52 protein-coding genes and 3 pseudogenes are annotated in these 57,261 nt (G+C 67.3%); 23 read left to right on the top strand and 32 right to left on the bottom strand.

The window, feature by feature from the left end; translation table 11 throughout:
• Positions 1-3: 3 nt before the first annotated feature.
• On the bottom strand, positions 4-2,085 hold the full coding sequence (gene ligA / locus BN973_RS10325) for an NAD-dependent DNA ligase LigA (RefSeq protein ID WP_036467907.1): 2,082 nt from the start codon (positions 2,083-2,085) through the stop codon (positions 4-6).
• Between the two features lie 29 nt (positions 2,086-2,114).
• Positions 2,115-3,143, bottom strand: coding sequence for a uroporphyrinogen decarboxylase/cobalamine-independent methonine synthase family protein (locus tag BN973_RS10320; protein WP_036467905.1), 1,029 nt, complete (start codon positions 3,141-3,143; stop codon positions 2,115-2,117).
• 137 nt (positions 3,144-3,280) lie between these two features.
• Between BN973_RS10320 and BN973_RS10315 the strand changes: the two genes are divergently transcribed.
• On the top strand, positions 3,281-3,889 hold the full coding sequence (locus BN973_RS10315) for a sensor domain-containing protein (protein WP_036467903.1): 609 nt from the start codon (positions 3,281-3,283) through the stop codon (positions 3,887-3,889).
• 33 nt (positions 3,890-3,922) lie between these two features.
• Here BN973_RS10315 and BN973_RS10310 read toward each other — a convergent pair whose 3' ends face one another.
• From BN973_RS10310 to BN973_RS10290, 5 genes are all read right to left on the bottom strand, one after another.
• Complete coding sequence (locus BN973_RS10310; protein ID WP_085200704.1) at positions 3,923-4,198, bottom strand: DUF4190 domain-containing protein; 276 nt, start codon at positions 4,196-4,198, stop codon at positions 3,923-3,925.
• 86 nt (positions 4,199-4,284) lie between these two features.
• On the bottom strand, positions 4,285-5,361 hold the full coding sequence (gene mnmA, locus BN973_RS10305; RefSeq protein WP_051641207.1) for a tRNA 2-thiouridine(34) synthase MnmA: 1,077 nt from the start codon (positions 5,359-5,361) through the stop codon (positions 4,285-4,287).
• Positions 5,358-6,536 (bottom strand): cysteine desulfurase family protein, encoded by a 1,179-nt coding sequence (locus BN973_RS10300; RefSeq protein WP_036467897.1) that lies wholly within the window; start codon positions 6,534-6,536, stop codon positions 5,358-5,360. The genes mnmA and BN973_RS10300 overlap by 4 nt, the downstream gene beginning before the upstream one ends.
• Positions 6,537-6,570: 34 nt before the next feature.
• The gene (locus BN973_RS10295; protein WP_036467895.1) at positions 6,571-7,401 is read right to left on the bottom strand and encodes a lysophospholipid acyltransferase family protein; all 831 of its coding nucleotides are present in this window, start codon (positions 7,399-7,401) and stop codon (positions 6,571-6,573) included.
• Positions 7,398-8,255, bottom strand: coding sequence for a GNAT family N-acetyltransferase (locus tag BN973_RS10290; protein WP_036467893.1), 858 nt, complete (start codon positions 8,253-8,255; stop codon positions 7,398-7,400). The genes BN973_RS10295 and BN973_RS10290 overlap by 4 nt, the downstream gene beginning before the upstream one ends.
• 270 nt (positions 8,256-8,525) lie before the next feature.
• Between BN973_RS10290 and BN973_RS10285 the strand changes: the two genes are divergently transcribed.
• From BN973_RS10285 to BN973_RS10275, 3 genes are all read left to right on the top strand, one after another.
• Positions 8,526-9,788, top strand: a complete 1,263-nt coding sequence (locus tag BN973_RS10285) for an aminotransferase class I/II-fold pyridoxal phosphate-dependent enzyme (RefSeq protein ID WP_232232061.1) — start codon at positions 8,526-8,528, stop codon at positions 9,786-9,788.
• Positions 9,789-9,856: 68 nt separating this feature from the next.
• Positions 9,857-11,518, top strand: a complete 1,662-nt coding sequence (locus BN973_RS10280) for a fatty acyl-AMP ligase (RefSeq protein ID WP_036467889.1) — start codon at positions 9,857-9,859, stop codon at positions 11,516-11,518.
• A gap of 20 nt (positions 11,519-11,538) precedes the next feature.
• Entirely contained in the window at positions 11,539-11,757 is a 219-nt protein-coding gene (locus BN973_RS10275; RefSeq protein WP_232232060.1) for an acyl carrier protein, read from the top strand.
• Between the two features lie 57 nt (positions 11,758-11,814).
• Here BN973_RS10275 and BN973_RS10270 read toward each other — a convergent pair whose 3' ends face one another.
• The gene (locus BN973_RS10270) at positions 11,815-12,771 is read right to left on the bottom strand and encodes an electron transfer flavoprotein subunit alpha/FixB family protein (RefSeq protein WP_036467885.1); all 957 of its coding nucleotides are present in this window, start codon (positions 12,769-12,771) and stop codon (positions 11,815-11,817) included.
• A 28-nt stretch (positions 12,772-12,799) separates the two neighbouring features.
• Positions 12,800-13,591, bottom strand: a complete 792-nt coding sequence (locus BN973_RS10265) for an electron transfer flavoprotein subunit beta/FixA family protein (protein ID WP_036467883.1) — start codon at positions 13,589-13,591, stop codon at positions 12,800-12,802.
• Positions 13,592-13,819: 228 nt separating this feature from the next.
• Between BN973_RS10265 and BN973_RS10260 the strand changes: the two genes are divergently transcribed.
• From BN973_RS10260 to BN973_RS10250, 3 genes are read left to right on the top strand one after another with little or no spacing between them, the layout of a single operon-like run.
• The gene (locus BN973_RS10260) at positions 13,820-14,605 is read left to right on the top strand and encodes a class I SAM-dependent methyltransferase (protein ID WP_036467881.1); all 786 of its coding nucleotides are present in this window, start codon (positions 13,820-13,822) and stop codon (positions 14,603-14,605) included.
• Positions 14,602-16,176: a 1,4-alpha-glucan branching protein domain-containing protein gene (locus tag BN973_RS10255; protein ID WP_036467879.1), complete on the top strand. Its 1,575-nt coding sequence runs from the start codon at positions 14,602-14,604 to the stop codon at positions 16,174-16,176. The genes BN973_RS10260 and BN973_RS10255 overlap by 4 nt, the downstream gene beginning before the upstream one ends.
• Positions 16,173-17,420: a glycosyltransferase family 4 protein gene (locus tag BN973_RS10250; protein ID WP_036467877.1), complete on the top strand. Its 1,248-nt coding sequence runs from the start codon at positions 16,173-16,175 to the stop codon at positions 17,418-17,420. Before BN973_RS10255 ends, BN973_RS10250 begins: the two co-directional genes overlap by 4 nt.
• 3 nt (positions 17,421-17,423) lie before the next feature.
• Here BN973_RS10250 and BN973_RS31625 read toward each other — a convergent pair.
• A pseudogene (locus BN973_RS31625) lies at positions 17,424-17,743 on the bottom strand (dehydrogenase); the annotation flags it as partial.
• Positions 17,744-17,783: 40 nt separating this feature from the next.
• Here BN973_RS31625 and BN973_RS10240 point away from each other — a divergent pair.
• The 5 genes from BN973_RS10240 (at position 17,784) to BN973_RS10215 (ending at position 24,007) form a co-directional block, all read left to right on the top strand.
• Positions 17,784-19,136, top strand: a complete 1,353-nt coding sequence (locus BN973_RS10240) for a TIGR01777 family oxidoreductase (RefSeq protein WP_036467869.1) — start codon at positions 17,784-17,786, stop codon at positions 19,134-19,136.
• A gap of 268 nt (positions 19,137-19,404) precedes the next feature.
• The gene (locus BN973_RS10230) at positions 19,405-21,513 is read left to right on the top strand and encodes an MMPL family transporter (RefSeq protein WP_036467865.1); all 2,109 of its coding nucleotides are present in this window, start codon (positions 19,405-19,407) and stop codon (positions 21,511-21,513) included.
• A complete protein-coding gene (locus tag BN973_RS10225; RefSeq protein WP_036467863.1) occupies positions 21,510-21,998 on the top strand; it encodes a TspO/MBR family protein in 489 nt (162 codons plus the stop codon). The genes BN973_RS10230 and BN973_RS10225 overlap by 4 nt, the downstream gene beginning before the upstream one ends.
• Positions 21,998-23,329, top strand: coding sequence for a cryptochrome/photolyase family protein (locus tag BN973_RS10220; protein ID WP_036467861.1), 1,332 nt, complete (start codon positions 21,998-22,000; stop codon positions 23,327-23,329). The genes BN973_RS10225 and BN973_RS10220 overlap by 1 nt, the downstream gene beginning before the upstream one ends.
• Positions 23,330-23,452: 123 nt before the next feature.
• On the top strand, positions 23,453-24,007 hold the full coding sequence (locus BN973_RS10215) for an anti-apoptotic protein (RefSeq protein ID WP_036467859.1): 555 nt from the start codon (positions 23,453-23,455) through the stop codon (positions 24,005-24,007).
• 44 nt (positions 24,008-24,051) lie between these two features.
• Here the strand turns inward: BN973_RS10215 and BN973_RS10210 are convergent, their stop codons facing one another.
• Positions 24,052-24,789 carry an acyltransferase gene (locus BN973_RS10210; protein ID WP_025738494.1) on the bottom strand — a complete coding sequence of 246 codons (738 nt, stop codon included), beginning with the start codon at positions 24,787-24,789 and terminating at the stop codon, positions 24,052-24,054.
• A gap of 116 nt (positions 24,790-24,905) precedes the next feature.
• On the opposite strand from BN973_RS10210, the gene BN973_RS10205 reads away from it, so the two are divergent.
• The gene (locus tag BN973_RS10205) at positions 24,906-26,228 is read left to right on the top strand and encodes an outer membrane protein assembly factor BamB family protein (protein ID WP_036467856.1); all 1,323 of its coding nucleotides are present in this window, start codon (positions 24,906-24,908) and stop codon (positions 26,226-26,228) included.
• 5 nt (positions 26,229-26,233) lie between these two features.
• On the opposite strand, the gene BN973_RS10200 is transcribed toward BN973_RS10205, so the two are convergent.
• From BN973_RS10200 to BN973_RS10190, 3 genes are all read right to left on the bottom strand, one after another.
• Positions 26,234-26,917, bottom strand: coding sequence for an esterase (locus BN973_RS10200; RefSeq protein WP_036467854.1), 684 nt, complete (start codon positions 26,915-26,917; stop codon positions 26,234-26,236).
• Between the two features lie 72 nt (positions 26,918-26,989).
• Positions 26,990-28,228, bottom strand: coding sequence for a THUMP-like domain-containing protein (locus BN973_RS10195; RefSeq protein WP_330981750.1), 1,239 nt, complete (start codon positions 28,226-28,228; stop codon positions 26,990-26,992).
• A complete protein-coding gene (locus tag BN973_RS10190; RefSeq protein WP_036467850.1) occupies positions 28,186-29,148 on the bottom strand; it encodes a class I SAM-dependent methyltransferase in 963 nt (320 codons plus the stop codon). The genes BN973_RS10195 and BN973_RS10190 overlap by 43 nt, the downstream gene beginning before the upstream one ends.
• A 454-nt stretch (positions 29,149-29,602) precedes the next feature.
• Between BN973_RS10190 and BN973_RS30435 the strand changes: the two genes are divergently transcribed.
• Positions 29,603-29,977, top strand: a complete 375-nt coding sequence (locus BN973_RS30435; RefSeq protein ID WP_084163596.1) for a ribonuclease domain-containing protein — start codon at positions 29,603-29,605, stop codon at positions 29,975-29,977.
• A gap of 2 nt (positions 29,978-29,979) precedes the next feature.
• On the top strand, positions 29,980-30,483 hold the full coding sequence (locus BN973_RS10180; protein WP_036467847.1) for a barstar family protein: 504 nt from the start codon (positions 29,980-29,982) through the stop codon (positions 30,481-30,483).
• A 120-nt stretch (positions 30,484-30,603) separates the two neighbouring features.
• On the opposite strand, the gene BN973_RS10175 is transcribed toward BN973_RS10180, so the two are convergent.
• Complete coding sequence (locus tag BN973_RS10175; protein ID WP_036467845.1) at positions 30,604-31,842, bottom strand: HNH endonuclease signature motif containing protein; 1,239 nt, start codon at positions 31,840-31,842, stop codon at positions 30,604-30,606.
• 221 nt (positions 31,843-32,063) lie between these two features.
• Here BN973_RS10175 and BN973_RS29915 point away from each other — a divergent pair, with 221 nt between their 5' ends.
• The gene (locus BN973_RS29915) at positions 32,064-33,830 is read left to right on the top strand and encodes a serine/threonine-protein kinase PknH/PknJ (protein ID WP_051641206.1); all 1,767 of its coding nucleotides are present in this window, start codon (positions 32,064-32,066) and stop codon (positions 33,828-33,830) included.
• 68 nt (positions 33,831-33,898) lie between these two features.
• Here BN973_RS29915 and BN973_RS10165 read toward each other — a convergent pair.
• The 5 genes and pseudogenes from BN973_RS10165 to ctaD form a co-directional block, all read right to left on the bottom strand.
• Positions 33,899-34,570 (bottom strand): annotated as a pseudogene (locus BN973_RS10165) (enoyl-CoA hydratase); the annotation flags it as partial.
• Positions 34,567-35,382, bottom strand: coding sequence for an NUDIX hydrolase (locus BN973_RS10160; RefSeq protein ID WP_036467843.1), 816 nt, complete (start codon positions 35,380-35,382; stop codon positions 34,567-34,569). The gene BN973_RS10160 and the pseudogene BN973_RS10165, both read right to left, overlap by 4 nt.
• Complete coding sequence (locus BN973_RS10155; protein WP_084163356.1) at positions 35,379-36,266, bottom strand: ABC transporter ATP-binding protein; 888 nt, start codon at positions 36,264-36,266, stop codon at positions 35,379-35,381. The genes BN973_RS10160 and BN973_RS10155 overlap by 4 nt, the downstream gene beginning before the upstream one ends.
• A gap of 14 nt (positions 36,267-36,280) precedes the next feature.
• The gene (gene serB, locus BN973_RS10150; protein ID WP_036467840.1) at positions 36,281-37,516 is read right to left on the bottom strand and encodes a phosphoserine phosphatase SerB; all 1,236 of its coding nucleotides are present in this window, start codon (positions 37,514-37,516) and stop codon (positions 36,281-36,283) included.
• Positions 37,517-37,529: 13 nt separating this feature from the next.
• Positions 37,530-39,275, bottom strand: a complete 1,746-nt coding sequence (gene ctaD, locus BN973_RS10145; RefSeq protein ID WP_036472248.1) for an aa3-type cytochrome oxidase subunit I — start codon at positions 39,273-39,275, stop codon at positions 37,530-37,532.
• A 371-nt stretch (positions 39,276-39,646) separates the two neighbouring features.
• Between ctaD and BN973_RS10140 the strand changes: the two are divergent.
• The 3 genes and pseudogenes from BN973_RS10140 to BN973_RS10130 all read left to right on the top strand — a co-directional run bounded on the left by BN973_RS10140 (position 39,647) and on the right by BN973_RS10130 (position 43,010).
• A pseudogene (locus tag BN973_RS10140) lies at positions 39,647-40,718 on the top strand (IS110 family RNA-guided transposase).
• 53 nt (positions 40,719-40,771) lie between these two features.
• Positions 40,772-41,848, top strand: a complete 1,077-nt coding sequence (locus BN973_RS10135) for an iron-siderophore ABC transporter substrate-binding protein (protein ID WP_036467838.1) — start codon at positions 40,772-40,774, stop codon at positions 41,846-41,848.
• Positions 41,849-41,969: 121 nt separating this feature from the next.
• Positions 41,970-43,010, top strand: a complete 1,041-nt coding sequence (locus tag BN973_RS10130; RefSeq protein ID WP_036467837.1) for an NAD(P)-dependent alcohol dehydrogenase — start codon at positions 41,970-41,972, stop codon at positions 43,008-43,010.
• On the opposite strand, the gene BN973_RS10125 is transcribed toward BN973_RS10130, so the two are convergent.
• The 5 genes from BN973_RS10125 to BN973_RS10105 all read right to left on the bottom strand — a co-directional run bounded on the left by BN973_RS10125 (position 43,005) and on the right by BN973_RS10105 (position 46,799).
• Complete coding sequence (locus BN973_RS10125; protein ID WP_036467836.1) at positions 43,005-43,424, bottom strand: DUF3349 domain-containing protein; 420 nt, start codon at positions 43,422-43,424, stop codon at positions 43,005-43,007. The two genes, BN973_RS10130 and BN973_RS10125, sit on opposite strands and share 6 nt — an antisense overlap.
• Positions 43,425-43,757: 333 nt before the next feature.
• The gene (locus BN973_RS29910) at positions 43,758-44,522 is read right to left on the bottom strand and encodes a pentapeptide repeat-containing protein (protein ID WP_169718258.1); all 765 of its coding nucleotides are present in this window, start codon (positions 44,520-44,522) and stop codon (positions 43,758-43,760) included.
• Positions 44,523-44,586: 64 nt separating this feature from the next.
• Complete coding sequence (locus tag BN973_RS10115) at positions 44,587-45,057, bottom strand: hypothetical protein (RefSeq protein WP_139830333.1); 471 nt, start codon at positions 45,055-45,057, stop codon at positions 44,587-44,589.
• Between the two features lie 39 nt (positions 45,058-45,096).
• Positions 45,097-46,071 (bottom strand): class 1b ribonucleoside-diphosphate reductase subunit beta, encoded by a 975-nt coding sequence (gene nrdF / locus BN973_RS10110; RefSeq protein ID WP_198048908.1) that lies wholly within the window; start codon positions 46,069-46,071, stop codon positions 45,097-45,099.
• A gap of 125 nt (positions 46,072-46,196) precedes the next feature.
• Complete coding sequence (locus BN973_RS10105; RefSeq protein WP_139830334.1) at positions 46,197-46,799, bottom strand: TetR/AcrR family transcriptional regulator; 603 nt, start codon at positions 46,797-46,799, stop codon at positions 46,197-46,199.
• A gap of 94 nt (positions 46,800-46,893) precedes the next feature.
• On the opposite strand from BN973_RS10105, the gene BN973_RS10100 reads away from it, so the two are divergent.
• The 3 genes from BN973_RS10100 to BN973_RS10090 all read left to right on the top strand — a co-directional run bounded on the left by BN973_RS10100 (position 46,894) and on the right by BN973_RS10090 (position 49,562).
• Positions 46,894-48,471, top strand: coding sequence for a phytoene desaturase family protein (locus BN973_RS10100; protein ID WP_036467830.1), 1,578 nt, complete (start codon positions 46,894-46,896; stop codon positions 48,469-48,471).
• Between the two features lie 109 nt (positions 48,472-48,580).
• A complete protein-coding gene (locus BN973_RS10095; protein WP_036467828.1) occupies positions 48,581-49,024 on the top strand; it encodes an SRPBCC family protein in 444 nt (147 codons plus the stop codon).
• Positions 49,008-49,562 (top strand): TetR/AcrR family transcriptional regulator, encoded by a 555-nt coding sequence (locus BN973_RS10090; protein ID WP_036467826.1) that lies wholly within the window; start codon positions 49,008-49,010, stop codon positions 49,560-49,562. The genes BN973_RS10095 and BN973_RS10090 overlap by 17 nt, the downstream gene beginning before the upstream one ends.
• On the opposite strand, the gene BN973_RS10085 is transcribed toward BN973_RS10090, so the two are convergent.
• Positions 49,537-50,106 carry a TetR/AcrR family transcriptional regulator gene (locus tag BN973_RS10085; RefSeq protein WP_036467824.1) on the bottom strand — a complete coding sequence of 190 codons (570 nt, stop codon included), beginning with the start codon at positions 50,104-50,106 and terminating at the stop codon, positions 49,537-49,539. The two genes, BN973_RS10090 and BN973_RS10085, sit on opposite strands and share 26 nt — an antisense overlap.
• A 104-nt stretch (positions 50,107-50,210) precedes the next feature.
• On the opposite strand from BN973_RS10085, the gene BN973_RS10080 reads away from it, so the two are divergent.
• Positions 50,211-51,122: an SDR family NAD(P)-dependent oxidoreductase gene (locus BN973_RS10080; protein ID WP_051641564.1), complete on the top strand. Its 912-nt coding sequence runs from the start codon at positions 50,211-50,213 to the stop codon at positions 51,120-51,122.
• 4 nt (positions 51,123-51,126) lie between these two features.
• Here the strand turns inward: BN973_RS10080 and BN973_RS10075 are convergent, their stop codons facing one another.
• From BN973_RS10075 to BN973_RS10050, 6 genes are all read right to left on the bottom strand, one after another.
• Positions 51,127-51,585, bottom strand: coding sequence for a universal stress protein (locus tag BN973_RS10075; protein WP_036467823.1), 459 nt, complete (start codon positions 51,583-51,585; stop codon positions 51,127-51,129).
• A gap of 66 nt (positions 51,586-51,651) precedes the next feature.
• Positions 51,652-53,199, bottom strand: coding sequence for a flavin-containing monooxygenase (locus tag BN973_RS10070; RefSeq protein WP_036467822.1), 1,548 nt, complete (start codon positions 53,197-53,199; stop codon positions 51,652-51,654).
• Between the two features lie 155 nt (positions 53,200-53,354).
• Positions 53,355-54,092, bottom strand: a complete 738-nt coding sequence (locus BN973_RS10065) for a TetR/AcrR family transcriptional regulator (RefSeq protein ID WP_036467820.1) — start codon at positions 54,090-54,092, stop codon at positions 53,355-53,357.
• 65 nt (positions 54,093-54,157) lie between these two features.
• Complete coding sequence (gene nrdE, locus BN973_RS10060) at positions 54,158-56,323, bottom strand: class 1b ribonucleoside-diphosphate reductase subunit alpha (RefSeq protein WP_036467818.1); 2,166 nt, start codon at positions 56,321-56,323, stop codon at positions 54,158-54,160.
• Positions 56,293-56,763 (bottom strand): class Ib ribonucleoside-diphosphate reductase assembly flavoprotein NrdI, encoded by a 471-nt coding sequence (gene nrdI, locus BN973_RS10055; RefSeq protein WP_051641563.1) that lies wholly within the window; start codon positions 56,761-56,763, stop codon positions 56,293-56,295. The genes nrdE and nrdI overlap by 31 nt, the downstream gene beginning before the upstream one ends.
• A gap of 65 nt (positions 56,764-56,828) precedes the next feature.
• Positions 56,829-57,068 carry a redoxin NrdH gene (locus BN973_RS10050; protein WP_036467817.1) on the bottom strand — a complete coding sequence of 80 codons (240 nt, stop codon included), beginning with the start codon at positions 57,066-57,068 and terminating at the stop codon, positions 56,829-56,831.
• Positions 57,069-57,261 lie beyond the last annotated feature (193 nt).

The following is a 57,261-nucleotide window of genomic DNA, read 5'->3' as shown; positions in this document are numbered from 1 at the left end:
CTGTTAATCGCCTGTGTCTACCCCCGGGCCGTCGGCCAGCAGGCGGCGAAATCCGTCCTCGTCGAGGATCGGTACACCCAGTTCCACCGCCTTGTCGTACTTCGAACCCGGCGAATCGCCGGCCACTAAGTAGGCGGTGTTCTTCGACACCGACCCCGCCGCCTTACCGCCGCGGGCCACGATGGCCTCCTTGGCCTCGTCGCGGGAGAACCCGTTCAGCGAACCGGTGACCACGATGCTCAGCCCGGCCAGCGTGCGCGGCGTGGCGGCGTCGCGCTCGTCGGCCATCCGCACGCCGGCCGCTTTCCACTTGTCGACGATGGCGCGGTGCCAATCGACGGTGAACCACTCGGTGACCGCGGCGGCGATGGTCGGGCCGACGCCCTCGACCGCGGCCAGTTCCTCCGTCGATGCCGACGTGATCGCGTCGAGGCTGCCGAACTCGGTTGCCAGGGCGCGCGCGGCCGTCGGACCGACATGCCGGATCGACAGCGCCACCAGCACCCGCCACAGCTGCTGCGCCTTGGCCTTGTCCAGGTTGGCCAGCAGCCGCTTCCCGTTGGCCGACAGCGTTCCGGCCTTGGTGGTGAACAGCTCGGTGCGCAGCAGGTCAGCCTCGGTGAGGGTGAACAGGTCGCCCTCGTCGGTGATCACCCCGGCTGCCAGCAGCGCGATGGCGGCCTCGTAGCCCAGCCCTTCGATGTCGAAGGCGCCGCGGCCGGCGACGTGAAACACCCTCTCCCGCAACTGCGCCGGGCACGATCGCGAGTTGGGACAGCGGATGTCGGCATCGCCCTCCTTGGCCGGGGCCAGCTCGGTGCCGCACTCGGGACAATGGGTGGGCATCACGAATTCGCGTTCGGTGTCGTCGCGCAGATCGGCGACCGGACCGAGCACTTCGGGAATCACATCGCCGGCCTTGCGGATCACCACGGTGTCGCCGATCAGCACACCCTTGCGCTTGACCTCGGCGGCGTTGTGCAGGGTGGCCATTTCGACCGTCGAACCCGCGACCTTGACCGGGGTCATGACCGCATAAGGCGTGACGCGTCCGGTCCGGCCGACGTTGACCTTGATGTCGAGCAGTTTGGTCTGCACCTCTTGGGGCGGGTACTTGTACGCGATCGCCCAGCGCGGCGCGCGCGAGGTCGACCCCAGCCGGCGCTGCAGCGCGACGTCGTCGATTTTGACGACGACACCGTCGATTTCGTGGTCGACGTCGTGGCGATGCTCGCCCCAGTAGGCGATCCGCTCCAGCGCACCGGCGGCGTTTTCGACCCGGGTGGTGTGGTCGGAGACGGGCAGACCCCAGGCACCCAGCGCCAGGTACGCGTCGTGCAGGCTGGTAGGCCGAAAGCCCTCGGCATGTCCCACCCCGTGGCAGATCATCCGCAACTTGCGCCGGGCGGTCACCGCGGGATCCTTCTGCCGCAGCGACCCCGCGGCGCTGTTGCGCGGGTTGGCAAACGGCACCTTGCCGTCTTCGACCAGCGCGGCGTTGAGCGCTTCGAAGTCGGCGACCCGGAAGAACACCTCGCCGCGCACCTCGAGGACGTCGGGGACCGGATAGCCGTCGCTGGCCGTCAGCCGTTCCGGGACATCCTCGATGGTGCGCGCGTTGTTGGTGACGTCCTCGCCGGTGCGCCCGTCGCCCCGGGTCGCGGCGCGGACCAACCGGCCATCGCGATAGACCAGCGCCAGCGCGACGCCGTCGATCTTGAGCTCGCACAGGAACGGCACGTCGTCACCGACCTCGGCGTGGATCCGCGCGGCCCACCCGTCGAATTCGTCGCCGCTGAACACGTTGTCCAGCGACAGCATCCGTTCCAGGTGCTCGGCCGAGGTGAAATCGGTGACGAACCCCGCCCCTCCGACCAGCTGCGTCGGCGAATCGGGCGTGCGCAGCTCGGGATGCTGCTCCTCGAGCGCGGCCAACTGCCGCAGCAGCACGTCGAAGTCCGCGTCGGAGATGATCGGCGCATCGCGCACGTAGTAGCGGAACTGGTGCTCGCGCACCTCGTCGGCCAGTTCCCGCCATTGCCGCCGAACCTCGGGCGGGACGGGGTCAGCTGCTGGCGAACTCACCTTGGCAGGCTATCGAAGCGCTCCGACGCCTATTGGATGGCGTCGGGGTCCGCGGCGAACGCCTCGGCGGCCTTGCGGGCCAGTTCGATCGCGGTGCGGGCCCACTGCGGCGTCGCGGTGGCCAGGCCGCAGGCCGGGGTGACGCCGATGCGCTCGCGCAGCGCCGAGCGACCGAATCCGAGCCGATCTGTCACCGCGACGACGGCGGCGGCCACCTCTTCGGCCGACGGCCGGCGCTCGGGGGCAGTCGGGGCAACCACGCCCAACAGCACGGCACGACCCGATTCGACGAACGCCGCCATCCCGTCCAGGTCGGCGGCCCTCAGCGTTGCAGCGTCAATCGAGATCGCACCAATTGTGCTGCGCGTCAACAGGTCCCACGGCAATCCGGGAGCGCAGCTGTGCAGCAGCACCTCGGCGCCGACCGTCGCGGCGCAGGTGTCGAGCAGCGAGCCGGCTACCGACTCGTCGAGCGCGGCAACCGGACTCAGCGCGGTGACCCCGCTCAGGTGCCCACCCAACGCGGCGGGCAACGACGGCTCGTCGAATTGCACGACCACCGGGGTGTCCAGCCGGCGCGACAGGGCCGCGCGATGGACGGCAACGCCTTCGGCCAGCGAAGCCGTCAGGTCGCGCACCGCGCCGGGGTCGGTGATCGCCCGGTGGCCGTTGGACAGCTCGAGCCCGGCGGCCAGCGTGATCGGCCCGGGAGCCTGGACCTTGACCACCCGTCCGGCGCCGCGCAGGCCGGCCGTCTCCCAGGCTTCCTCGAAGGCGTCCATGTCCTCGTCGAGGAGGCTGACCGCCCGGCGCGTCACCGCGCCCGGCCGGACGGCGATGCGGTAGCCACGCGGCACGGTGTCGATCGCCACGTCGATCAGCAGCGCCCCGGCCCGCCCCAGCAGGTCGGCCCCCACTCCCCTGGCGGGCAGCTCCACCAGGTGAGCCAGCGCGGCCGCCAACTCGCCGACGACGACTTCCGCCGACGGTCGTGCCGCGGTGCCGGGCCACGAACCCACGCCGGTGGCCTTCACGGAGATATCGGCGAAAACACTCACCGGGCAACCGTATTCGACGTCGCATCGCAGCCGGATGACCAGGGGTGTGTTGCGACCGGCCGACGCGGCTAGGCTTGCAGGTTTAGAGGGGTGCGAAAACGGTGTGGCGCAGGGCAAGATTCGCGTGGCCGCTACTGATGTGTGGCGTGGCGGTCCTGACTGCGGCGTGCATCCGGGTGGTGGATGGCACCGCATTGCCGGGGTTCACCGGCGGCGCCAGGGGTATCAACGGCGTCAATGTCGACACGATCCTGCTGGACCAGTCGCGGATGCGCGCGATCACCGGCGCCGGCGAGCATCTGTCGATCATTCCCTCGATGGATGGCAGCGCGCCGGTCGACATCGACACGCTCGCCGACACCACGCCGCGGCCCTGCCGATTCCTGTTCGCCGAGACCGCGACGTTCGGCCCCGATATCGAAGAGTTCCACAAGACCACGTTTCAGGATCCGCCGGACGGCGCCCTGATCTCCGAGGGCGCCGCGGCCTATCGCGACGCCGCGACCGCGCAGCATGCCTTCACCGCCCTGGTCTCGACGGTCACCGACTGCGCCGGCGGCGCGGGCGGCCAGCAGTTCGTCGGCGACTGGAAGGCCGATGCCACCTCGCTGCATCTGGGGCCCGGCGGCTGCGGCCGCGACTACCGGGTGTTGTCGGTGGCCTTGGTGGAAGTCACCTTCTGCGGGTTCCCGCAGTCGGTGTCCGACATCGTGATGACCAACATCGTCGCCAACTTCCCGCGGTAGGTTTCACCGAACCGCTTGTGCGGCAACGGTTTGTCACCAGTGCGCGGTGGTCTCCAATTCGATGTTGGGGTGGCCGCATTGGATCCACATCGCGACGTGCAGGGCGGTGACGGCTGCCGAGACCGCCAGTGCGGTGATCGCCAGCGCAAACCCTTGCTGCGAACGATGTTTGATCTGCCACAACCCGGCGACGGCGAGAACGCTGCTCAAGATCGGGCTGGCGTACATGCCCATGATGCTGAGTACGAAAGCTGCAATCGCAAGGCCGTTGGTCTGCACCGCCTGCGTTGTGATCTGGTTCTCGTTCATCGTCACGCGTCCTTCCCCGCCCGGGGGTCAATCGGTTACGAGACGAATGCTCTCCGCAAGGTCTTAAAGGATTCTTGGAACGCGAATCAGCGCGACGTGCCGGCGATGGTGGCGCTGCCGAGCACCTCGTCGCCGGCGGCATCCGGCCGGTACAGCACGACCGTCTGGCCGCGTGCCACCCCGCGCAGCGGGACGCGCAACCGCACGCGGAGCTCGTCGCCGGTCAATTCGGCCACCGCACTCGCGGTTTCACCGTGGGCGCGCACCTGAACCTCGCACTCGATCGGGCCCCGCGGGGCGGCTCCGGCGGTGAAGACAGGATCCCGTCCCGTCAGCGCATGCACCTCGAGATCGGCGGCGCTGCCCACGTGCACCGTCGCGGTGTCGGCATCGATGGCCGTCACGTAGCGCGGCAGGCCGTCCGGCCCGGGACCGGCGATGCCCAAACCCTTGCGCTGCCCGATCGTGAAACCGTGCACCCCGTCGTGATTGGCCAGCACCGCGCCGTCGGAACCCACGACGTTGCCCGGGCGAACGGCGATGCGCTCCCCCAGAAAAGCGCGGGTGTCCCCCGACGGGATGAAGCAGATGTCGTGGCTGTCCGGTTTGTCCGCGACGGCCAGGCCGCGCCGAGCCGCCTCCGCGCGGATCTGCGGCTTGGGGGTGTCGCCGATCGGAAAAGCGGCGTGGCGCAACTGCTCCGCGGTCAGCACGGCCAGCACGTAGGACTGGTCCTTGTCATGGTCGACGGCCCGGCGCAGCCGGCCTTCCGACAGCCGGGCGTAGTGGCCGGTGACAACGGTGTCGAAACCCAGTGCCACCGCGCGCGCGGAAAGTGCGGCGAACTTGATCCGCTGATTGCAGCGCACGCACGGGTTGGGCGTCTCGCCGCGCGCGTAGGACGACACGAAATCGTCGATCACGTCTTCGGCGAACTTCTCCGCAAAATCCCAGACATAGAACGGGATTCCGAGCACATCGGCCACCCGGCGCGCGTCCGAGGCGTCTTCTTTCGAGCAGCACCCCCGCGAACCGGTGCGCAGCGTGCCGGGCGCCGACGACAGCGCCAGGTGCACGCCGACCACGTCGTGTCCGGCATCGACCATCCGAGCGGCGGCGACCGACGAATCGACGCCACCGCTCATAGCGGCAAGAACCTTCACCCGGAAGCTCCCGCAGCGGCCAGAGCCGCTCGCCTGGCCCGTTCCACCGCGGCGGGCAGCACCCGCAGCACCTCGTCGACGTCGGCGTCAACACTGGTGTGCCCCAACGACAGTCGCAGCGACCCGCGAGCGGTGGCGGCATCGGCGCCCATTGCGATCAGCACATGCGAGGCCTGTGGGACCCCGGCGGTGCACGCCGAGCCGGTCGAGCATTCGATTCCGTTGGCATCCAGCAGCATCAACAGTGCGTCGCCTTCGCAGCCACGAAAGGTGAAGTGGGCGTTGCCCGGAAGCCGCGACCGAAACGACCCGTTGACGCCGACGTCGTCGATCTCGGCCAGCACGCCCTCGACCAGGCGATCGCGCAACGCGCGCAGCCGTGCGCTGTTGGCCTCCAGCCCGTCCACGGCTATCCGCATCGCGGCCGCCATCCCGACGGCACCGGCGACATCCGGAGTGCCGGAACGGATGTCGCGTTCCTGCCCGCCGCCGTGCAGCAGCGGCGTACAGGCCACGTCGCGGCGCAGCAGCAGGGCGCCGACCGCCTGCGGGCCGCCGAACTTGTGCGCCGCCACGCTCATCGCCGACAGCCCGCTGGCGGTGAAGTCGACGGGCAGCTGGCCGACCGCCTGCACGGCATCGCTGTGCATCGGGACACCGAATTCGGCGGCCACGGCGGCGAGTTCGGGGATGGGCATGACGGTGCCGACCTCGTTGTTGGCCCACATCACCGAGACCAGAGCGACGTCATCGTGGCTGCGCAGCACCTCGCGCAGCGCGGCGGCCGACACCGATCCGTCGCCGGCGGTGGGCAACCAACTCACCTGGGCACCCTCGTGCTCGACGAGCCAGTCGACCGAATCCAGCACGGCGTGATGTTCCACCTGGCTGGTAACGATGCGCACCAGGCGCGGATCGGCGTCGCGGCGGGCGCGGTAGATGCCCTTGACGGCCAGGTTGTCACTCTCGGTGCCGCCGGCGGTGAAAATCACCTCCGACGGGCGTGCGCCCAGCTTGTCGGCGATCAGCTCGCGGGATTCCTCGATGCGGCGCCGCGCCGTGCGGCCGCTGGTATGCAGCGACGAGGCGTTGCCGACGGTGCCGAACACGGCCGTCATCGCCTCGACGGCGGCGGGGTGCATCGGGGTGGTGGCGGCGTGATCGAGGTAGACCATGACGCGCCCCAGGATACCGGGCCGGCCAGGATCCCTAAGCGGCCAGCTCGTGGCGTCGATCTGGGCGCCGCGTCACGCCGACGCCCACCGCCGACTGGCAGCGGTGGGCCAGGGCGCGGCGATCGGTGCCCGGCAGCTGCAGGGACTCCACGTGAACGTGCGCCAGGGTGCGGCGCTGGGTGATCAGCCGGCACATCGCCGCCAGCAAGGTGTCGTCCCCGACGAAGGCCGGAGCGGTCGAAAGCAGGCCGTCGACGTGGTGGTAGGTCAGCCGCAGTGGCTGGACCGGACGACCCGCGTCGATCGCGGCCTGGAACATCGCCGGGTAGAACGAGCCGCAGGCCACCCCGCACCACGTGGTGCCCTCGGGAAAGGCCACCACGGTCTGGCCCGCGCGCAGCCGGTCCGCGACGGTGTCCACCACGGCGGGCAATTGCCGCAGGCTGGACCGTTCGATCGGAATGATCTTCAGCAGACGCGCCGCGAGCTCGCCGAACATGTCGGCACGGGCGACGTACCAGCCCGGCAGCACCGCACCGATGGCGAAGACGTCCAGCCAGGACATGTGCGGGCTGACCACCAGGACGCCGCGCAGGTTGCGGATCGGAGCACCCGACACACTGATCCGGATCCCGAAAACCCGCAGCAGCGCCTGGCAGTAGAACCGCCGGATCCGCAGCTGTCCCGGCCCCGGCACCAGCGCCAACGGCGCCCCCAGCAGCAATAGCAGCGCCAACATGATGCGAAGGGTTACCCGCAGCACCACCAGCCACCGCGGCGACGCGGGGGGCACGAGCACGCAGGTGCTGTCGCACGTCGCGCGCGGCAGCCAGGCGTGGTCGGTGGTGACTGCGGGAGCGTTCATCGCTCGCCGCCCGCCATCTCGCTGCTCATTTGGGCAGCCGCCGATACCGACCGCAGCCTGCGCAGATACCGGGTATCGGCCTGGCCTTTGTCCAGCAGCACGCAGAAGTCGCCGACACCGAAGTCCGGGTCCAGGGCGGGCTCGCCGCAGGATTTGGCGCCCAGCCGCAGGTAGCCGCGCATCAGCGCCGGAACCGAGGGCCGCGCCGGCGGCGCGATCTCGTCGAGCGTCTTGCCGTCCACGACCACCGGGCGGTGCGGGTACACCCGATACTCCGGCGGCGCGGCGTGGCGGCTGCGGACGAAGTCGCGCACGCCCCGCAGCTGGCTGCCCGGCGCCTCGCCGTCCGAACCGCCGATCGGCACCGACACGCACCCGATCACGTAGTCGTAGCCATAGCGGTCCAGATAGGCCAGGATCCCCGCCCACATCAACAACACGACACCCCCGTTGCGGTGCCCGTCGCGGACCACGGCGCGGCCCATCTCCACCAGCGACGGCCGCAGCGGGTCGAGCGCGCCAAGGTCGAATTCCGTCGCCGTATAGAGGCCTCCGGCCGCGATCGCGCCCGCGGGCGCCAGCATCCGGTAGCAGCCCACCAGCTCGCCGGTGTCGTCGTCACGCACCAGCAGGTGATCACAGAACTCGTCGAAGCGGTCCACGTCCCGCGCCCCCGCACCCGACTCCGGCAACGCGAAACCGGGCGTGCTGGTGAATACGTCGTACCGGAGCCGCTGCGCCGCCTCGACCAAACCGGGGTCGGTGGACAGCAACAGCGAGTAACGCGGCCCAGCCGAGCTGGTCGCGGCTCCGTCCGGCTTATCACTCGGTATCAGGACAGAAGCAATGCTCATGGGAAACAACGTGGCGCAATCGAGGAGCTAATCGGCATCGACGCTATGACGTGTTGGTGCACGCAAGATGACGAAATGTGTTGCCCCGGTGAAGTGTGGCGAACATAACTCCGCCGCCGACCCATCCGTAGTGCTGCCGACATAGTCGGCCGCTAAGTTGTTTCGGTCCGCGTATTCGTAAGAGCGGCAACGCAATAAACACCCGCACGTTAATCGCTATTAACGTGCGCGCCAATTTAAAGCGAATGGGATGCCGGAGTCTCGGCCGCCATGTTTGATGTAGGCGTGCTGCAGACCTCGAAGCTGAATATCCAAGCGCGGGCGCAACAAGACAGCCGACTTGCCAGCCTGCGTTACTATGCCGCCTGCAATCGACTGCCGTTCTTCAGAAGCGTCGAATCCGCTCCCGGACCGACGTCCGTCATCGAAGGAAAGACCCGAATCATGTTCGGGTCGAACAATTCTCTGGGCTTGTGCGGTGATCGCCGATTGGTCGAGGCGGCCAACCGGGCGACCGAGCTGTATGGGCCGGCCTGTGGCGGTGCGCCGCCGCACTGCGGCACGCTGCGGGTCAAGGTCGAGCTCGAAGAGTTGTTGGCGGACTGGTACGGCACCGAGGCGGCGCTGGTTTTCAACAGTGGTTATCTGGCCAATGTAGGTGCCATCACTGCCCTATTGGGTGCCGCCGATCTCGCGTTCCCCGACAGCGAAGCCCACACGTCGTTGCACGACGGCATCCGGCTGTCGGGCGCCAGTTCGCGGTACTTCGCCCACAACGACACCAATTCGCTGGAGCGCAACCTGATCCGCACGGCCGAACGCGGCGGCACCAAGTTGATCGTCATCGACGGTCTCTATTCGATGCAGGGCGACGTCGCGCCGGTGGAAAGCATTGTCGCGCTGGCCAACAAATACAACGTCGCCCTCTACGTCGACGAGGCGCACAGTCTCGGCGTCTTCGGGGCCAACCGAACCGGGATCGCCGAAGAATTCGGCTGCGCCAAGGACGCCGACGTATTGATGGGCAGCATGTCGAAGGCGATCGCCTCCACCGGTGGCTTCATCGCCGGTTCGCGCGACCTGATCGATGTGCTCCGATTGCGTTCCAGCCAGCACATGTTCACCGCTACCGGGGCACCGGCCGCGATGGCGGCCAGCATCGCCGGGATCGAGATCATTCGCAGTCTCGAGGGATCCCAGCGCGCCGAAGCCGTCCTGGCCAACGCCCGCGCCTTGCGCGACGGCCTGGTGTCACACGGTCTGCAGGTGCGAGCGGGAATCGTGCGTGCCGACGGCTCACACGTAGTGGCCCCGCATGTTTCGGTGTGGATCGGCCCGGAAGCGCAGGCGATCGCGGCATGGAACGACGCATTCGACAACGGCGTCTTCTGCTCACTGGCGGTGGCGCCCGCGGTCGGCCCCGGCGACGCCCTGATGCGCTGCTGCGTTTCGGCCGCCCATTCGCCGGCGCAGATCGAGCGCGCCGTCGACGTCATCGCCTCGGCGGTGCTCAGCGCCAAAAGCGATGAATAGCGAATCGCGAATGTTATTGGCGCCCGGTCATTTACAAATTGATTCTCTAGTTAGGACAGCGCACGCCCATGAGTAGGTTTACCGATCGCATCGCAAAGGTGGCCGCGGATTCCACCTTGGGCCTTCGCTTTGGCACCGCCGGCAATCTGCATTTCGCGAGTTGGCACGACATTCATCAGACGGCCGGCAAAGTCGCGGGCCGACTGGCCGCCGAAGGAGTCACGCGCGCCGGCAGGGTGGGCGTGCTGGCCGCCAACGCCGAAGACGTCGCTCCCGTCGCCCAGGGCATCTGGCGGCTGGGCGCGGCGATGACGATGCTGCAGCAACCCACGTCGCAAGCCGACCTCAGCGAATGGCACCAGGGCACGCTGCGGGCGCTGGGGTTGCTCGGCGCGCGGTGCGTCGTGGTGGGACGGCCGTTCGAGGCCGTCGCCGACGCGCTGCGGGCCGCCGGGTACCCCGTCGTCGAGGTGCCGCAGACGTGGACCGGCGCCGATGCGGTCGAGGAGCCGACCGACGAGGACGACGTCGCCATCTACCAGCTCACCTCGGGATCGACCGGAGATCCCAAGGCGGTGGCGATCACGCACCGCAACCTGTACGCCGACATCGTCGCGATGGTGGCCGAGGTGCGGCTGGACCCGGGCGTCGACGTCACGATGAGCTGGCTTCCGCTCTCGCACGACATGGGGCTGATCGCCTACCTGCTGGCGCCGATGTTCGCCGGCAACGCGGCGGTCTACATCCCGCCCACCGAGTTCGTGCGCTCGCCGCTGGCCTGGCTGCAGATCCTCACCGAGCAACGGGCCACGGTCACCGCGGCCCCCAACTTCGCGTACTCGATCGTCAGCCGCCGGCTCAGGGCCGTCAGCGACGGCGCCTACGATCTGAGCGCGCTGCGCTGCGTGGTCTCGGGCGCCGAGCCCATCGATCCGCTCACGATGTATGAGTTCGCCCAGCAGGCCGCACGTTTCGGGTTGCGGGTATCGGCGATCGGCGCAGCATACGGTCTCGCCGAGGCGACGGTGGCGGTGTCCTTCTCCCCCGTGGATCGACCGCTCGCGGTGGAGAACGTGTGCGGCGACGAACTGGAAAACCAGGGCCGCGCGGTCACCGGGTGCGTGTGCGGGGCGCCCAAGAAGGAATTCGTCCTGCTGGGGCGGCCGATGGCCGGGATCGAGGTCCGGATCGCCGACAACGACCGGGGCACCCGGCCGGCGCGGCATATGGGTGAGGTCGCCATCCGCGGCGACGCGGTGACGCGGCACTACCTCACTGCGGACGGCGAGGTGGCTGCCGTCGACGCCTACGGCTGGTTCTACACCGGCGACCTCGGCTACCTCACCGACGACGGACAGATCGTGGTGTGCGGGCGGCGCAAGAACGTCATCATCGTCGCCGGCCGCAACATCTTCCCGTCCGACATCGAACGACTGGCCGCCTCGGTCGACGGCATCAGGCGCGGCGGGGTCGTCGCGTTCGGGGTCACGCTTGCCGATCAGCGCGAGGAGATCCGGATCGTGGCCGAGACCGTCCAGGCAGATCCGGGCGACGCAGCGCAAGAGATTCGTCGTCAGATCAGCCGAAAAGTGCGCAGTGCAACGGGATTGAGCCCAACGGTGATGCTGGTCGGCAAGGGCAAGGTTCCGAAGACACCGTCGGGCAAGATCCGCCACGTCGCAGCCAAAGAACTGTTCGGAGAGGTCTTTAGAGAGGTCGGTGCACTGTGAATAGCGTCAATGATTCCGTCGTGTCGATCGTCACCCGGCTGGCGCCGGACCGGATGGCGCCGGTCACCACCGACTCGCATCTCGTCGACGACCTGGGCTACGACTCGCCGCGCAAGATGGAACTCGTCGCCACGCTGGAAAGCCACCTCAAGATGCGGCTGCAGGACCCCGAGACGCCGATCGACACCGTGCGCGAGGTCGTCGACTGGGTCAACGCCAACATCGCCGTAAACGATTAGCCGACAGACGAAAAAGCCCCAGCGCCAGGCGCGGGGGCTTTCTCGTCAAGCCGAAGATCAGCCCTTGCGGGCCTTGATCGCGTCGGTCAGCTGAGGAGCAACCTTGAACAGGTCGCCCACCACACCGTAGTCGGCGATCTCGAAGATAGGTGCCTCTTCGTCCTTGTTGACCGCGACGATGGTCTTCGAGGTCTGCATGCCCGCCCGGTGCTGGATCGCGCCCGAGATGCCCAGCGCGATGTAGAGCTGGGGCGAAACCGTCTTACCGGTCTGGCCGACCTGGAACTGGCCCGGGTAGTAGCCGGAGTCGACGGCGGCACGCGATGCACCGACGGCCGCACCCAACGAATCCGCCAGCGCCTCAACCACATTGAAGTTCTCCGCGCTGCCCACACCGCGGCCACCGGAGACCACGATGGTGGCCTCGGTGAGCTCCGGGCGGTCGCCGGCGACCGCAGGCTCGCGGGCGGTGACCTTGGTGGCGTTCTCCGCGGGAGCGGGCACCTCGACGGTGACCTGCTCACCCGCACCGGCCGACGGCTCGGCGTCGATCGCACCGGCGCGCACGGTGATCACCGGGGTGTCGCCGTTGGCCTGCGCCTCGACGGTGAACGCGCCACCGAAGATGGAGTGGACGGCCTTGTTGCCTTCCTTGACGTCGACCACGTCGACCAGCAGGCCCGAGCCGAGCCGGGCCGCGAGCCGGCCGGCGATCTCTTTGCCGTCGGCGTTGGCGGCCAGCAAAACCGCTGCCGGAGAAGCGGATTCGACCAGCGAGGCCAGCACGTCGACGACCGGGGTGATCAGGTACTTGTCGACATCGTCGGACTCGGCGACGTAGATCTTGGCGGCGCCGGCTTCCTTCAGCCCGTCGGCCAGCGGCGCGGCCGTGCCCGGTGCGCCGACGACGACAGCGGACGGCTCGCCCAAAGCGCGGGCGGCAGTGATCAATTCGGCGGTGACTTTCTTCACCGCGCCTTCGGCGTGCTCGACGAGCACCAATACTTCAGCCATGGGTTATCTCGCTCTTCTCGTCAGTGGGTTAGATGATCTTCTGGCCGACCAGGTACTTGGCGATGTCGTTGCCGCCTTCACCTTCGTCGGTGACCTTCTCACCCGCGGTCTTCGGCGGCTTCGGAGTCGACGACAGCACGGTCGATCCGGCGTTGGCCAGCCCGACCTCGTCGCCCTCGACGCCGATCTCGGCCAGGGTCAGCACCGTGACCTCTTTCTTCTTCGCGGCCATGATCCCCTTGAAGGACGGGAAGCGCGGCTCGTTGATCTTCTCGGTGACGCTGACCACCGCGGGCAGCGTGGCCTCGAGCGTGAACACGCCGTCGTCGGTCTCGCGCTCGCCGGTGACCTTGTCCCCCTCGAGCGACAGCTTGCGCAGGTGGGTCAGCTGCGGCAGGCCCAGGTACTCGGCGATGATGGCCGGGACCGCGCCGCCGGTGCCGTCGGTGGCCTCGTTACCCGCGATGACCAGCTCGGTGCCCTCGATGGTGCCCAGCGCACGTGCCAGCGCCCATGCGGTCTGAACCACGTCCGAGCCGTGCAGACCTTCGTCCTTGACGTGGACGGCCTTGTCGGCCCCCATCGACAGGGCCTTGCGGATGGCCTCGGTGGCGCGCTCGGGGCCGGCGGTCAGCACGGTCACGGTGCCCTCGCCGCCTTCCCGCTCGCGAATCTGCAGGGCCTCTTCGACGGCGCGCTCGTTGATCTCGTCCAGCACAGCGTCGGCGGCCTCGCGGTCCAGCGTGTAATCGCCGTCAGTCAGCTTGCGCTCCGACCAGGTGTCCGGGACCTGCTTGATCAGGACCACGATGTTCGTCATGAGTGTGGTTCGTCCTCCTTGAAGGAGTCTCGCAGCAGTCAGCTACGAGACTTTCAGTACGCGTTTTGCAGCGCACGGTCGTGTTACTACTCGGTAACTTTGTGCAGCCTGCCTTCACACCATAGCGGGTCGTACTGCAGGTTCTTGCAGGCCTGTCTCCCCTCGTGAGCGGGGGCTACCCGCTGAGCGGTTCGCGAATCCGACACTTCGCGTTAGCCTCCCTATGCAATGAGCGCATTTGTCCCCGAAGTTCCCCACGGCGCCCCACCGGTGTTGACGCTGACGGGCGAGCGCACGATCCCTGACCTGGACATCGAGAACTACTGGTTCCGCCGCCATCAAGTGGTGTACCAGCGACTGGCAAACCACTGTGTGGGCCGTGACGTGCTCGAGGCCGGATGTGGCGAAGGTTACGGTGCCGATTTGATCGCCGAGACCGCTCGGCGGGTCGTCGCGGTGGACTACGACGAGGCGGCGGTGGCCCATGTCCGCGCCCGCTACCCCCGGGTGGAAGTCATGCAGGCCAACCTGGCCGAGCTGCCGCTGCCCGACGCGTCGATGGACGTCGTGGTGAACTTCCAGGTCATCGAGCACCTGTGGGACCAGACCCAATTCGCCAAAGAATGCGCCCGGGTGCTGCGGCCGTCCGGGCTACTGATGATGTCGACGCCCAACCGCATCACCTTCTCCCCGGGCCGCGACACCCCGATCAACCCGTTTCACACCCGGGAATTAAACGCCGACGAGCTGACCGAGCTGCTGGTCGACGCCGGGTTCACCCGGGTCGCGGTCAGCGGGCTGTTTCACGGCGCGCGGCTGCGCGAGATGGATTCGCGGCACGGCGGTTCGATCATCGACGCGCAGATCGAGCGCGCGGTCACCGATGCACCGTGGCCGCCGCAGCTGGCCGCCGACGTCGCCGCGGTCACCATCGACGACTTCGACCTGATCGCGGCCGATGATTGCGACATCGACGACAGCCTGGATCTGATCGCGATCGCGGTGCGGCCGTGAGCGATTCCGCGACACCGGTGCCCGGCATGTTCACGCTGGTGCTGCATACCCACCTGCCCTGGCTGGCCCACCATGGCCGCTGGCCGGTCGGCGAGGAATGGCTCTACCAGAGCTGGGCCGCCGCGTATCTGCCGCTGCTGCGGGTGCTGCGCGCCCTGGCCGACGAGGATCGTCACCGGCTAATCACCCTGGGCATCACCCCGGTGGTCAACGCCCAGCTCGACGACCCGTACTGCCTCGACGGCATGCACCACTGGCTGGCCAACTGGCGGCTGCGAGCCGCCGAAGCCGCCAGCGTGCGATCGATTCCCAAGTCGAAGTCGGCCGGCTACCAATCCTGCACACCAGACGCGTTGCGGGAGTTCGGGATCCGCGAATGCGCGGAGGCAGACCGTGCGCTCGACGACTTCGCCAAGCTGTGGCAACACGGCGGCAGCCCACTGCTGCGCAGCCTGATCGACGCGGGGGCCGTGGAGTTGCTCGGCGGCCCGCTGGCCCACCCGTTCCAGCCGCTGCTGGCCCCGCGGCTGCGCGAATTCGCGCTGCGCGAAGGCCTGGCCGACGCGCAGTTGCGGCTGGCGCACACCCCCGGCGGCATCTGGGCGCCCGAATGCGCTTATGCCCCGGGCCTAGAAACCGAGTACACGGCCGCCGGGGTCACCCACTTCATGGTCGACGGCCCGTCGCTGCACGGCGACACCGCGCTGGGCCGGCCCGTGGGCGACACCGGCGTCGTCGCCTTCGGGCGCGACCTGCAGGTCAGCTACCGGGTGTGGTCGCCGAAATCCGGCTACCCCGGGCACGCCGCCTACCGCGACTTCCACACCTACGACCACCTCACCGGGCTCAAGCCGGCCCGGGTCACCGGCCGCAACGTGTCCTCCGATGCCAAAGCGCCCTATGATCCCGAACGCGCCGACCGCGCCGTCGACGTCCATGTCGCCGACTTCGTCGAAGTCGTGCGCAACCGGCTGCACAGCGAGTCAGAGCGCATCGGGCGGCCCGCGCACGTCGTCGCCGCCTTCGACACCGAACTGTTCGGCCACTGGTGGTACGAGGGCCCGACCTGGCTGGCGCGGGTGCTGCGGGCGCTGCCGGCCGCCGGGGTGCGGGTCGGCACCCTGAGCGACGCGCTGTCCGGCGGATTCGTCGGCGCGCCGGTCGCGCTGCCGCCGAGCTCGTGGGGCTCCGGCAAGGACTGGCAGGTGTGGGCCGGCGAGAAGGTCGCCGACCTGGTCCAGCTCAACACCGAGGTCGTCGACACCGCGCTGAGCACCGTCGACAAGGCCCTGTCGCAGAACTCCGACGGGCCCACCCCCCGCGACCGCGTGGCCGACCAGATCCTGCGCGAGACCCTGCTGACCGTGTCCAGCGACTGGCCGTTCATGGTCAGCAAGGACTCGGCGGCCGATTACGCGCGCTACCGCGCGCACCTGCACGCGCACGCCACCCGCGAGATCGCGGGAGCGCTGGCCTCGGGCCACCGCGATACCGCGCAGCGGCTGGCCGACGGGTGGGGCCGCGCCGACGGTCTGTTCGGCGCCCTGGATGCCCGGAGGCTGCCCCGATGAGAATCCTGATGGTGTCGTGGGAGTATCCGCCGGTCGTGATCGGCGGGCTGGGCCGCCACGTGCATCATCTGTCGATCGCGCTGGCCGCCGCCGGGCACGACGTAGTGGTGTTGTCACGCCGCCCGACGGGCACCGACCCCAGCACCCACCCCTCGTCCGACGAGATCCGCGAGGGCGTGCGGGTAATCGCGGCCGCCCAGGATCCGCACGAATTCACTTTCGGCACAGACATGATGGCCTGGACGCTGGCGATGGGTCACGCCATGATCCGCGCCGGGCTCACTCTGAAGAAACCGGGCTCTTCCCGGCCGTGGCGTCCCGACGTGGTGCACGCCCACGATTGGCTGGTCGCCCACCCCGCGATTGCTCTTGCCCAATTCTATGACGTGCCAATGGTTTCCACGATCCACGCGACCGAGGCCGGTCGGCATTCGGGCTGGGTCTCCGGAGCGATCAGCCGCCAGGTGCACGCGGTCGAATCGTGGCTGGTGCGTGAATCCGATTCGCTGATCACCTGTTCGGCGTCGATGAGCGACGAGATCACCGAGCTCTTCGGTCCCGGCCTGGCCGAAACCACGGTGATCCGCAACGGAATCGACGCGGCGCGTTGGCCGTTCGCGCCGCGGCGGCGGCCCCGCACCGGGCCGGCCGAACTCCTCTACGTGGGGCGCCTCGAGTACGAGAAAGGCGTGCAGGACCTGATCGCCGCGCTGCCGCGGGTCAGGCGCACCAACCCCGGCACCACGTTGACCATCGCCGGCGACGGAACCCAGCAGGACCGGCTCGTCGAGCAGGCCCGTAAACACCGGGTGCTCAAGGCAACTCGCTTCGTCGGCCACCTGCACCACGACGAACTGTTGGCGGCGCTGCATCGCGCCGACGCCGCGGTTTTCCCCAGCCACTACGAGCCGTTCGGGCTCGTCGCGCTGGAGGCCGCCGCGGCCGGTACCCCGCTGGTGACCTCCAACATCGGCGGCCTGGGCGAAGCGGTGATCAACGGGCAGACCGGGGTGTCGTGCCCGCCGCGCGACGTGGCGGCGCTGGCCGCGGCGGTGCGCACCGTGCTCGACGATCCCGAGGCCGCGCAGCGGCGCGCCCGCGCCGCCCGCGAACGGCTCACCTCTGACTTCGATTGGCAGACGGTGGCAGGCCAGACCGCTCAGGTGTATGTGGCGGCCAAGCGCGGCGAGCGTCAGCAACTGCCCCGGTTGCCGATCACCGAGCACGCGCTGCCCGACCGCTGAGCCTCACGCGTTGTCGATCCCGACCGAATAGGCGCAGTAGCGCCAGAGGCGTTCGCGCTCCCGTTAGCGGTGCCTTGTCCGGTGTCGGCTCCCTGTTCGGGCGTGCGCAGCAGCGGACCGGTGAGCGCCCGGAAAGCCGGGAGCGACGTCGCCACCCCGGGAGTGTCGGACCACCGGGGGTGCATGGCGTAGACGCGGACGTCGTCGTCGGCCCAGTGCCGGGCCAGGATCGGGGTCAGCGCCACCTGCATGCGCTTGGTCCGGGCATACGCGGTGACGCCGCGGTAGGGCACGTCGAAGTATTCGGGGTCGTCGGCCGGCAGCGAGGCATGCTCTCGCCGGCATTGGGTAACCCTGGACACCATGGGACTGCAATATTCGAGCGTCGTCGACGCGCCGCGCGAAGACGTGTTCGCGTGGTACGCACGCCCGGGTGCCTTCGAGCGGCTCTGTCCGCCGTGGTCGCCGATGCGGCTGGTCACCGAGGCGTCCTCACTCAAGGACGGGCGGGCCGAGCTGGCCCTGCCGGCTGGGCTGCGCTGGGTGGCCGAGCACCAGGCCGACGGCTACGACCCGCCGCGGCGCTTCGTCGACACCATCGGCGGCGACGGGCCGGCCTCGCTGCCGGCCCGGGTCGCCGTGCGGTGGCGGCACATCCACGAATTCGACGACCTCGGTGACGACCGGACCGAGGTGATCGACCGCGTCGAGACGCCGGTGCCCGGCGCCGTGTTGCGCCCGATGTTCGTCTACCGCCACCGCCAGCTGGCCGACGACCTGGCCGCCCACCGGGTGGCGGCCCGGCATGGTCTGGGCCCGTTGACCGTGGCGGTCACCGGGTCGTCCGGACTGGTCGGTTCGGCGCTGTCGGCGTTCTTGCGTACCGGCGGACATCAGGTCATCCCACTCGTGCGCCACAGCCCGCACGGCAACGAACGCCGGTGGAATCCCGACGATCCGGACCCGGAGCTGTTGACCGGGGTCGACGCGGTCATTCATCTGGCCGGCGCCTCGATTGCCGGCCGATTCACCGACGATCATCGGAATACGGTGCGCGACAGCAGGATTGGGCCAACACGTCGACTGGCCGAACTGCTTGCCCGCACCGCGGCCGGCCCGCCGGTGCTGATCTGCGCGTCGGCCATCGGCTACTACGGATACGACCGCGGCGACGAGATGCTCACCGAGGCAAGCGAGCGCGGCGACGGATTTCTGGCCGACGTCGTCGCCGACTGGGAGGACGCAACCGCGCCGGCCACCCAGGCCGGGGCGCGGGTGGTGCGGGTGCGCACCGGCATCGTGCAATCGCCCCGCGGCGGCACGCTGAAGCTGATGCGTCCACTGTTCCGCGCGGGGCTGGGCGGCCGGCTCGGCACTGGCCGACAGTGGTTGTCCTGGATCGGGATTGACGACCTGATCGACGTGTATCACCGCGCCCTCTGGGACACCACGCTGTCGGGTCCGGTGAATGCCGTTGCCCCGCAACCGGTTCACAACACCGAGTACACCCGCACTCTGGCCCGCGTGCTGCGTCGGCCGGCATTGCTGCCCGTTCCGTCGCTGGGACCGCGAATATTGCTGGGCGAGCAGGGCGCCCGCGAACTGGCGTGTGCCAGTCAGCGCGTCGCCCCGCAGCGGCTGGCCGACGCGGGCCACCGGTTCCGCCAACCCGACCTGGATGGGGCCCTGCGTCACCTGCTCGGACGCTCCCGGTAGCGCTGGGTCGCGATGCGGCCCGAACACCGATCAAACACTCCGGATGCCGGGCGCTCACCCAGCGGCGCCCGAATCATGGCTGGGGAGCACCCAATTCGCCCCGAAAGCGTCGCATCCCGGCGAAGACCCGATGAGCGGCCGCGAGATCCTCGTCGGGCAGGTGCTGCATCGCCTCGCGCGTGTGCGCGCCCAGTGGGGTGAAGAACGGCCGGGCGGTGTCGAGGCCGGGCTCGGTTTAATCGGCTGAGATGGTGGAAACGCTGGTGTCGTGGTGTGGGAGAGTCTGGCCGCCGCCGTGACCGGCCGGCGTTCGTGGCGACTCGGCTTGGCCGCCGTCCTGCTGGGTATCGGCTTCATCGTGGTGATCGGCGCGAACGCCTCGGCCGGTCAGGCGCCGCTGTCGGTGCCTTCCGACTCCGACTCCGCCAGGGTCGACGCCCTGGCCCGCCAATTCCCCGGGGGCGATCGGGTTCCGCTGCTGCTGGTGGTCAGCCGCGCCGACGGGGCGCCGCTGGACAGCGCCGACGTGGCCGCGGCCCGGGCGGCCCGCGACCGCATGCAGGGCGTCGTCGCGCCGTTCGGCGCGGCCGACCCGCAGCCACCGATCGTCGCGGCGGACGGCAAGGCGGCCATCGGCGTGGTGCCCATCCGCGCCGACCTGTCCGGCGTGGTGCTGGGCGAGGGAGTCGCCGCGCTGCGCAGCGCCGCCCACACCGGCCTGCCCGCGGATCTGCGGACACACGTCACCGGCGGCCCGGCATTCGCCGCCGATATCGCCGACGCGTTCGCCGACGCCAACATCACCCTGCTGGCGGTGACGGCCTGCGTGGTGGCACTGCTGTTGATCGCCACCTACCGCTCACCGGTGCTGTGGCTGGCACCGCTGCTGGTGATCGGCCTCGCCGACCGGGTCGCGGCGGCAGTGGGCACCGCGGTGGCGTCGCTGACCGGGCTGAGCTTCGACGGCGCCACCTCCGGGATCACCAGCGTGCTGGTGTTCGGCGCGGGCACCAATTACGCGCTGCTGCTGATTTCCCGCTACCGGCAAGAACTTCGCAGCCACACCGACCACCGCGACGCGCTGCGCCTGGCGGTGCGCAGGGCCGGACCGGCCATCGTCGCCAGCAATGCCACCGTGGTGCTGGCGCTGCTCACCCTGCTGTTCGCGTCGACGCCGAGCACCCGCAGCCTGGGAGCGCTGGCGGCCTGCGCGCTGGTGGTCGCCGCGCTGTCCGTCCTGGTGGTGCTGGCACCGCTGCTCGCGTGGTGCGGCCGACGACTGTTCTGGCCGCTGGTTCCCCGGCCCGACGGTGCGGCCACCCCCGACACCGGGGCCTGGCACCGGGTCGCACAACGGGTGGCCCGTCGTCCCGCCGTCGTCGCCGCGATCTCGATCGCGGTGCTGGCCGCACTGGCCGGCGGATTGCTGGGGACCCGAATCGGCCTGTCGCAGATCGAACAGTTCCGGGTGCAAGCAGATTCGGTGTCCGGCTACGCCACGGTGGCCGCGCACTTTCCCGCCGGCACGGCCAACCCGACGCTCGTCGTGGCGCCCACCGCCGCGGCCTCGCAGGTACGGGCGGCGATCGCCGCTACGCCCGGTGTGGTCTCGGTGGCCGATGCGGGCCGGTCACCCTCCGGCCTGATGCGATGGTCGGTAGTGACCGATGCCCGGCCGTCGTCGCCACGCGCATTCGCCACCATTGCCGCACTTCGCAATTCGGCGAAATCCGTCGCCCCGGCCGCGCTGGTCGGCGGACCCGACGCCCAGGCGCTCGACGTTCGCGATGCCGCAGTGCGCGATCGGCTGATGCTGATCCCGGCGATCCTCGCGGTGATTCTCGTCGTCCTGTTCGTGCTGCTGCGCTCGGCCCTCGCGCCGCCCAACCTGCTCTCGGCGACGATTCTCGGCGCGCTGGCGGCGCTGGGTCTCGGCGGCTGGACGAGCTTGCACGTCTTCGGGTTTCCGGCGCTGGACAACAGCACCCCGCTGTTCGCGTTCCTGTTCCTGGCGGCCCTCGGCGTGGACTACACCATCTTCCTGGTTACCCGCGCCCGCGAAGAGGCGGCGCGGCACGGAGCACGCGACGGCATGATCCGTGCGGTGTCGGCCACCGGCGGCGTGATCACCAGCGCGGGAATCGTTTTGGCGGCGGTCTTCGGTGTGCTCGGGGTGTTGCCGCTGATCGTGCTCAGCCAGCTCGGCATCATCGTCGGCCTGGGAATCCTGCTCGACACCTTCGTGGTGCGCACGCTCGTCATTCCCGCGCTGTTCGCCCTGATCGGCGATCACATCTGGTGGCCCGCTCACCCGGACGGCACCAAAACCGTTGAACAGCAGGATAACCCGATGGAGCAGGAACGGAGCAAGCTGTGAAGCTCTCGACGCTGGCCGCGACGACGCTCGCCGTCGCCGTGGCCGCAGGCACCGGAACCATCGCCGGCCCACGACGCGTGCCCGGCTGGTACGCGGGGCTGCGCAAACCCGCCTACCAGCCGCCCGGCGCCGCCTTCCCCGTCGTCTGGACCGCCCTGTACGCCGATATCGCGGTCACCTCCGCGGTGACGGTGGACAGGCTGCGCGCCGCCGGACAGCACGACAAGGCACGCGGTTATACCGCGGCGCTCACCGTCAACCTGTTGCTCAACGCCGGATGGAGTTGGCTGTTCTTCCGTTTTCACAAACTCGGCGCCGCCGTGGCCGGTGCGGCCGCGCTCACGCTCAGCAGTGCCGACCTTGCCCGCCGGGCCGCCGCGACCGATGCACGCGCGGGCGCTGCGCTCGCGCCCTACCCGCTGTGGTGCGCCTTCGCCACCGTGTTGTCCACCCACGTCTGGCGACTCAACGGTGGCGTCCGATAATGTCTGCGCTCTTGTGGTTTCGCCGCGATCTGCGATTGCGCGATCATCCCGCGCTGCTCGCCGCGGCCGAGAACCAGGACGTGCTCGCCTGCTTCGTCGTCGACCCACGGCTGGAGAAGTCGTCGGGCCGGCGCCGCCTGCAGTTTCTGGGTGACACGCTGCGGCAACTGCGCGACGACCTGGATGGCCGGCTGCTGGTGACCCGCGGGCCCGCCGAAGAGCAGATTCCCCGCATCGCCGACAAGATCGACGCGACGGCGGTGCACGTCTCGGCGGATTTCACGCCGTACGGAAAACGCCGCGACGAAAAGGTCCGCGCGGCACTGGGTTCGGTGCCCCTGGTGGCGACGGGCTCGCCGTATCTGGTTTCTCCGGGCCGGGTCACCAAGGACGACGGCGAACCTTACCGGGTGTTCACGCCGTTTCTGCGGAAGTGGCGCGAAGTCGGCTGGCGCAAGCCCGCGCAATCGAGTGCCGCTTCCGCACGCTGGCTGGATCCGGCCCACGTGATCGGGCAGTGCAAGATCCCCGATCCCGGCGTCGAGCTCGACTTGGCTGCCGGTGAGGCGGCGGCACTTTCGCAATGGGAGCGGTTCGCCGGTGACGGGCTGGACCGCTACGCCCAGCACCGCGACCGGCCCGATCTGCCCGGTACCAGCCGGATGTCCGCGCATCTGAAATTCGGCACCATTCACCCGCGAACCATGCTCGCGTCGATGAACCTGCGCACGACAGGAGCGCGAACATACCTGCGGGAGTTGGCGTTTCGTGACTTCTACGCCGCGGTGCTGCATCACTGGCCGGCCAGCGTCTGGCGCAACTGGAACGGCGCCTTCGACAGCATCGAGACCGACACGGGTGCGGACGCCAAACGTCGTTTCGAGGCCTGGAAGGCGGGCGAAACCGGGTTTCCGATCGTCGACGCCGGCATGCGTCAACTCCGCGAGACCGGCTTCATGCACAACCGGGTACGGATGATCGTCGCGTCGTTTCTGGTCAAGGACCTTCATCTGCCGTGGCAGTGGGGCGCCGAGTGGTTCCTGGATCAACTGGTCGACGGCGACGTGGCCAACAACCAGCACGGCTGGCAGTGGTGCGCGGGGTGCGGCACCGACGCCGCGCCGTACTTCCGGGTGTTCAACCCGACCACCCAGGGCGTAAAGTTCGACCCCGCAGGCGATTACATCCGGCGCTGGCTCCCCGAGCTGAGCGGCGCCGACGACGTCCATTTACGCAAAGGCGAACGGCCACAAAGATATCCGGCGCCGATCGTCGACCACGGTGCCGAACGGGCCGAAGCGCTGCGCCGCTATCAGGGCATCGGTTCCTAGCCCGCGCCCGCGGGCCTAGAGCACACCGGAGCAACCTTTTTGGGAATTCAGCCACCGGCAGCTGCGTGGCATGTAATTATCAGCCGATTCACAGTCGTCAAGTCGAAGCGCCAGGGAGGCGATATGGCCGGCTCGATCGTTCGAACGTTGCTGATTTCGGGTGCTGCCGCGGGGCTGATGGCCGGCGCCGGCGCGTGTTCGTGCTCGATCGGATCTTCGTCGTCGCACGCGGTGGGCAAGAACGACGTCGCCAGCCAGATCAGCACGAAGATGACCGGCGCCAACGGCACCAAGCCCGATTCCGTGACGTGTCCGTCCGATTTGCCCGCGAAGGTCGGGGCACAGATCAACTGCACCATGAAGGTCAAGGACGAGACCTTCACCGTCAACGTCACCGTAACCAGTGTCGACGGCAGCAACGTCAAGTTCGACATGGTGAAGATCGTCGACAAGGGCCGTATCGCGACCGTCATCAGCGACAAGTTGTACGAACAGAGCGGCGACAGGCCGGCCTCGGTGACCTGTCCCGACGATTTGAAGGTCTTCAAGGGCTCGACGCTGCGCTGCGTCGCGGCGGGACAGGTCAACAAGTACGGGGTCAATGTGACCGTCACCGACACCGACGGTGACAACTACCACATCGACATCAAGGTAGACGACGAGCCGCTACCGTCGTAAACATTCAATAGCCAACGGCCGCAAAGCAACCCACGACGCCGAGGTCAGTGGGCCGCCTTCTTGCGTTCGATATCGGCCAGCGCCGCGGCCAGTTCGGCCCGCTGGGCGGCCGAGCTCTCCCAGGACAGCTGGCGGTTCTTGACCACCTTGGCCGGTGCGCCGACGGCGATCGAATAGTCGGGAACGACGCCGCGAACCACCGCGTGCGAACCGAGCACGCAGCCCCGCCCGATCGCCGTGCCACGCAACACCGTCACCTTGACCCCGACCCAGGTGTCCGGTCCGATCCGCACCGGGGACTTGATGATGCCCTGATCCTTGATCGGCAGGTTGATGTCGTCCATCCGGTGGTCGAAATCGCAGACGTAGCACCAGTCGGCCATCAGCACCGAGTCGCCGAGCTCGATGTCGAGGTAGCAGTTGATCACGTTGTCGCGGCCCAGCACGACCTTGTCGCCGAACCGCAGCGAGCCCTCGTGCGCGCGGATCGTGTTCTTGTCGCCGATGTGCACCCAGCGGCCGATCTCCAGCTGCGCCAGCTCGGGTGTGGCGTGAATCTCGACGCCCTTGCCGATGAACACCATTCCGCGAGTGATGATGTGCGGATTGGCGAGCTTGAACTTCAGCAGCCGCCAATAGCGCACCAGGTACCACGGTGTGTAGGCCCGGTTCTTGAGCACCCACTTCAGCGAGGCCAGCGTCAAGAACTTGGCCTGACGTGGGTCTCGCAGCCGCTGTCCCCGCCAGCGGCGATGGACCGGGGCACCCCACATGCTCGTCACAGCCGGAAAGCCTAACGCGGTCAATCGTGAGTACACCAACCGCCACGGGTTACCCTCACCTGTACTCAATCGCTGCTCGTACCGAACGTCACGCGAAAGGATTTGGGAAACCGAAGGTGCTTGCCCGACAACCCGTCAGTGGGCTTCGGCGTTGCTCATCCCTAGTGCTGGCGGCTGTGCTCGCGGTTGGGCTCGGCGGGTGCGGCAACACCGACTCGTGGGTGCAAGCCGCGCCGGCGCCGGGCTGGTCGGCACAGTACGGCGACGCGGCCAACAGCAGCTACACCGGCACCGGCGGAGCCGACAAGCTGTCCCTGCAATGGACGCGTTCGGTCAAGGGCAGCCTGGGGGCCGGGCCCGCGCTGGGTTCGAGCAGTTACCTCGCCCTCAACGCGCAGACCCCGGCCGGATGTTCGCTGGTGGAGTGGGAGAACAACGACAACGGCCGGCAACGCTGGTGCGTGCGGCTGTTCCAGGGCGGCGGCTTCGCCGGTCCCCTGTTCGACGGCTTCGACAATCTCTACGTCGGCCAACCCGGAGCGTTCCTGTCCTTCCCGGTGACGCAGTGGACGCGGTGGCGCCAGCCGGTGATCGGAATGCCCTCAACCCCAAGGTTTCTCGCGGACGGCCAACTGCTGGTCACCACGCACCTGGGACAGGTGCTGGTGTTCGACGCGCACCGCGGCATGGTCGTCGGCAGTCCGCTGGACCTGGTCGACGGGATCGACCCGACGGACGCGACGCGCGGGCTGGCCGATTGCGCTGCGGCGCGGCCGGGCTGCCCGGTCGCGGCCGCGCCGGCCTTCTCGCCGGCCAGCGGGATGGCGGTGCTCGGTGTCTGGCAGCCCGGCGCCCCGGCTGCCGGACTGGTCGGACTCAAATACCACCGCGGCCAGACTCCCCTGCTGACCCGGGAGTGGACCTCCGACGCCGTGGGCGCCGGTGCGATCGCCAGCCCGGTGCTGTCGGCCAACGGATCGACCGTCTACGTCAACGGCCGCGACCAACGCCTATGGGCGCTGTCCGCCAGCGACGGGAGACCGAAGTGGTCGGCGCCGCTGGGGTTCCTGGCCCAGACGCCGCCCGCGGTCACCCCGCAGGGCCTGATCGTGTCCGGCGGCGGACCCGACACCAAGCTGGTGGCCTTCAAGGACGCCGGCGATCACGGCGATCAGGTCTGGCGGCGCGATGACGTCACCCCGCTGTCGTCGTCGGGCCTGGCCGGGTCCGGCGTCGGCTACGCGGTGGTGAGCGGGCCGCGCCCCGACGACGCGCCGACCATGTCGCTGCTCGTGTTCGACCCGGGCAACGGCCACACGATCAACAGCTATCCGCTGCCCGCGGCCACCGGATACCCCGTCGGAATCGCGATCGGCACCGACCGCCGGGTGGTCGCCGCCACCAGCGACGGTCAGGTCTACGGCTTCGCACCGGCCTGAGCCCGTCAGAGGGCCAGCGGCGGGATCGCGCTGCGCGGCACCTGGGCCTGGCAGGGGCCGGCGAACGCGGGCAGCATCTCGCCGGGCGCGAAGTAGAAAATCAGCTGGTCGTCGGTGATGGCGAAGTTCTGGTAGTGCGATGGGTCGCGGCCCGACGACGGCAAGATGGCCGCACCGAGCGCGTTCTGCCGTTCCAGGTCGCGCTGGACCAGCGGGAAGATCGCCTCCAGCGCCGGTGTATTGGGTGCGAACAGGTTGTCAAAAGTGATGGGCTGCTTGGTCCCCAGGTTGTAGTTGAACGCCTTGTACCAGGTGGACGTGTGCGATCCGCCGACGTCCTGGAAGAACTTGAGCACCACGCTGCGGGTGTTGTGCGGCGGCTGACCGGCGAAGTGCTGCTCGGCGGTCGCTTCCATCTGGTAGGGCTGGTCGCGCGGCCCGGAGGTCTGCGCGACGGTGAGGAACCCGTCGCGGTTCTGCGTGATGTAGTCCATCAGCGGCTGCTGGTCGGGGTAGTCGGCCGGAAACGTCATGTTCAGCGTGTAGGTCGCGCCGGTCGCGCGGATATGGCACATCTGCCCGGCCTCGACGGTGCCGCCGACGCCGGCACACGATGGCGGGTCGGCGACTGCGGGCCAGCCCAGCAGAACCGTGGTGACCAGCACCGCGGCCGCGATCAGATAGCGCATAACTCGAATTGTCCTCGTCGACGTCCAAAGGCGAGGTCCCCCGGAAAGTGACCGCCGACAGCGTACCGGGCGCTAGCGCGACGGGCGGCACACATAGGCGGTCGCACGCGCGGCGGCCCCGGATCCCAGGCGGGCGATGACCACGGACAGCAATCGGCTGCCGCGCGGGCGCAGCCGGCGCCGCAACGCGTCGGGGTCGACCCGCAGGCCGCGCACCAGGATCTCCAGCGCCCCACAGTCGCGTGCCGACAGCGCGCGGCGGAGCCGGCGCTCGTCGAAGTCCAGCTGCTCGAGCACCTCGTGGCCGCGGACGTCCGGCGGCAACCGGTCACCGGACAGGTAGGCGATGTCGGGATCGAGTTGCCACAGCCCGTGCCGCGCGCCGTAGTGGCGCACCAGGCCGGCCCGGACCACGGCGCCGTCCGGGTCGACGATCCATTGCCCGGCCGGCCGCACCGCGCAGTCGTCGGGTTCGGTGTCGGTGAGCTGTTCGCCGCGATCCAGGACGCTGGCCCGCCGGTGCACGCCGGGCTCGGCCAGCCGGCCCGACCACAGGCACGCTTCCCGCACCGAGCCGCGATACGACGTCACCTCGATTTCGCCGTCGAACCCCAGGCGCGCCAGCTGGTCGAAATCTATTCCGGGAGCACACTTTACGACGAGGTCACGGCCCCGGTAGCAGTCGATCAGCTGCGCTAAGCCCGGTTGGTAGTCGGCCGGGTTGAATCGGCGTTGCCCGCCGCTGCGGCGCGCCGGGTCGACGACGACCACCGCGTCGCGGGTCACCGGGTGCAGCGCGTCGGCGCGGCAGAGACGCGCGGCCGGGCCCAGGTTGTGGGCCGCCATCGCCAGCCGCACCGGGTCGACGTCGCTGCCCACCGCCTGCGCACCGCAGTCGCGCAGCGCGGCCACCTCGGTGCCGATCGAACAGGTCGCGTCGTGCACGACGGAGCCGGCCGCGGCAAGTCGCCGGGCCCGGTGCAGCGCCACCGGCGCCGCGGTGGCTTGTTGCAACGCTTCGTCGGTGAGCAGCCAACCGGCGACCGCCAGTTCCCCCAGCTTGCCCAACTTTTCCAAGGCGCGGCGGCGCAGCAGCGTGGTTTCCACCAGCACCGGCGCCCAGTCGCCGAAGCGGGCCCGCGCCGCGGCGATATCGGCGATCCGGGTGGTCTCGGAGAACGCGAATTCGGCGACTGCGGCCAGTGCGGCGACACCCGATTCCGAGCGCAGGTAACCGACGTCGTCGGTGGTGAAGCGCAGCCCAGCGCTCAGGAGGGTTTGACCCCGGTGACCATGACGTTGTAGAACCAGCCCTTCGGGGCCAGGTGCCGCCAGATGTTGGCATCGACCCAGCTCAGCGCCTTCCAGCCGGTGAAGGCGAATTTCGCCCAGCCCCAGCCCAACCGCCCGGGCGGCACCGACGCCTCGAAGGTGCGCACCGGCCAGCCGAACATCGCGGCGGTGAACTCCTCGCTGGCGGTTTCGACCTGCACCGCGCCGGCGTTGGCGGCCATCCGCTCGAGGTCTTCCGGCGCGAAGGTGTGCAGGTCGACGATCGCTTCCAACGCCGCGACCCGCGAGGACTCGTCGAGCTCGACCTGCGGGCGCCGCCAGCTGCCCAGGCCGGGCAACTTGGTGACGTTGGTGGCGACCCGCCAGGTCAGCGTGGACAACGACCGGGCATAGACCTCGCCGACGTTGGTCGGCTCGCCGGCGAAGACGAACCGGCCGCCGGGCTTGAGCACCCGGAGCACTTCGCGCAGCGACAGCTCGACGTCGGGAATGTGGTGCAGCACGGCATGCCCGACCACCAGGTCGAAGGTGTCGTCGTCGTACGGGATGCCCTCGGCGTCGGCGACCCGGCCGTCGATGTCCAGGCCCAGCGACTGGCCGTTGCGGGTGGCCACCTTGACCATGCCCGGCGACAGATCGGTGACCGATCCGCGCCGCGCGACACCCGCCTGGATCAGGTTGAGTAGGAAAAACCCTGTACCACAGCCCAATTCGAGCGCACGATCATACGGCAGGTCACGCTGGACCTCGTCGGGCACGATGGCGTCAAACCGGCCCCGGGCATAGTCCACGCAGCGCTGGTCATAGGAGATCGACCATTTCTCGTCGTAGGTCTCGGCCTCCCAGTCGTGGTAGAGGACCTGGGCGAGCTTGGTGTCGTGCCGCGCGGCTTCGACCTGATCGGCCGTCACGTGGGCAGCCCGAGTTACGTCGGTCATGCAGGGCAGCCTAATCGCCGGCCGATCCGCCTTCGAACGAGGTGAAGTGCTAAGCGGCAGTACCGGCCTAAACTCATCGACGTGGCTGACGTTCTTCGGGTCAGTGATGAGGGGCTGGAAGTACTTTCGGCGCACTGCGCCGCGAGCAGGTGTGGCGGCTCAAGCCTAGGCGCAGGTGTACGCCACCGACATTCGGCAACGCGCCGCACAGCTGGTCGCCCACGACGAAGCAATCGCCGCAAAGATCGCTACCGCCAGCGCACCTCTGAGCGCTGTTAATTTCACTGAACCGCAAGCGCCACCGGTGGTTCGGGCGCGCGGCGCCGGTTTCAAGCTGGACCACCCTTGGGACCCCTAAACCGATCAACCGGCTCATGGGCCGTTCGAGCCGGTTCAACCGGGCCCGACGCAGTTCGATCCAAAAACCGGAACGGTCCAGGGCGGCGGTGGTCCCATCGGCGGGAAGGGCGGCTCTGGCGGAGGTGGAAAAGGCAGCGGAGGGGCTCAGCCGCCGAGGGGAGGCGCGGGCGGAGGCGAGATACCGACAAATGTCAGAGACACACTCGAGCAGATCGACGCGGGAAAGTGGCCCGGGTCTGCGAAAGCGCCGGGCACGAAGGGTGGAAGTCCCTTTCGAAACGCACCGCCCGGAAAGCCGCCACCCCTGCCGACCAATGACTCGTCTGGCGAACCGATCACCTATACAGAGTGGGATGTCAACCCGAGGGACCCAGATCGGAAACGCGACGACGAGCGAATCGTCACCGGTACTGACGGATCGGCTTGGTATACCGATGATCATTACGGAACATTCCGCAGGCTGCGATAGCGATGGCACACACCTTGAACATTGACGAATTTCTAAGACAGGCCGCTGATCGCGGGCCCTGTGTGGGTATTCGCGCCGAATCCCCGCTGGCACCCCTGGCTGGGATTGAGGTTCGGAGCGTCGAGGGCGCAGACATCACGACCGTTGATGCCATTTACGATGCTTTCGCCGAGGCGTGGGACTTCCCGCAGTGGTTCGGCCGCAATGCGGATGCGTTTGATGATTTTATGCGCGACTTGGACAACATGGTGAGTGCAGGCACCGGAAGGCCGCCTCCTCGGGGCTATTTGACCGAAATTACGAATGCTCACTTGATCCTGGCCAATCAGCTGGAGGTGTTTCGTTGGTTCGCCAATGCGATGCCGTTTTACAGGGATTACTACCGTGACGAACTCAGCCCGCCAGCGGCCTTCGGAGTATTGCTTTCGACTCCTGCCGACAAGATCCGAGAAGTCCGGGAACGCTGGGTATCCGTCGGCGTTGAAGTCGCAGCACTGGACGCATGACCGTTCCGGACGCGACTGGAACAAACAACCAATATCGCTGGGCATCGGTCCGGCGGCGGTGCGGGTTGTGAACGTCGCAGGCGAAATCGTCTATGCCCCAATAGGTTTGAGCACTGGGGCTCAGTTGGTTGGTGGTGGTTGTGGTTGGAAGGGTTGGTACCACCACCAGTGGGCGCGTTCGCCGGTGGGTCCGGGGCAGGGTGGCACATCGGGTGGGGGACGTTTTGGTGGGCGGGCGAGTGATCCCGGGCGCAGCTGTTGGCCGGTGCTGTCGGTGATGGTGAGGTGGTCGGCGGGTCCGGTGATGGTGATGCCGCCGCGGTGGTGCAGGCGGTGATGATACGGGCAGAGCAGGACCAGGTTGGCCAGTTCGGTGGGGCCGCCGTCTTCCCAGTGCACGATGTGGTGGGCGTGTAGGCCGCGGGTGGCCCCGCAGCCGGGCACCGCGCAGGTGCGGTCGCGGTGTTGCAGCGCGCGGCGCAGCCGCCGGCTGATCAGCCGGGTGGTGCGCCCGGCGCCGATAGGCTCACCGGCGCGTTCGAACCACACTTCGCCGGTGGCATCACAGGTCAGGTAGTGGCGTTCGGCGTCGGACAGCAGCGGGCCCAGATGCAGCGCCGCGGCCCGCTGGGCCACATCGAGGTGCACCACCACGGTGGTGTGCTGGCCGTGCGGGCGGCGGGTGGCCTCGGCATCCCAGCCGGTCTGCACCAGGCGCAGAAACGCCTCCACAGTCCCCGGGAATGGGGGCACCAAATCACCGGCGCTGGTGGCGTGGTCCTGTTTGTATTCGGTGATCAGGGCGTCGCGGTGCGAGGCCAGCGCCGCCTCGAACTTCGCCGCATCGGGGTGGGGCAGGGTGATCCGCCAGCAGGTGGACTCCTCGGTGGCGGTTTTGCTGATCGAGGCGGGCGGGGCCGGCCGGGCCGGCTCGGGGTGGGGTCGTGGTTCGAGTTTGACCGCGGTGCGCAGCTGGCTGACGGTGGCCACCGAGGCCAGTGCCGCGTAGTGCTCATCGGATCCCTGCCCCGCCCCGCCCGCGATCACCCCGATCTGATCCAGCGACAGCCGACCCTCGGCCATCCCCGCAGCGCAGCGCGGAAACTCGTCGAGCCGGTGGGCCACGGTGGCGATGGTGTGGGCGTGGGCCGGCGACGACCCGGTCTTCCAGGCCACCAACGCCGCCACCGACCGCGCACCGGTCATCCCCCACAACCCGTCGTGGTCGATCTCGGCGGTGATCTGCACAATGCGGGCATCAATCGCGTTGCGTTGACCGGTCAACTCCGCCAACTCGCCAAACAACACCTCCAGCCGCTCCTTAGGGCTCACCACCACGCAAGACGACCCGATCGACATAACCCCATCCTCACAGCCGACTGCGACAAACCACAGCCCACAACCCCGCCGTAGGCGGCGCCCGGCGTCGTTATCCACAGTCACGAGTTCGTCCACAAACGCTGCCTACGGCAGCCACCTAAGAGTGGCCGGACGGCTCGGTCCGCATCTGTTCGGATTCCTAGCTGCGAACACCTCGTCGGGCTTATCGTGTCTTCGACCGTTGCCACCGGGAGGTTGATATGGACGGGACCCCGTTCGGGCGATATCGCTTGGTGGAGTTGTTGGGCCGCGGCGGTATGGGCGAAGTATGGCGGGCCCACGACACCGAAACCGACCGCATCGTTGCCATCAAGCTCTTGCCCGCCTTTCTGTCTGACGACGAAGAATTCAAACACCGCTTCCGCCGAGAGGCCCACGCGGCAGCGCGACTGAACGACCCGCACGTCATACCGATCCACAACTACGGCGAGATCGATTGCCAGCTCTATGTCGATATGCGGCTGATCGAAGGTCGCGACCTCCAAACCGCACTGGCCGAAGGGCCCCTGGATCCCGCGCGCGCAGTACGCATCATCGAGCAAGTCGCCATGGCGTTGCATGCCGCACACAAGGTGGGACTGCTACATCGGGACATAAAGCCGTCCAACATCCTGCTCGACGACAACGACTTCGCTTATCTGATTGATTTCGGGATCGCCCGTGCGATCGATGAAACGCGAATGACCAAGTCCGGCGACACAATCGGTACCTTCCAATACATCGCACCCGAGCGTCTAGACGCCCGCGCAGACGAGGACGCCCGCGCCGACATCTACTCGCTGGCCTGCGTCCTGTATGAATCCCTCACCGGAGAGCCGCCTTTTTCCGGCAGCACTACCGCCCACCTGATCACCGCACACCTCAATGCCCCGCCGCCTCGGCCCTCGACCACACGACCGGATGTACCTCCGGCTGTCGATGACGTCATCGCGACCGGCATGGCCAAAGACCCAAACCAGCGGTATGCCACCACCATCGAGCTAGCCAACGCCGCGACCGATGCCATCACCGCACCGATTGCCCGGGCATCCCAAATCCCGCCCACGGCAGCAGCTTTCGCGGCGAACACAGCGGCATCGATGCCGGTGACCGAACTTGCCGCCCAAGCACAGGTCGTCGACCCCATCCCCGTGGCAACCCAACACGGCCCGGTACCCGAGACCCCCACACCGCAACTCGCGTCGTGGTGGCGTCGCCAACGCCGCCCGGTGCAATTGGGCCTGATCGTCGCCTCGGTGGTAATCCTGGCCGTCGGCACCGGCATCGCGGGCTACGTGTTACGACCACATTCTCCCGCATCTTCAACCCAAGCAGCGCAGCCCTCCACCGCTACTCAAATCCCCCCGCCGCCCACCCCGGCCGGGCCATCTCCTGTCGCGGAAGGTGCACTGGACGGGCTGCTGCTCAGCCCCGTCGACATCAACACCGCGATGGGCGCCAACGGGATGATGGTCGTGCGCACGCTCACCGCAATGGGTGACAACAGTGCCGACGTGCCGGACAAGGCTTGCCGACCGATTGGCGGTCCGTTGCTAGCCCCGGTGTATGCGGACAGCGGGTGGAGGGCCTTTCGTGAACAGGTGCTGCGCGAGCCCGGCACCACCTGGACTCATCTCACCGATCAGGGTGTGGCGGTGTTTCACTCCGCGCACGAAGCGGGCGCCTTCTTCGACTCCTCCGCCCAAAACTGGCCGGCTTGCGCCAACCGACAATTCATCAAGACGGTGACCGGCAGACCAGACATCGTGCGGACCGTAGGGCCCGTCGCCAACACCAACGGCACTTTGAGCGCCAGCTTTACCGCCGCCGGTTCGACGTGGACTTGGCAAACCTGTCAGCGGGCGCTGACGGTGGCCAACAACGTCGTCGTTGACGTCGAAGCATGTAGTTCAAACCGGGCCGACGCCCAGTCCAACGACGGCGTCAACATCGCGCATCAGATCGCCGCGAAGGTACCCACAACCTAGGAATGGGAGTCACGGCCGGAGAAGCGAGGCCGGCGATCGCTCCCGTTCGCCGCGGCTCAGAAGTTTGCCTCAGAAACCCCGGCCCCGAACACCGCGTTGATGCCGGCCTTGGCGGCGGCCAGTGCGCCTCGCGGCCCGTCGAGGAAGCGCCGCGCCCACACCGCGGCGGCGTCGTACACGTCGTCGGGGGCCACCATCTCGTCGATCAGGCCCAGCTCCAGCGCCTCCTCGGCGTCTACGAAACGCCCGCTGAACACCAGCTCCTTGGCCTTGCTCGCCCCGACCGCGCGGGTCAAGCGGGCCATACCGCCGGGGGTCCGACCGGCGAGGATCTCGGTCGCCCCGAATTTCACGTTGTCACCGCTGATCCGCCAGTCCGCGGCCAGCGCCAGCGTCAGGCCCGCGCCCAGCGCGTAACCGGTGACCGCGGCCACGGTCGGCTTCGGGATGGCCGCCACGGCGTCCATGGCCCGGGCGCGCACCCGCGCCGCGGTGTCCGCCTCGGCCGCGCTCAGCGTCGCCAGCTCGGGCATGTCATCGCCGGCGGAGAAGATCTCGTGGCCGCCGAACAGGATCACCGCGGCCACGTCGTCTCGCTCCCCCACCTCGGCGGCCGCGGCCGCGATCTCCCGGTACACCTGCCGGGTCATCGTGTTGGTCGGCGGCCGCGACACGAGCAGCACCGCCAGGCCGGCGTCCTGCGAGCCGTCACTGACCACGACGTGGACGAACTCGCTCAATGCCGCCACCCCATGCCGCCCTTTTCCCGGGCCTGGTGGTAGCGGTCGGAGTCGAAGAACTCGAAGATCCAGTTATCCCCCTGGATCTCCAAATGTGGTTGTACCGTGACGATTTGGCGCTCGACGGCCAGCACCTCGGCGACGGTGCGCCCGGCCAGCGAGTCCAGCTGAGTCCAGGTCGGCGGCAGTAGGAAACAACGCCCGGCCTCGAAGTCGTCGATCGCGGCCTGTGGAGTCGACCAGCCGGACTGGTCGGATTCGGTGTTCTCCCCGTCCGCCCGCTGCCCCTCCGGCAGGGCGCCGACGAAGAAGTAGGTGTCGTAGCGACGGGTGCGTTCGGCCTCCGGGGTGACCCAGTTCGCCCACGGCCGCAGCAGGTCCGAGCGCAGCACCAGGTTTTCGGTCCGCAGGAAATCCGCGAACGACAGCGTCCGGTCGTCCAGGGCGCGGCGGGCGTCGGCGTAGACCGAAGCGTCGCCGACGATCTCGTCCGGATCGTCGGCCGGGCCGGCGAACAACACCCCGGACTCCTCGAACGTCTCCCGCGCCGCCGCGCACACCAGCGCCGCGGCCAGGTCGGTCTCGATGCCGAACCGCTGTGCCCACCAGTCCGGTGGCGGACCCGCCCACGCGATATCGGCATTGCGGTCGCGGTCGTCGACGCCGCCGCCGGGGAACACCATCGTGCCCGGCGCGAACTCCATCTTCGAATGCCGGCGCATCAGGAAGGTCTTCACGCCGCCGGGCACGTCGCGGATCAGCATCACGGTGGCCGCCGGCCTGGTCGGCAGCGGCTCGGGGGTGGTGCTCATTCCTGCCTCCTCCGGTGCGCCGCACGGGCACGGACGCGCCGCGCGAAGTACCGCCCGTCGATGACGTCCAGCGCGATCGACTGCCCGAAAGCGGCCGACAGATTCTCCGCCGTCAGCACATCGGACAGCAACCCCGCGGCCACCACCGCACCCTCCGACAGCAGCATGCAGTGGCTGAAGCCGGGTGGCACCTCCTCAACGTGGTGAGTGACCAGAACCAGGGCCGGTGCGTCGGGGTCGGCGGCCAGGTCCGCCAGGCGGGACACCAGTTCCTCACGGCCGCCCAGGTCCAGACCCGCGGCGGGTTCGTCGAGCAGCAGCAGCTCGGGGTCGGTCATCAGCGCGCGGGCGATCAGCACCCGTTTGCGTTCCCCTTCGGACAAGGTCCCGTAGGTGCGATCGGCCAGATGCTCGGCGCCCAGGCTCTCGAGCATGTCGACGGCGCGCTGATGGTCGACTTCCTCGTAGCGTTCGCGCCAGCGGCCCAGCACCGCGTAACCGGCCGAGATGACCAGATCGCGCACGACTTCGTCGGTGGGGATGCGCTGCGCCAAAGCCGAAGAGCTGAGCCCGATCCGGGCCTTCAATTCCGACACGTCGACTCGGCCCAGCTGTTCGCCGAGCACGAACGCGATGCCGGTCGACGGGTGCTCGGCCGCCGCGGCGATGCGCAGCAACGACGTCTTGCCCGCCCCGTTGGGGCCGATGATCACCCAACGTTCGTCGAGTTCGACCGCCCAATCCAGCGGCCCGACCATGACGTGCTCGCCGCGTCGCAGCGAGACGTTTCTGAAGTCGATCAACAGATCGGGATCGGCCACGGGGCTGTCTGTTTCAGAGTCTGTTTCAGAGCCTGTTTCGGGCACCCGATCATCGTGCCGCATGCCTCGCGAGCGTCCTACTCGGGGGGAATCTCGACGCGGCGCACTTCGCCGTCGACGGCATCGGCGGCCTCGATCTCGCCGCGGGTGACGCCGAGCAGAAACAACACCGTGTCCAGGTACGGGCTGCTCAACGACGCGTCGGCGACCGCACGCAACGCGGGCTTGGCGTTGAACGCCACCCCCAGCCCGGCCGCGGCCAGCATGTCGATGTCGTTGGCACCGTCTCCGACGGCCACGGTCTGTGCCATCGGCACCCCGGCCTGCTGCGCAAAGTCCCGCAGCGCCTTGGCTTTCCCGGGCCGGTCGATGATCTGCCCGACCACCCGACCGGTGAGTTTGCCGTCGACGATCTCGAGCTCGTTGGCGGCGACGAAGTCCAGCATCAGCTCCGCGGCCAGCGGCTCGATGATGCGCCGGAACCCGCCGGAGACCACGCCGCAGTGATAGCCCAGCCGTCGCAGGGTCCGCAGGGTGGTCCGCGCGCCGGGCATCAGCTCCAGCTGATCGGCGACCTCGTCGATCACCGTGGCAGGCAGGCCCTCCAGGGTGGCCACCCGCTGCAGGAGCGACTCCGCGAAGTCCAGCTCGCCGCGCATCGCGGCCTCGGTGATCGCGGCGACCCGGCCCTCGGCGCCGGCCTTGGCCGCCAGCATCTCGATGACCTCGCCCTGCACCAGCGTCGAATCGACGTCGAACACGATGAGCCGCTTCGCCCGCCGCTCCAGGGTGTAGTCCTCGACCGCGACGTCGACGCCCTCGTTGGACGAGACCTTGTTCAGCGCGGCCCGCAGCGGGCCGTCGGCTCCGGGCGGCACCGAGACCCGCAACTCCAGGCCGGTCACCGGATAGTCGGAGACGCCGCGGATCAGGTCGATGTTGACGCCGAGCGCCGCGACTTCGCGGGCCACCGCGCCGAACGCCCCGGCCGTAATGGGCCGGCCCAGCACGAAGATGGTGTGCGTCGAGGGCTCGCGGATGATCGGCACGGCCTCGCTGCGCTCGATCGTGACGTCGAGGCCCACCGCGTGGATGGCGTCCTCGACATCGTCGCCCAGCACGATGCTTTCGGCGACTTCCGGTGGGCAGCAAAGCAATACGCCCAGGGTCAGGCGGCCCCGGATGACCACCTGCTCGACGTTGAGCAGGTCGATTCCGTGGCCGGAGAGCGCGTCGAAGAGCGCTGACGTCACACCCGGTTGATCCACGCCGGTGACGGTGATCAGCACCGACACCTTAGGTGGTGTGCTCACCCGCTATGAACCCCTAGCTGCGGACGCCTACGTCGTCGAGTCGGGTTACGTCGTGGCCCTCTTTGCCGTGGGCCCGACCGACGTGCGACTCGGCACGCATGCGCTCCACCATGTGCGGATAGTGCAGCTCGAAAGCCGGCCGCTCCGAACGGATTCGGGGCAGCTCGGTGAAGTTGTGCCGCGGCGGCGGACAACTGGTTGCCCACTCCAGCGAGTTGCCGTAACCCCACGGGTCGTCGACGGTGACCACTTCGCCGTAGCGCCAGCTCTTGAAGACATTCCATACGAAGGGGAACATCGAGGCGCCCAGGATGAATGCGCCCACCGTCGAAACGATGTTCAGCCCTTGGAAGCCGTCGGTGGGCAGGTAGTCGGCGTAGCGGCGCGGCATGCCCTCGTCTCCCAGCCAGTGCTGCACCAGGAACGTGGTGTGGAAGCCGATGAACGTCAACCAGAAGTGCAGCTTGCCCAGCCGCTCGTCGAGCAGCCGGCCCGTCATCTTCGGGAACCAGAAGTAGATTCCGGCGTAGGTGGCGAAAACGATGGTGCCGAACAGCACGTAGTGGAAGTGCGCGACCACGAAGTAGCTGTCGGTGACGTGGAAGTCCAGCGGCGGGCTGGCCAGCAGGACCCCGGTCAGTCCGCCCAGCAGGAAGGTGACCATGAAGCCGATCGAGAACAGCATCGGCGTCTCAAAGGTCAACTGGCCCTTCCACATCGTTCCGATCCAGTTGAAGAACTTGATCCCGGTCGGCACCGCGATCAGATAGGTCATGAACGAGAAGAACGGCAGCAGAACGGCTCCGGTGGCGAACATGTGGTGGGCCCACACCGCCACCGACAGCGCGGCGATCGACAGCGTCGCGTAGACCAGCGTGGTGTAGCCGAAGATCGGCTTGCGGGCGAAGACCGGGAAGATCTCCGAGACGATGCCGAAGAACGGCAGCGCGATGATGTACACCTCGGGGTGGCCGAAGAACCAGAATAGGTGCTGCCACAACAGAACTCCGCCGTTGGCCGAGTCGTAGATGTGAGCGCCCAGGTGACGATCGGCCGCCAGCCCGAACAGCGCGGCGGTCAGCAACGGGAACGCGATCAGGATCAGGATCGAGGTCACCATGATGTTCCAGGTGAAGATCGGCATCCGGAACATCGTCATGCCCGGTGCACGCATGCACACGCAAGTGGTGATCATGTTGACCGCACCCAGGATGGTGCCCAGACCGGCGACGATCAGTCCCATGATCCACAGGTCGCCACCGGCGCCGGGTGAGTGGATCGCGTCGGTCAGCGGGGTGTAAGCGGTCCAGCCGAAGTCGGCCGCGCCGCCCGGCGTGATGAAACCGGCCAGCCCCATCGTGGCGCCGAACAGGAACAACCAGAACGAGAAGGCGTTCAGCCGCGGGAAGGCCACGTCGGGTGCGCCGATCTGCAACGGCAGCACCAGGTTGGCAAAGCCGAACACGATCGGGGTCGCGTAGAACAGCAGCATGATCGTGCCGTGCATGGTGAACAGCTGGTTGAACTGTTCATTCGACAAGAACTGCAGACCCGGCGCGGCCAGCTCGGTGCGCATCAACAGCGCCAGCAGCCCGCCGACGAAGAAGAAGACGATGCAGGTGACCGTGTACATGATGCCGATCAGCTTGTGATCGGTGGTCGTGATCAGTTTGTAGATCAGGTTCCCTTTGGGACCGGTGCGGGCCGGGTACGGCCGAACGGCCTCGAGTTCTCCCAACGGGGGCGCTTCGGCTGTCAACAGCTCCTCCAAACATCCATCCCAGACAGGGGTTCTACCGAATCTTAGCTCCCTATCAGGCCGGTGGCAGTGCTGGTCCTACAAACTGTCGTAATTGGTTCATCGGGGGCGCCGGGCCGCGTCCGCGGACCGGTTCCCAGCTGCCCGGATGTTAGCGTCGATCTCAGTGTCAGGGTGAGGTTGCCGCGTAGAGCGGTGGTTGGATCCTGGTCACCTGGTGTCTGGCTCGTAGCGTCGCTGCCGCCCTCGGGTTGGCGTTCATGGGTTTTGTCGGCATCAGGTGTGAAGGACCGGCCGGCGTGACTTGATAGGAGCGTGGCGTCGCCCCCGACTGAGATGTGTCCGCCGACCGGCCCAACCGTCACCTCACAGTGAAGGAGGCAACCTCCATGGTTGTTGTTGGAGCCGATGTCCACAAGCGCACCCACACGTTTGTCGCCGTGGACGAGGTTGGCCGAAAGCTCGGCGAGAAGGTCGTGGACGCCACAACTGCCGGCCATCGCCGGGCATTGCGGTGGGCCCGCGATCAGTTCGGTGTGGAGCTGGTCTGGGCGATCGAGGATTGTCGGCACCTGTCTGCTCGTTTGGAGCGCGACCTGTTGACTACCGGTCAGAAGGTGGTGCGGGTACCACCGAAGTTGATGGCGCTGACCCGTAAGTCGGCGCGGACCCGGGGTAAGTCCGATCCGATCGACGCGTTGGCGGTGGCGCGGGCGTTCTTACGTGAACCGGATTTGCCGGTGGCCTCTCATGACGAGACATCGCGGGAATTGAAATTGTTGGTGGATCGGCGTGAAGATCTTGTGGCACAGAGAACCTCGACGATCAACCGGCTGTTGTGGCGAGTTCACGAACTCGATCCTTCCCATGCACCCAAGGCCGCTTCGTTGGATCTGGCTAAGCACCGCGACGTGCTGCGGGCGTGGTTGGACACCGTGCCCGGCTTGGTGGCCGAATTGGCTCGTGATGAGCTGGCCGACGTCACCCGACTCACCGAAGCCATCAATGCCTTGACCAAACGCATCGGCGAACGCGTCCGTGCGATCGCTCCGGCACTGTTGGCGATGCCCGGCTGCGGCGAGCTGACCGCAGCCAAACTGGTCGGCGAAACCGCCGGCGTAACCCGATTCAAGAGCGAGGCCAGCCTTCGCCCGCCATAGCGGCGTGGCACCGATCCCAGTGTGGTCGGGAAACACCGCCGGTCGGGTGCGCATGACCCGCTCGGGCAACCGGCAACTCAATGCCGCGCTACATCGCATCGCGGTCACCCAGATTCGCATCGACGGACTCGGCCAGGCCTACTACCGCAAGCGACTGACCGACGGAGATTCCAGCACCGAGGCCCTGCGCTGCCTCAAACGCCGCCTGGCCCGCGTGGTGTTCCACCACCTCCACACCGACGACCAAACCCGCAATCAGCCTTGCCAACCGGCAGCGGCTTGACATAGGAGAAACGCGTGCAATCCGGCGACAGGCGACGCTCCGTTGGACGTCTGATGGCCGTCGCAGCGATCGCGGCAACCGCGATCGCGACGGGCAGCGGCTGCGGCGCCGGACAGTCCGGCTCCAAGGGGCCCTCGACCCGGTCGCTGGTCACACCCACCACCCAGATCGCGGGCGCCGGGGTGCTCGGCAACGACCGCAAGCCCGACGAGTCGTGCGCGCGAGACGCGGCCCCGGCCGATGCGGGACCCGAGACCCGGCAGGCCCAGAACGCCGCGGGGGTCACTCCGGACTCGGTCCAGGTGCCCGCGGAGGCCCAGCGCATCGTGGTGCTCTCCGGCGATCAGCTCGACGCCCTGTGTGCGCTCGGCCTGCAGTCGCGCATCGTCGCCGCGGCCCTGCCCGACGACTCGTCGAGTCAGCCCTCCTATCTGGGCGAGGCCGTGCACGCCCTGCCCGGGGTCGGCACCCGCGGCAATCCCGACCTGCGCGCGATCGCCGCGCTGCACCCGGACCTGATTCTGGGCTCGGTCGCGCTGACGCCGCGGACGTATCCGAGGCTCGCGGCGATTGCGCCGACGGTATTCACCGCGGCACCCGGGGCGGCATGGCAGGACAACCTGCGCATCGTCGGCGGCGCGACGGCGCGCCGCGGCGCTGTCGACGGGCTGATCAACGGTTTCACCCAGCGGGCCAACCAAATCGGCGCCTCCCACGACGCGGCTCACTTCCAGGCGTCGGTTGTCCAGCTGACCGTCAACAGCCTGCGGATCTACGGCGCCAACAACTTTCCGGCCAGCGTGCTCGGCGCGGTCGGAGTGGACCGGCCGGCATCCCAGCGGTTCACCGACAAGCCCTACGTCGAGATCGGCGCGACCGACGCCGACCTGGCCAAGGGCGCGGATTTTTCGGCGGCCGAGGCCGACGTCATCTACATGTCCTGCGCCAACCGCGCCGCCGCCGACCGCGCCGCGACGATTCTGGACAGCGCCCCGTGGCGCAAACTGTCCGCCAACCGCGACAACCGCGTCTACATCGTCAACGACGAGGTATGGCAGACGGGTGAGGGCGTGCTCGCGGCCCGGGGCATCGTGGATGACCTGCGCCTGGTCAACGCCGCGATCAACTAACGGCGGCCGGTACGGTCGGCACACATCGTCATAAGCTCATGTGTGATCAAGCTCGATTGGCCTGAAACCTTTACCTTAGCTAAGCTTTTCTAGGACGCAACCGAATCGAAAAGGGATCGCTATGAGCACTGTTTCCGCGTATGCCGCCACTTCGGCGACGGAGCCGCTGACCAAGACCACCATCACCCGCCGCGATCCGGGTCCGCACGACGTGGCGATCGACATCAAGTTCGCGGGCATCTGCCACTCCGACATCCACACCGCCAAATCCGAATGGGGCGTGCCGAACTACCCCGTCGTCGTGGGCCACGAGATCGCCGGCGTGGTGACCGCCGTCGGCGCGGAAGTGACCAAGCACAAGGTGGGCGACCACGTCGGCGTGGGCTGCATGGTGAACTCCTGCGGCCAGTGCAGCAGCTGCGAGGCCGGGCTCGAGCAGTACTGCAAGCGGGGTGCGATCTTCACCTACAACTCCACCGACAAGGACGGCACCCCGACGATGGGTGGCTACAGCCAGGCGATCGTCGTCGACGAGAACTTCGTCCTGCGCATCCCGAACTCGCTCCCGCTGGACAAGGCGGCGCCGCTGCTGTGCGCGGGCATCACGCTGTTCTCTCCGCTGCGCCACTGGAAGGCCGGCCCGGGCACGCGGCTGGGGATCATCGGCCTCGGCGGCCTGGGCCACATGGGGGTCAAGCTGGGCGCGGCGATGGGCGCCGAGGTGAGCGTGCTGTCGCAGTCGCTGAAGAAGATGGAAGACGGGCTGCGGCTGGGCGCCAGCAACTACTACGCCACCTCCGAGCGTGACACGTTCAAGAAGTTGCGCAGCAGCTTCGACCTGATCCTGAACACGGTCTCGGCGAACCTCAAGCTCGACGACTACGTCGGCCTGCTCGACGTCGACGGCACGCTCGTCGAATTGGGCATCCCCGAGCACCCGATGGAGATCGGGGCGTTCCCGCTGGCGTTGGCACGCCGCAGCCTGTCGGGCTCGAACATCGGCGGCATCGCGGAAACCCAGGAGATGCTCGACTTCTGTGCCGAGCACCAGGTGACCCCCGAAATCGAGGTCATCGAAGCGGATTACGTCAACGAGGCCTACGAGCGGGTGCTGGCCAGCGACGTGCGCTACCGCTTCGTCATCGACATCTCGACCTTATGAGACGCCCTCGGCCAGGTCGTCGCGGCGCCACGCGATTTCTTCCGCCGCGGCGGCGTGCTCGTCGTCGGGGGCTACCGCGCTGACGCTGATGCCGGCCAGCGGCCAGCCGGCGGCGGCCAGCGTGGCGGCCACGCGCTGAATGTTCTCTTTGCCCGGGTCGTGGTGGGTCATCTTGGTGATGAACTCGGCGATCTCGTCCTTGCTGACGACGCCGTCAGCTCCTGGCTGGGATTCCTTCGCGGCGATGTTGTGAGCAACCTCTTCGAGCTGCTCCTGGGTCAGGGGGGTGCTCCGCAGCAGGGCGAACAACGCCACCTGGTCGGGGCCGGGAACACCTTGCGGGTAGCCGACGTCCAGCCAGCGGATCACTGACTTGAGGAATTTCGCGTGCTTGTGAGAGTGATGTTCCGACACCCCATCAGTCTCAGGGTAGGGACGCTGCCGTGGCGTACGACCATGGCGACAATTCACATTCCGTTCACGACCTGAACATCTGGTGCTGGAAATCCAGCGGTCGGCGTTCGGAGGCCATCCGGGCAATTTCGTCTCTTTGCGGCTCCAGCGAACTACGATGAGCGAGCCGACAACGGCCCGGGCCCAGCCCGGAAGAACGGAGTGGTCATGTCTGGTTTCACGAGCAAACTCCTCGTCGCCCTGGTCCTCGCCTTCGCCGCGTCCGCGACCGCGGGATGCACAATCGACTGCCCGGACGGCATGGGAGTCTGCGGCATTAGCTAAAACCTCCCACTAGCGGCGGCGCCCTCCCCTGGCTTCACAGCGCTGGTCACCACGTGGTGGAGGGACGAACCCGGCAGGCCACGAGGTAGCGGCGTCGTAGTAGATGCACGTCAACGAGGCGCCGCGGAGACTGGCGGTCTTCAGGTCGGCCCCGTACAGCACGGTTTGATCCAAGATCGCCCCGGCAAGGTTGGCGCGACCCAAGTCCGCGCCGCTCAGATCGGCGCCTTCCACATCTGATTCCGACAGATCGGCGGCCGTGAGATCCGCGTTGCGGAGGCGGGCGTAATTGAAACTCGCGCGGTGCAGATTCGAGTTGTTGAGGATCGCTGCCTCGAGGTTGGCGTCGTCGAAGTTGGCGTTTGCCAACTGCAGCCCGCGCAGGTGTTGTCCGCTCAGATCAAGACCGCCGAACGGTCGCGGCTGATTGGGGTCGACGGCCGAATGATCGCGGACGAATCGAAGATTTTCCAGCCGCAGCGCCCGGTCCTCGCGAGCGTCGTCGAGCAGGGCCTGTCCCTTGATGGTGCCCACCGCGACGATCGCGCCGGTGACGAGCGCGACGACCGTCGGAATGATGAGTTCGGTGAACCACCAACGCAATTCGTGGCGCTTTCGAGCACTGGCCGGCGGCGGATTCGGGGACGGCGGTTCGACGCGCCGGGATCGTGCGCGGCCGGCCACCACGGGTCGCCTGCGCCGCGGTGCGCGGCGCTCACCATTGACTGCAACCGCGCGTCCTTGACGATTTCGTATGACGACCGCCTGTGCCATGGGGCGGAGGCTATCGGCAAGTGCCGAAGACCGCGCAAAATGTGGGCATCCAGCTAGTTGCGCATTAGCCGTTCTCCTCGCGGAGGGCCTGCATCGCCAAATTGTTGAGCAATTGCCGGCCGGCATCGGTGCGTAGCTGGGGCAGCATCGCGGAGACGACACCGGCGGCGGTGAGCCCGAGACGGACCAGACCGTCGGGCGCGGTGTCGGCGTCGCGGATCACGTCGTACTCGGCGCTGAGATCTGCCGCGTGTTGTGCCATCGCGATCCGGGCCACCAGTCGGTTGTCGCGGTCGAGATCGAAGTCGTCGGCCGTGGACGCCGTGGTCAGGGTTCGGCCGATCTCGGCGATTTCGTGCGGTTCGCACAGCTGCGCCACCAGCTGCCAAAAGATCGATACGGTGGCACGGATCAGCTGCGGCAACCGGTCAGTGGGCAGGACCTCGTCGTCGATGATGACGCGCATGCCGGCTTCGTCGCCGCGCTCGCCGTGCTGAATCAGCGCCAAGGCGCGACGGAAGTCTGTTGCCCCCACGGGCCCGTCATTGCTCACCGGTTTCAGCTGGCGAGCGCTTTAGAAGTCCCAGTCCTCGTCTTCGGTGACGACGGCCTTGCCGATCACGTAGCTCGACCCCGAGCCGGAAAAGAAGTCGTGGTTCTCGTCGGCGTTGGGCGACAGCGCCGACAGGATCGCCGGGTTCACGTCGGTCTCGTCGCGCGGGAACAGCGCCTCGTACCCGAGGTTCATCAACGCCTTGTTCGCGTTGTAGCGCAAGAACTTCTTGACGTCCTCGGTCAGCCCGACCTCGTCGTAAAGGTCCTGGGTGTACTCCACCTCGTTGTCGTAGAGCTCGAAGAGCAGCTCGTAGGTGTAGTCCTTGAGCTCGGTGCGCTTGGCCTCGTCGACCATCGCCAGACCACGCTGGAACTTGTAGCCGATGTAGTAACCGTGCACGGCCTCGTCGCGGATGATCAGCCGGATCATGTCCGCGGTGTTGGTCAGCTTGGCCCTGCTCGACCAGTACATGGGCAGGTAGAAGCCGGAGTAGAACAGGAAGCTTTCCAGCAGCGTGGAGGCAACCTTGCGCTTGAGCGGCTCGTCGCCGCGGTAGTACTCCATCACGATCTCGGCCTTGCGCTGCAGGTTGGGGTTCTCCTCCGACCAGCGGAACGCGTCGTCGATCTCGGCCGTCGAGCACAGCGTGGAGAAAATCGAGCTGTAGCTCTTGGCGTGCACGGACTCCATGAAGGCGATGTTGGTGTAGACGGCCTGCTCGTGCGGCGTCAGCGCATCGGGAATCAGGCTGACCGCCCCCACGGTGCCCTGGATGGTGTCCAGCAATGTCAGCCCGGTGAAGACGCGCATCGTGAGTTGCTTCTCGTTGGCGGTCAGCGTTCCCCAGGACGGAATGTCATTGGACACCGGCACCTTCTCCGGCAACCAGAAATTTCCGGTCAGCCGGTCCCAGACCTCGGCGTCTTTCTCGTCTTGCACCCGGTTCCAGTTGATCGCCGAAGCGCGGTCGATCAGCTTCATGTTTTCGGTCACCAGAACCCCACTTCACACACCAAATCGGCTGCTGGACTGTTTGCTGTTACTTGGACCACAAACACTACCCCTGGGGGCCGACAAGCCGGTGCAACACAACAACTTGTGTCTCCGTGTCGCGGCGTTCAATCCAATCCGGCCTCTCGCAGGGTGTGCGTAAGTCCATCTTCCAGGGCGCTCAACGCGATGTCGGTCAGGCGGCTCAGCTCATTGATGTCCTCGCCCCCCTTGCCCATCCACGCCTCCAGCGAAGCGAACACCGCCGTCGCCAGGCTGTGCGCCGCGATATCGGCGATCATGGCCCCATCGGCGGTCGGCTTCGATCGTTCGTGGATGAAGCGAGCGATCTCGGCGGCCACCTGATCGCGCATCCGCCCGATGTGCGTGGTGATGATCTCCTGGTCGAGGTCGCGCGAGCGGATGGTGGCCGCTTCGCGGACCATCGCGAAGTCAAAAGGGAAGGCGTCCACCGCTTTTCGCACCGACGCGGTGATGGGTTCGCCACGCGGGCGCAACGCCAGCGCGCGGGCGAACCACTCGAAGCCGATGTCGTAGTCGGCGAAGATCACCGCGTGCTTGGACGGGAAGTGCCGATAGAAGGTGCGCTCGGTCACCCCGACGTCGGCGACGATGTCGGAAACGCTGGTTTGGTGCACGCCATCGGCGACGAAACGCTTCATCGCCGCCTGTAACAGCGCCTGACGCGTCCGCTGACTACGAGATGCCACGGGAGTAAGCAGACACCAAATGTCACCATTGACGCAAATATGTCACATGTGACATTGTGCCTGAAGTCGACGGATCAGCACCGGAGGAGTCAGCATGGCCGACTATGACGCGATCATCATCGGAGCAGGTCACAACGGTTTAGTTGCCGCGAATGTGCTGGCCAAGGGCGGCGCGAAGGTGCTTGTCCTGGAACGTGCGCACTTCCTCGGCGGCATGGCAGCGACCCGGGAGCTCTTCGACGGGTACAAGCACAGCGTCGGCGCCTGGGCGGTGCTGATCTGGCGCCAGGAGATGACCGACCGCCTGGAGCTCACCAAGTGGGGCTTCGAGCTGATGGACCAGTGGACCTCGACGTGCACCTTCGGCGACGCGCAGGACACCCCGTTCGTGATGTACAACGACCTGGAGCGGATGGGGCGCCATCTGCTCGAGGATCACGGCGCCGACGTCGCGACCGCGCTCGGCGGATTGTTCGCCCACATCGGAAGATTCGCGCCCTACTTCGTCGACTCGGCGTTCGGCCCACCGCTGGACATCATCGAGGTGATCGCCTCCCAGCCGACGCCCGAGGACCGCCATGACTTCGCCCAGATGTGGTACGGCAGCACGATGGACACGGTCCGGCGCTTCCTGGCGCCCGACCAGGGCCGCTGCATCCAGGGCTCGCTGGCCGCGATGTCGATCGACGCGTTCGACGGCGGACCGTGGACTCCGGGCTCGAATGCGTCGACGCTGTACCACTATTTGATCGGCGGCGGCAACGTCGAATACATCATGCCGCGCGGCGGCATCGGCGCGCTGAGCACCGCGCTGTGCCGGCGCGCCGAGTCACTCGGCGCCGAGGTACAGATGAAGCAACACGTCAAGCAGATCCTGGTCGAGAACGGCCGCGCCGCCGGGGTCGAGTTACGGGATGGCACAACGATTTCCGCTGATGTGGTGCTGTCGTCGCTCGACCCGTACACCACGTTTGTTAATCTTGCTGGCGCACAACACTTTCCGCCCGACTACATCCGCAAGATCAAGGAGATCAACTTCAACCTGGGCTACATCCAGGCACACCTCACCATTGACCAAGCGCCGCAATGGATCGAGCGATTGCAGCCCTTCATGCAGGACAACGGGCAGTGGTGTCCGACCGTGGCCTACGCACCGTCGCCGGAATACATCAGCGACGCGTGGGAGCAATACCGCAAGGGCATGCTGCCCGACGCGCCGCCCACCTACCTGTACATACCGAGCATGGTCGATTCGTCGCTGGCGCCCGAAGGTAAGCACAGCGCAACGATTTTCACGCCCTACTTCCCCACCGGGCTGGACGCCGACGAAAACCGAAGCTGGAAAGAGCAATACGCCGACACCTGCGTGGGCATCTTCGACAAGTTCGCGCCGGGCTTCGCCGACTCGGTGACCAACCGTGTGGTGTTCTCGAACCGCTACTTCGGCAGCACCTTCAGCGCGCACGCCGGCGACTACTCACACGGTCTGCTGCAGCCCAACCAGCTGTGGACCGGCCGCGTCGTCGAAGGCGAGGACAAGTTCGCCACCCCGGTCGAGGGCCTCTACCTCTGCGGGCAGTGCACGCATCCGGGTCCGGGTGTAACCGGCATCCCGGGGTGGAACGGCGCCGAGGCCGCGCTCAAGCACCTCGACGCCCGCGTGCAGGCATAGGGTTTCGCGCCGAGACCGACCCAGCGCGACAGGCACTCGCAGTCTTGCGCTCTGGCGTCGATCTCGATGACCCTTTGCAGCGCCCTCCGCTGGATGTACCATTTGGTACATGTTTACCGAAGACAGTATCGAGATCGACGCGCCGCGGCAATTGGTCTGGGACGTCTTCAGCGACGTCGAGCACTGGCCGGACTGGACCGCCTCGGTGACGTCGCTGGTCGGACTCGACGGGCCGGGCCTCGCCGTCGGCAAGCGCTTCGCGATCAAGCAGCCCGGCATGCAGAAATTGGTCTGGAAAGTCACCGAGCTCGACCCGGGCAAGTCCTGGACCTGGGTACAACGCGCGCCCGGTTCGATGGTGACCGCGCGCCACTATGTGACCGGCCGCGGTTTCCGCACCCTGGTCCGCCAGGAACTCGACCAGAGCGGCGTGCTCGGGGCGCTCGTCGGGCGGCTGATGATCAAGAAGACGCGGCGCTTTCTCGAGCTGGAAGCCCAGGGACTCAAGGCTCGATCGGAGCAGCTCAGCCGCGCCAATGGTTCGCACGCCTGACCTGGCTCGGCGCCGCCAACTGCTCGACGCGCTGATCGACGAGTTCGCCGACGGCGGCATCGGCGACCGCTCACTGCGCGAGGTGGCCGACGCTGTGGGCACCAGCCATCGAATGTTGCTGCACCACTTCGGGTCTCGAGAGGAGCTGCTGCTGGCCGTCGTCGACGAGGTCGAGCGCCGCCAGATGGGTCAGCTCGCCGAATTACCCACCGATGCCGCCGACGGCTTTGCCGCCATGTGGGCCGACTTGCACCGGCCCGAGCTACGCCGGCTGGAGCGCCTGTTCTTCGAGTGCTATGCCCGCGCCGCACAGGGCGAAAAGCCTTTCGCCCGAATGGTTCCCAACGCGGTCAGCGGGTGGCTGGACGCCGCCGAGGCGGTGGCCGGCGACGCGTTCGACCCGGCGATGGCCAGACTCGGACTGGCCGTCACCCGGGGACTGCTGCTCGACCTGGTGGCCACCGACGACGATGCCGGCGTGGATGCGGCCGCAGCGGCTTTCGCCGACCTGCTCAAGGTTTGGGCAACACCGAAATAAGTGTGTCGACGAGTTCCTCGGCATTGGTGTGCCACTTGTCCAAATCCATGTGACCGCTGAGGTCCAATCCGGTGATGCCGTGGGCGCTGGTCAACAACAGCGCCCCGTAGCGACGAGCCTGCTGCGGACCCGTGATGCGACCCACCACGTCGAGAAACAGATCCTGCGCGCGTTCGGCCACCCGCATCGCATCGGTCGGGTCACCGGCCGGCGGAGTGAACATCAACCGGTACAGGTGCGGCCGGGTGCGGCCGAGGTTGATCAGCGAGAGCAGACCGGAGCGCAACGACTCCTCGGGTGAGTCATCGCTGTTGACCAAGGCCTCGAGTAGATCGCCCAATTCGCTCAACGCGTTCGTGGCCAGGACCGCGAGCAGCGATTCCTTGTCGGCGAAGTGACGATACGCCGCCGAGTGCGAAACGCCGGCCCGAGCGCCCACCTCGCGCAGCGTGACGGCTTCGACGCCGCCGCGGTCGAGCAATACCTCGGCGGCCTCGAGCAGCGAGCGGCGTGTTGCCGCAGCACTCTCCGCTCGTGACGTCACTCGCCGAGCATAAGCCAGCACCCCAGTTGACATTGTCAACTCAAGCGCCTAGCTTCAGTTAACAACGTCAACTCAAAGGCTCGTCCGTCGAAATGGAGACCGCCATGCATTCCTCGAATCACGCCGACCGTCAGGAGCTGATCGTCGTGACCGGCGCTTCGGTGGGGATGGGCGCGGCAACGGCTAAAGAACTGGCCCGCAGAGGTTTTCACGTGCTTGCCGGGGTACGCCGCGAAGCCGACGCCGACGCGTTAGTGGCCGGCGGGCCTGAGGGGCTAGAGCCGGTGATCCTCGACATCACGATGGAATCCGACGTGGCCGCGGTCGCGGACCGCGTCGCCCGCGATCCGCTGCGCCGGCCCCTGCGGGCCCTGATCAACAACGCCGGCATCGCGATCAACGCGCCGGTCGAAGCCTTGCCGATTGCCCAGTGGCGCAAGCAGTTCGAGGTCAATCTGTTCGGTCACATCGCGATGACGCAGGCGCTCTTGCCGGCCCTGCTGCTCAGCTCGGGCACCGTGGTGAACATCAGCTCCGTCGGCGGCAAGGTGGTCTTGCCGACCTACGGTGCCTACGCCGGTTCGAAGTTCGCGCTCGAGGCGGTCAGCGATGCCCTGCGGCGCGAGGTCGCAAAGCTCGGCATCAAGGTCGTCGTCGTCGAACCCGGCGCGGTCAAAACCGAGATGGTCGAAAGGGGCATCGCCACCGCGGAGGGACTGAAGGCCGACATGACCGCCGCCCAACTGGCACGCTATGGCGACCTGACGGCGGCCGTCACGGCGCAGGCTCACTCGTTCACCGAGACTGGTGTGTCATCCGAGCACGCCGCACAGGTCATCGCCAAGGCGGCCACCGCATCTCGCCCGCGCACTCGCTACACGATCGGGCGTGATGCCGCGATCCTGGTGCGGATCAGCCGCCTCGTCTCCGACCGGGTGCTGGACCGGATCGTGCGCGCCAACCTGCGGTCCTTTGCCAAAGACGCCAGCCAACAGCCCACTGCCGCAACGGCTTAATGCGTCAGTCGGAGGTGTGCACGATCAGGACGTCGGTCTTGGCCTTGCGGGAGACTTCCGATGGGACCGATCCCAGCAGTCGCCCGGCGACGCTGGCGAGTCCGACGTTGCCGATGACCAGTAGGTCGGCACTGACCTCGTCGGCCAGGTTCACCAGCGCGGTGATGGGGGCCCCGACCACCGACTTCTCTTCCACGTCCTTGGCCCCGGCTTTGCGCGCTCGAATCGCGGCTTCCCGCAGGATTGCGTAGTACGGGGCCTCGCCCACCGTCCGGTAGTCCTGACCGTGGTCACTGCCCGGCGGAATGGCGTAGCGGCCCTTCTCCTCGGACACGGGGAGGTGTGCCGTCGCAACGATCAATTTCGCGCCGTATTCAGCAGCGATCACACCCGCGCGGTCCACCGCACGCAGCGACGACTCGGAGCCATCGGTGCCGACTACGACAGTCTGATAGGCGCTCATCCGTCCCAGTGTCCCAGACGAAGACGATTTGGTGAATAGCCTGGGGTTATGCCTGTCCGGCGGAGCTCAGCTCGCACCGGCCACCGCGCGGATGGCGCGTGAGCCGCTGCGCACGCCGAAGAACTGATACTCGTCGGGCTTGACCGAGCGGGTCTCCCGCCAGTACTGCCAGGTGTAGCCGCCCCACAGCACGGTGTTCTTGCCGTGCTCGTCGAGGTACCAGCTGCTGCAGCCGCCGGTGTTCCACACCGAGCCTTTCAGCTGGTCCTGCAGCTCATCGTTGAACTTGTCCTGCGCCGCGCGCGTCGGCGCCAGTGCCTGCGCGCCGAACTTGTCGCACTTCTTGATCGCATCGGCGACATAGCGGATCTGGGACTCGATCATGAAGACCACCGAGTTGTGCCCCAGCCCGGTGTTGGGACCGAGCAGGAAGAACAGGTTGGGCATCTCGGCGACGGTGATCCCCCGATGCGCGCCGATGCCCTCCCGGTTCCAGCGGTCGACCAAATCCTCGCCGTGGCGGCCCTTGATCTGGACGTAGGTGTAGGAGTCGGTGACGTGAAAGCCGGTGCCGTAGACGATCACGTCGACCGGACGTTCGGTGCCGTCGGCCGTCACGATCCCGTCGGGTGTGATCCGGCTGATCCCGTCGGTGATCAGTTCGGTCTTCGGGTCGGCGACCGCCCCGTAATACGTCGACGAGTTCAGGATGCGCTTGCAGCCGATGCGGTAGTTCGGGATCAGCTTGCGGCGCAGCTCGCGATCCTTCACCGAGCGGCGGATGTTGTATTTGCAGTACGCCTCAATGAATTTCAGCGCGTTCGGCCGCTTGGTCATGCCGAATGCCAGCGCCTCCTGCCCCCAGTAGATGACCAGCCGCACCAGCGCCCGCAGCCCGGGAACGTTCTCCATGGCCCGGCGCAGCGCAACCGGGAGATCCGGGTTTGACCGCGGCACCACCCACGGCGGAGTGCGTTGGTAGAGCTGAAGTTCGCCGACCTGCCCGACGATCTCCGGCACGATCTGGATCGCGCTGGCGCCGGTGCCGATCATCGCCACCCGTTTCCCGGTGAGATCGACGCTGTGGTCCCACTGCGCGGAATGGAAAGCGGGACCGCGGAATTCGTCGCGACCTTCGATCTCGGGGATCGACGGGATGTGCAGCGCGCCGGCGCCCGAGATCAGGAACTGGGCGACGTATTCGCGCCCGTCGGCGGTGAACACATGCCAGCGGTGCTCGTCGTCGTCCCAGTGGCCGCGATCGACGAGCGAGTTGAACTCGATGTAGCGGCGCAGCCCGTACTTCTCGGTGACTCCCTTGAGGTAGTCCCAGATCTCGGGCTGGTAGGAGAACGGGTTCTTCCAGTCCGGCTTGGGCTCGAAGGAAAACGAGTACAGATGCGACGGGATGTCGCAGGCGCACCCCGGGTAGCTGTTGTCGCGCCAGGTGCCGCCGACGTCGTCGGCCTTCTCCAGGATGACGAAGTCCACACCTTGGCTTTGCAGCTTGATCGCCATGCCCAGGCCGGAGAACCCCGTCCCGATGATCAGCGCGCGGGTATGCACCGGCTGGTGCGCCTTGGTCGGCTCGATTTGTGTCAATGCATCGGTCACGGTGGATCGGTCCTTCTATTGGCCTAACAGCTCGCGCGTCAGCGGGTGCACTCGGTGTCTACCCCCGGCTGGCTACGCAGATACCCGGTACCCAGGGTATCGGGTAGGACCGAGTCTTGACGAAAGCCCGGATGATGTCAACGGGCCTTTGGTCCTCAGCTGGCCGCGGGATTGCTTCGCACGGCACTGTGGACCGGCTGATCGGGGTCGACCGCGATGCCCAGCGCCTCGGCGGTGCCGACGATGACCCCCATCATGATCGTGGTCAGATGGGCGACGAACTGGTCGCGCGGCATGCGGCGCGGGCTGCCGGGTTCGCCCAACCACCACTCGGTCGAGGACGCGGCCGATCCGAACGCGGCGTGTGCGGCCAGTTCGAAGGCGGCGTGGTCGAGCTTGAAGTCCTTGAGTTCGTTGTCGAACATGTCGGCCATCGTCAACGTGATCTGACGACCCTCGTTGAGGGTGCGCACCGTCGACTCGGTGGTCGCTCCGGAGCGCGCCGAGATGAACACCCGCAGCACGTTCGGATGCTCGTCGACGAGGTTGACGTATTCGTCGACGCTGCGCCGGACGATCTCGCGGGCCGAGTCGTTGGCCAGGTCGATCGACGGGAAGATCGCCGCCCACAGCATGTCGCGCAACCGCTCGCCGATCGCCTGGAACAGGTCGGACTTGTCGTGGAAGTGGCGGTAGATCTTCGGCTTGGCGGTGCCGGCCTCCTCGGCGATCTCCCGCACGGACAGCTCGGGCCCCAGGCGGTCGATCGCGCGGAACGCCGCCTCGACGATTTCGCCGCGCACCTTCTTGCGGTGCTCGCGCCAGCGCTCGCTGCGCGCGTCGACCTTAGCCCCCGGTTTCACGCTCGGGTGCGGTCTGGCGGGTCGGGGCATTCTCACCACCTAAAGCACCTTACGCCGCTGTAGGCGCTGACCTGCGCAGACTGGCTGCCGAGTGTCTACAGCATGCAGGACACGCAGCCCTCGACCTCGGTTCCTTCCAGCGCCATCTGCCGCAGCCGGATGTAGTACAGCGTCTTGATTCCCTTGCGCCAGGCGTAGATCTGCGCCTTGTTGACGTCGCGGGTGGTGGCGGTGTCCTTGAAGAACAGCGTCAGGCTCAGACCCTGGTCCACGTGCTGGGTGGCCGCGGCGTAGGTGTCGATGATCTTCTCGTAGCCGATCTCGTAGGCGTCCTGGTAGTACTCCAGGTTGTCGTTGGTCAGGTACGGCGCCGGGTAATAGACCCGCCCGATCTTGCCTTCCTTGCGGATCTCGATCTTGGACGCCACCGGGTGGATCGAACTGGTCGAGTGGTTGATGTAGCTGATCGACCCAGTGGGCGGGACGGCCTGCAGGTTCTGGTTGTAGATGCCGTGCGCCTGCACCGACTCCTTGAGCCGCTGCCAATCCTCCTGCGTCGGAATGCGAATGTCGGCCTCGGCAAAGAGCTGGCGCACCCGCTCGGTCTTCGGCTCCCACACCTGCTCGGTGTACTTGTCGAAGAACTCACCCGAGGCGTACTTGGACTTGTCGAAGCCGCCGAACTTGGTGCCGCGCTCGATCGCGATGCGATTCGACGCCCGCAGCGCGTGGTAGAGCACGGTGTAGAAGTAGATGTTGGTGAAGTCGATACCTTCCTCGGAGCCATACATGATCCGCTCGCGAGCCAGGTAGCCGTGCAGGTTCATCTGCCCCAGTCCGATCGCGTGAGACTCGTTGTTGCCCTGCTCAATTGAGGGCACCGACCAGATATGGGTCTGGTCGCTCACCGCGGTCAGCGCCCGGATCGCCACCTCGATCGTCTGCGCGAAGTCCGGCGAGTCCATCGTCTTGGCGATGTTCAGCGACCCGAGGTTGCACGAAATGTCCTTGCCCACTTTGGCGTAGGACAAATCGTCGTTGAACACCGACGGCGTGGAGACCTGCAGGATCTCCGAGCACAGGTTCGAGTGGGTGATCTTGCCCTCGATCGGGTTGGCCCGGTTCACCGTGTCCTCGAACATGATGTACGGGTAGCCGGACTCGAACTGCAGCTCGGCCAGCGTCTGGAAGAACTCACGGGCCTTGATCTTGGTCTTGCGGATGCGCGCGTCGTCGACCATCTCGTAGTACTTCTCGGTCACCGAGATGTCGGCGAACGGCAGGCCGTAGACGCGTTCGACGTCGTACGGCGAGAACAGGTACATGTCCTCGTTCTTCTTGGCCAGCTCGAAGGTGATGTCGGGAATCACCACACCGAGGCTCAGCGTCTTGATCCGGATCTTCTCGTCGGCGTTCTCGCGCTTGGTGTCCAGGAACCGGTAGATGTCGGGGTGGTGCGCGTGCAGGTACACCGCGCCGGCGCCCTGGCGCGCACCCAGCTGGTTGGCATAGGAGAACGAGTCCTCGAGCAGCTTCATGATCGGGATGACACCCGAGGACTGGTTCTCGATGTTCTTGATCGGCGCGCCGTGCTCGCGAATGTTGGTCAGCAGCAACGCAACTCCGCCGCCGCGCTTGGACAGCTGCAGCGCGGAGTTGATCGAGCGCCCGATCGACTCCATGTTGTCCTCGATGCGAAGGAGGAAACAGCTTACTGGCTCACCGCGTTGCTTTTTCCCCGAGTTCAAAAACGTCGGGGTGGCCGGCTGGAACCGGCCGTCGATGATCTCGTCGACGAGCTTTTCGGCCAGCGCGTTGTCGCCGGCGGCCAGCGTCAGCGCGACCATCACGACCCGGTCCTCGAAGCGCTCGAGGTAGCGCTTCCCGTCGAACGTCTTCAGCGTGTAGGAGGTGTAGTACTTGAAGGCCCCGAGGAAGGTCGGGAACCGGAACTTCTTGGCGTAGGCCCGGTCCAGCAGCGTCTTGACGAAGTTACGGCTGTACTGGTCGAGCACCTCACGCTCGTAGTAGTTCTCCTTGATCAGGTAGTCGAGCTTCTCGTCCTGATTGTGGAAGAAGACCGTGTTCTGGTTGACGTGCTGCAGGAAGTACTGATGCGCGGCCTCGCGATCCTTGTCGAACTGAATCTTGCCGTCGGCGTCGTACAGATTCAGCATCGCGTTGAGCGCGTGGTAGTCGGTCTCCCCCGGCAACGCGTGGGCTCCGGTGGTTACAGGCTCTGCAGTGACGGTTGGTGGCACGTCTGGTCCTTCCAGAATTCTTCCAAGCCCGCGCGGACGGCTTCCACGTCGTCCGGGGTACCCATCAGTTCGAAGCGGTAGAGGTAGGGCACGCCACATTTGCGGGAAACCACGTTGCCCGCGTAGGCGAATTCGGCACCGAAGTTGTTGTTGCCCGCGGCGATGACGCCGCGGATCAACGACCTGTTGTGCTCGTTGTTCAAAAAGGCGATGACCTGCTTGGGGACATAGCCACCGTTGTTGATGTCGGGAGTGGCCTTGCCGCCGCCGTACGTTGGCAATACCAATACGTACGGTTCGTCGACCTCGATGCGGCCATGCAGCGGGATTCGGGTGGCGGGAACACGCAGCTTCTGCACGAACCGGTGGGTGTTCTCCGACACCGACGAAAAATAGACCAGTGACGATCGCAAGCCCGGCGGCTGCGGGTCTTCACTCATCCAATCCAGGTTGCGCTGCGCGCTATCCATGGCACCGCAACCTCCTCACTTGCTCATCTACTGCCCTAGGCGCTCAGCGCGGCTCCGGCCAGCGCCTTGATGCGATCCGGCCGGAAGCCCGACCAGTGGGCATCTCCTGCCACCACGACGGGAGCCTGCAGGTAACCCAATGCCATCACGTAGTCACGGGCCTCGCTGTCCAGGCTGATGTCGACCGTCTCGTACGCGAGGCCCTGCTTGTCCAGCGCCTTGTAGGTGGCGCTGCACTGCACACATGCCGGCTTGGTGTACACGGTGATGCTCATGGAAGCCGCTCCTCTGCGGGGAAGGAAGATCGGAAACTTTGTCATGGACTGGCAACTGCTTGGGGCACTACATCGCCGTTATCTTCAGCGATCCGCCAAGCCCCAACATTCCCGTCCTGCGACTGTCCGGGCGAAGCGCCTGCTTCGGACCGTTCGAGCCGATTCCGGGTGCTTCACCGCGCCGTGCTGGCTT

Origin of the sequence: Mycobacterium triplex, from assembly GCF_000689255.1 — a bacterium.
In the GTDB taxonomy this organism is placed as follows: domain Bacteria; phylum Actinomycetota; class Actinomycetes; order Mycobacteriales; family Mycobacteriaceae; genus Mycobacterium; species Mycobacterium triplex.
Note: the sequence above shows the minus strand (reverse complement) of the source record. Positions and strands in the feature narration are given on the sequence as shown.

What these genes read in the sequence shown, in the direction of transcription:
- BN973_RS10260 (WP_036467881.1), top strand. Translation starts at nt 13,820, where the DNA reads ATGAGCGCATTTGTCCCCGAAGTTCCCCACGGCGCCCCACCGGTGTTG.
- BN973_RS10270 (WP_036467885.1), bottom strand. Translation starts at nt 12,771, where the DNA reads ATGGCTGAAGTATTGGTGCTCGTCGAGCACGCCGAAGGCGCGGTGAAG.
- BN973_RS10300 (WP_036467897.1), bottom strand. Translation starts at nt 6,536, where the DNA reads ATGGTCTACCTCGATCACGCCGCCACCACCCCGATGCACCCCGCCGCC.
- BN973_RS10135 (WP_036467838.1), top strand. Translation starts at nt 40,772, where the DNA reads ATGGCCGTCGCAGCGATCGCGGCAACCGCGATCGCGACGGGCAGCGGC.
- BN973_RS10050 (WP_036467817.1), bottom strand. Translation starts at nt 57,068, where the DNA reads ATGAGCATCACCGTGTACACCAAGCCGGCATGTGTGCAGTGCAGCGCC.
- BN973_RS10265 (WP_036467883.1), bottom strand. Translation starts at nt 13,591, where the DNA reads ATGACGAACATCGTGGTCCTGATCAAGCAGGTCCCGGACACCTGGTCG.
- BN973_RS10075 (WP_036467823.1), bottom strand. Translation starts at nt 51,585, where the DNA reads ATGAGCGCCTATCAGACTGTCGTAGTCGGCACCGATGGCTCCGAGTCG.
- BN973_RS10160 (WP_036467843.1), bottom strand. Translation starts at nt 35,382, where the DNA reads ATGAGCACCACCCCCGAGCCGCTGCCGACCAGGCCGGCGGCCACCGTG.
- BN973_RS10200 (WP_036467854.1), bottom strand. Translation starts at nt 26,917, where the DNA reads ATGCGCTATCTGATCGCGGCCGCGGTGCTGGTCACCACGGTTCTGCTG.
- BN973_RS10295 (WP_036467895.1), bottom strand. Translation starts at nt 7,401, where the DNA reads ATGAACGCTCCCGCAGTCACCACCGACCACGCCTGGCTGCCGCGCGCG.
- BN973_RS10095 (WP_036467828.1), top strand. Translation starts at nt 48,581, where the DNA reads ATGTTTACCGAAGACAGTATCGAGATCGACGCGCCGCGGCAATTGGTC.
- BN973_RS10065 (WP_036467820.1), bottom strand. Translation starts at nt 54,092, where the DNA reads ATGCCCCGACCCGCCAGACCGCACCCGAGCGTGAAACCGGGGGCTAAG.
- BN973_RS10180 (WP_036467847.1), top strand. Translation starts at nt 29,980, where the DNA reads ATGGCACACACCTTGAACATTGACGAATTTCTAAGACAGGCCGCTGAT.
- nrdI (WP_051641563.1), bottom strand. Translation starts at nt 56,763, where the DNA reads ATGAGTGAAGACCCGCAGCCGCCGGGCTTGCGATCGTCACTGGTCTAT.
- BN973_RS10220 (WP_036467861.1), top strand. Translation starts at nt 21,998, where the DNA reads ATGTCTGCGCTCTTGTGGTTTCGCCGCGATCTGCGATTGCGCGATCAT.
- BN973_RS10310 (WP_085200704.1), bottom strand. Translation starts at nt 4,198, where the DNA reads ATGAACGAGAACCAGATCACAACGCAGGCGGTGCAGACCAACGGCCTT.
- BN973_RS29915 (WP_051641206.1), top strand. Translation starts at nt 32,064, where the DNA reads ATGGACGGGACCCCGTTCGGGCGATATCGCTTGGTGGAGTTGTTGGGC.
- BN973_RS10240 (WP_036467869.1), top strand. Translation starts at nt 17,784, where the DNA reads ATGGGACTGCAATATTCGAGCGTCGTCGACGCGCCGCGCGAAGACGTG.
- BN973_RS29910 (WP_169718258.1), bottom strand. Translation starts at nt 44,522, where the DNA reads ATGGCACAGGCGGTCGTCATACGAAATCGTCAAGGACGCGCGGTTGCA.
- BN973_RS10175 (WP_036467845.1), bottom strand. Translation starts at nt 31,842, where the DNA reads ATGTCGATCGGGTCGTCTTGCGTGGTGGTGAGCCCTAAGGAGCGGCTG.
- BN973_RS10315 (WP_036467903.1), top strand. Translation starts at nt 3,281, where the DNA reads ATGTGTGGCGTGGCGGTCCTGACTGCGGCGTGCATCCGGGTGGTGGAT.
- BN973_RS10280 (WP_036467889.1), top strand. Translation starts at nt 9,857, where the DNA reads ATGAGTAGGTTTACCGATCGCATCGCAAAGGTGGCCGCGGATTCCACC.
- BN973_RS10190 (WP_036467850.1), bottom strand. Translation starts at nt 29,148, where the DNA reads ATGACCGACGTAACTCGGGCTGCCCACGTGACGGCCGATCAGGTCGAA.
- BN973_RS10090 (WP_036467826.1), top strand. Translation starts at nt 49,008, where the DNA reads ATGGTTCGCACGCCTGACCTGGCTCGGCGCCGCCAACTGCTCGACGCG.
- BN973_RS10250 (WP_036467877.1), top strand. Translation starts at nt 16,173, where the DNA reads ATGAGAATCCTGATGGTGTCGTGGGAGTATCCGCCGGTCGTGATCGGC.
- BN973_RS10100 (WP_036467830.1), top strand. Translation starts at nt 46,894, where the DNA reads ATGGCCGACTATGACGCGATCATCATCGGAGCAGGTCACAACGGTTTA.
- BN973_RS10155 (WP_084163356.1), bottom strand. Translation starts at nt 36,266, where the DNA reads ATGCGGCACGATGATCGGGTGCCCGAAACAGGCTCTGAAACAGACTCT.
- BN973_RS10080 (WP_051641564.1), top strand. Translation starts at nt 50,211, where the DNA reads ATGCATTCCTCGAATCACGCCGACCGTCAGGAGCTGATCGTCGTGACC.
- BN973_RS10285 (WP_232232061.1), top strand. Translation starts at nt 8,526, where the DNA reads ATGTTTGATGTAGGCGTGCTGCAGACCTCGAAGCTGAATATCCAAGCG.
- BN973_RS10290 (WP_036467893.1), bottom strand. Translation starts at nt 8,255, where the DNA reads ATGAGCATTGCTTCTGTCCTGATACCGAGTGATAAGCCGGACGGAGCC.
- BN973_RS10215 (WP_036467859.1), top strand. Translation starts at nt 23,453, where the DNA reads ATGGCCGGCTCGATCGTTCGAACGTTGCTGATTTCGGGTGCTGCCGCG.
- BN973_RS10130 (WP_036467837.1), top strand. Translation starts at nt 41,970, where the DNA reads ATGAGCACTGTTTCCGCGTATGCCGCCACTTCGGCGACGGAGCCGCTG.